Raw genomic sequence first — 56008 nt, 5'->3', positions numbered from 1 at the left:
TTTCCGCTAAGCTTGAGATATCACCCGCAACACCCGACATGACCTTAAATAAATCGGATGCTTCTTGCGCCGTAATTTCTGTCCCCGGTTTGTAGGGGACAGGGCTGGAGCCTGCGTCAAGGTTAATGGTGATCGCCGACAACAAACCCGAAGCACCGATGCGCGCGATGCTGTCGTCAGGGATTTGCCACCCTTCAATAACCTCATAATCGACGCGGAACTTCATCGACCCGTTCACGGGGACGGGCGTGACGCTTTCCACTTGGCCGATGGGATAACCTTCGTACAGCACTTGAGTGCCAAACTTCACCCCGGTGACGTTGGTGTACGTTGACGAGTAGGCGTCGGTCGATCCCGTGCGCCCCGTCAACATAGCCATGGCGATGACAAAACCCACCAAGGCGGCGGTTATGAAAATCCCAACTGCAACATAGTTGATCTTTGCCGTGTTCATCTGGGCATTCCCTCAGCTTCTTCTTTATCGCCGGTCAAGCGGCGCAGGTATTCATCGGCGTCGATCTCGGCTTCTTCCGAGCGGCGATTGAGCAAGTTCTGAATGCGTTCAGACTTGCTTTTTCTCAATTCTTCGACCGTACCAACAAACAAGATGTTGCCTTGATCCAAAACGGTAATCCTGTCCGCAATGGTAAAGGCACTTTCCAATTCATGGGTCACCACACAAATGGTCATGCCCATGGCGTCCCGCAGACGCAAAATCAATTCATCCAGCTGCTTGGACACAACCGGGTCGAGCCCTGCACTGGGCTCATCAAAAAACAAGATCCGTGGGTCCATAACAATGGCCCGGGCCACGGCGGCGCGCTTGATCATGCCGCCCGACAGTTCGGACGGCATCAAATCTTCAAAACCCGACAGCTCGACCACTTCCAGCTTCATGCGCGCCATGATTTCCATGGTCATGCGGTCCAGCTTGGTGTGCTCATAAAGCGGCAGCATGATGTTTTCACCCACCGTCATGGAACTGAACAACGCACCACCTTGAAACGCCACGCCGAGCTTTTTGCGCAGATCGAACAGTTCTTTTTGCGACAAGCTCCAGACGTCGTGGTCCAAGATTTTAATGGTGCCCGATGTAGGCGGCTGCAAAGCCATCAAGTGACGCAGGAACGTCGACTTGCCCGAGCCGGATCCACCCATAATCACCATGATTTCGCCTTCGACGATATCGACGTTCACACCGTGCAAGATTTCACGCGGACCGTAGTGGGTCACCAGATCGCGGACCTCAATAACGGTGGCGGGAGATGTGTTTTCAGCTTCGCTCATAACGCCTCCCTAAAACGTCGCCACAAGGGCGAACAACATATCCGTGACGACAATGGCGGAAATGCACTGCACGACGGAGCGCGTGGTGGCTTTGCCCACACCTTCCGCGCCGCCCTTGACCATAAAGCCGTTGAGCACACCGATGAGCGCAATCAAAATGCCAAAGATTGCGGCCTTGCCAAGCCCATGGAGAAGATCATCCAGCGACAAAACGTCAATGGTCTGGTCGAAAAACGCAGCCAAGGACATACCCAGCGCCGCATTCACATAAAGGGCTGCGGCATAGAGCCCCAACGCCATGGACATGAAGGTGAGGACCGGAACCATCACCAGAGACGAGATCAGCGACGGCACCACCAAAAAGCGGGTCGGGTTGATGCCCATAACTTCCAGGGCGTCGAGCTCTTGGTTGATTTTCATCGTGCCCAAACGCGCCGACAAAGCAGAACCAGAACGGCCCGCAACCAAAATGCCTGTGATCAGCGGGGCAAATTCACGCACCATGGAAAAGGCGACCCCGACCACCACGTGGCCTTCGGCGCCGAAGATCTTCAAAGAATAGATGCCTTGGATAGCAAGCATGGCACCGATGGCAGCAGCCATAATGCCGATGATGCCGATGGCGCGCACGCCGATTTCCATCATTTCGGCGAAGACCGCGCTCATCCGGACGGGCTGGCCCATGCGGGGGCCGACAATCAGCCAATAGATGCCTTCAACCAGCATGAAGCCGTTGCGTCCGACCTCGTCCATGCCGGACACGGTCGCCCGGCCGACACGGTCGAAAAAGCGGCTCATCGCGTTTTGATTTGGCTCGTCAGCCATGGGCTCTCAAGGCTCCCCCAAGTGGTGCACACAATTTCGGCTTAGCTTATAGCTTTTTTTGGTTATGCCAAGCCGCTCAAGGCGTCGTCAATGGTGTCATAAATGACAAACACCTGATCCAAGCGCGCCAGCTTCAACACCCGCATGGGCGTTTCACTGACTTGCGCCAAAGCGAACCCTTGGCCTTTGGACTTGGCGGTTTGAAACGCTTCGACCAGCGAAGCGACGCCGGATGAATCGATATACGCCACGCCGGACAGATCGACGATAACCCCAGAGCCTCCCGCCAATTCCTTCAACAAAGCGTCACGCACCTGCGGAGAAGTGCTCAAATCCACTTCGCCGGTGATCCCGACCACCTTTAGTCCATTGTTTTCAGATACTGAAATATCCATCTTTTATCGTTCCCTGCCCTTACATGGCTTTTTTCAATCTGAGCAGGTTACCCTGCCCATCGGGTGGAGGCATATGTTCCACGTCATCCATCACTTCGCGAATGAAATGCACGCCCAATCCCCCGGGGCGCACGTCGTCGAGATCGCGCGGTTGGATTTTCGAAACATCTACAGCGGGCGCAAAATCGCGGATCAAGACCACGAAGTTTTTGCTTTCACAGCGGATTTCCACATCCATATCGCCGTCTTCGCGCCCGCCGTAGGCATGGCGCACGACATTCTGGCAGGCTTCGTCCACCGCCAGAACCAAATCTTGGCATTCTTCTTTGTTAAAACCGCAGGTATTCGCCGTGTCATTGATGGCTTGACGGATCAGCTTCAGACTGGCGGGCCGGGCGGGCACGCTCAGTGTGCAGAGTTGACCTTCGATGGGACCATCCATACGCGGCAGTTCTCGTTGCGGTTTCGGATCAGGGTCATAGTCTGCCTGTTTTTGACGGTCTTGCAAGGGTTTAGCGTCATCAATGACCAAAACCGTGACATCGTCGCGCAGGGCTTCGCCGGTGGCGCTTAATCGCTCGGCCACGGCGGTGATGCGCGCATGCCCACTTTTGGAGCTTTTCAGTCCCTCTTCAATCATGGCTTCAAAACCGTCCGCGCCCAGTTCTTCACCTGCGGCGACGTAGCCCTCGGTCGCGCCGTCGGTGAATATATAAAGAGAACCGCCGCGCAGGTTAATCACCTCTTCCGCCACCGGACCGCCCCCCGTCAATTCCGGGGGGATGCCCACGGGCGGGGCGCTGGCTTGCAGGGATACGAATTCACCCTCCGGTGTGTGGAACAAAGGCGGCTCGTGGCCTGCATTGGCCAGCACCAAACGCCCGCTGGAGGGATCGTAAATGCCGGCCACCATGGTCACGAACATGCCGCGCAGGGTTGTTTCACAGACTTCTGCATTGATGCGCTGAAGCAGCCGACCCGGGCGCATATCTTCCTTGCCCAAACATCTGAATAAGCTCGCACTTTTCGCCATCAACAGGGCTGCATTCATGCCCTTTCCCGAAACGTCGGCCAAAGTGAACACGATGCGCCCATCATATAAAGTGAAGTAGTCGTAGAAATCCCCCGACACCACGCGGGCCGGATGATTGACCCCGGCGATGATGCTCTCATCGTCTCCCGGCTCGGGCAAGAGGCCACGCTGGATTTCACCCGCGCGCTCCAACTCGCGGCGCATGACTTCTTTATCTGCAACCGCAGCCGCCATGCGCGCATTGGAAATCGCCAAAGCCGCCGAGGATGCCAAGGCTTCCAACACCTGAAGATCTTCGTCATTGAACAGTCCGTCGCCGCTGGACTTGTTGACCACCTCGATGGCGCCTAAGCGTTCATCCTTGACTGACATTGGCGCGCACAGGATCGAACGCGTGGTGAAATTGTGTTCTTTATCGAGATCTTTGTTAAAGCTGGGGTCGTTTTGCACGTCCCACACCACTTCGGAGGTGTTCGAAGCGACCGAACGCCCCACAATGCCTTGCCCGGCGGGAATGCTGAGGCCGCGAATATCGATGGGGCCGTGGCTGGCGTGACAGACCAAGTTTCCGTCATCTTCACCGCCTTCCAACACGAACAGCGCGCCGCCATCGACACCCATCAGCTCTGTGATGCGTTCCAAAGCGCGGCTCATGGTGACTTCGATGTCTTGAGTGTCGGCATAGTGCCGCCCCATCTCAATCAGAAGTTCTAACTGTTCGTTCAAGGCCTTACTCCCCCTAGGACACCTCCTTTATACGGGAGTCGCAGCCATTTGCAGCGTTTTTTTCTCACACCAACCCAGCCGCCCCATACCGCATAAATAAATTTAACTTATAACACTACTTATTTGTTTAATATGACCCTCTAATATAAAAGCAAATACAAGGGCTTTGCGAGCAACTTTAGACTCATAACGTCTCGAACTTAGGATATTTTGTTGTAATGCATCCGTAGTATCAATTGACACCGCCCCCCAGGCATATTACGAAGACTTGTCCAATCTCAGGCTATACACCTGAGAATTATCTACTTTTGACTATTATACACCTGTCCTGTGTATGAATAGCGAGAACACAAAAACGTCCGATTTTGGGGAGGGACCATGACTTCTGAAGCAGATACCGCCCACGTGCATGAACATCACTGGGAATGGAGCTGGGCGCCGCTGTTAGCGGTTGCTGGCACGTTCTTCTTGGTGCCAATCGCTTTTTCCACCTTCTTTGTTTATGAAGATATGATGCTTACGACGGTTTTCGCCGGCGTCGGCACAGTTATGTTACTGGCGGGTGTCGCCATGTGGGTTGACGAAGGTCTGACCCAGACGCCGCTTTTGGCGGGCGTCGCCAATATTGGCCTGCCAATCTTCATCTTGTCTGAGATTTTCATCTTCCTGTCGCTGTTTTCCAGCTACTGGATGATGCGTCTGGGCATCGAAAGCTGGCCGCCGGAAGGCACGCCGCACATCGATAAAGTTCTGCCGGTCATCATGACCTTTATTCTGGTCGGGTCCTCCGTCACCGCACACTTTGCCGAAGAAAAGTTGGAGCACGGCGACCTGTCCGGCTTTAACAAATGGTGGATCATCACCATCGTTCTGGGCTCTGCCTTTTTGGGCTGCACCCTCTACGAATGGGGCCACTTGATCCAAGAAGGCTTTATCCCGTCCACGAACGCTTACTCCACGGCGTTTTACACCATCACAGGCTTCCACGCCTCTCACGTGTTGGTTGGCTTGGGTGCATTCATTGCCGTGTTGATCCCGGCATTGGGTGGTCGTACGAACAAAACGTTTGTCAGCTGTGTGTCGGTTTACTGGCACTTTGTGGACATCGTTTGGTTCTTCGTCGCGTCTCAGATTTACTTCTGGTAAGCCGCGATATACGGACGGAAACGTGTTGATGTCCCGGACCCGCACACTTTTGGCATCTGCCATAACCGCCTGCGCTTTGGCCGCTTTCCCGGCCAAGGCGCAGTACGGCGGTGCCGTGCCGGTTTCGGACATCGATCCGTCTATTTTCCAAATTGATGAAAAAGAATATTTAGGGGCGAAGGTCAGCGGCGATTTCACGCTGATCGACGGGCAGGGCCAAGAGTTTCAATTGGCCGATAAGCTCGGAAAGCCGCTGATATTGGTTTTGTCCTATTACACATGCGATGGCAGTTGTTCCGTCATCAACCAAGACCTCAACGCCCTTTTGGATGAGGTCGAGGGGATCAAACCCGGTCAGGATTTCGACGTTCTGACCATCTCGTTCGACGAACACGACGACCTTAAGTCCATCGGCGCGTTCAAAGAACACTTACAGATGACGGAGAAGATGAACGGCTCTTGGACGTTTGCGACGTTCAAAGACAAAGAGCAGATCAAAAGCTTCGCCGATACCATTGGTTTTAAATATTTCTGGTCGCCCCAGGATCGGACGTTCTTCCATCCGGGCGCCTTCATGTTCCTAACGCCCGAAGGGCGTCTGGCGCGGGTGTTGTATGCACTCAACTCCGAGCCGCAGGATGTCAAACTGGCTGTTTTTGATGCCAAAGCCGGGGAATTCAAGCCCGGTGAGATCATCGATTACGCCATAAGTCTTTGTTACAGTTACAACTATGCTGAGGGGAAATACACGGTCAGCATTCCGTTGTTTGTTGGTGCGGGCGCCTTGTCCTTAGGCGTCTCGTCCTTTGCAGTTTCCGTTCTGTTGTTCCGCAGACGGAGGAGAGGGAGGTTAAGTTAATGATGAAATTTCTGTCAGCAATGACAGGCTTGGTCGGCACAACGTTGGTGTCTAGCCAAGCTTTCGCTAAGGAACTGCCCGTTCCCAACGAGTCGTGGGAACGTCTCTGGGATACGGTGATGTTAGATATCACGGTTATCGGCGTGATCATGGCCATTGCCGCGGTTTGGATGTTGTTCAAATTCCGCGCCACCAGCCCCGATCAAGTGGGAACCGCGAAAAAGCTAACGACCGTCCAGTCGATTGCTTTTGCGCTGATCCCGGCTTCGATCTTTATGGCTGATGACTTCTACTTGGCCGCCAACGGTTGGACCGTTTGGAACGACTACCGTCGTGTTCCGGACAACGCCATGGAAGTCAAAGTCATCGGCTACCAGTGGTACTTCGAATATGAGTATCCGGGTGGTGTCTTGGTCGAAGCCGATATGGAAACGCCTGTCATGATCCCAGTGGGTCAACCGGTGGTATTCCGCATGACGTCCGAAGACGTGATCCACTCGTTCGGTATTCCGAAATATCGCGTCAAAGAAGACATTATGCCGGGCCGCAAAACCTACATTTGGGTCAACCCGGTTGAGGCACAAACTGACGGCGTTGTGCAATGCGCAGAATTCTGCGGCGAAGCACACTCGCAGATGTCCAACCCGATCCACGCGGTTCCGCAAGCGGAATACAACGCCTGGCTCGCCAAAATGGCAGCTGAAGGCTAAGGCCCCTGGCTTATTGATTTTGGTGGCCTGCTAATCCCGGAAATAGCATTTCCGGGGCAGGACACCGGAGGGAGAGAAAACCTATGAGTACTCCGACAACCACAGCTTCTCACTCTGCGGCTCCGGCCTGGAAAGAGTGGCTTTTAACAACTGACCACAAGCGCATTGGCGTTTTGTACCTGGTCGGTTCCATGGCGGCGTTTGGCGTCGCCGGCCTGATGGCTTTGATCATTCGTTTCGAACAGATGGAACTGGGTATGCAGTTCATCAGCAGCGGCACGGAATACAACGGTTATCTGTATTTCCACGGCGCAGCGATGATCTTGGCGTTCCTGATCCCCGGTCTGACCGGCTTTGCGGCAAACTACTTCTTGCCGCTGATGATCGGCGCACGCGATGTGGCGTTTCCGCGCATCAATGCGTTTTCCGTCTGGCTGTTCTACTTCGCCATCGTTTTGGCGCTGTTGAGCTTCATCGTTCCTGATGGTCCTGACATCATGTGGACCGGCTATCCGCCGTACTCCGTAACGTCGGCCTCCAACACGTCCATGTACGTGTTCACCGTTCACCTGTTGGGCTTCTCGTCCATTTTGGGCGCCGTGAACTTCTTGGTCACCGTGATTTACATGCGGGCACCGGGCATGGGCTGGAACCAGCTGAACATCTTCGTGTGGACCACGGTCGCCGCGTTTGTCATTCAGTTGATCTTCATCCCTGTTTTGGCTGCTGCCGTAACCTTGTTGCTGTTCGACAAATATCTGGGCACGCACTTCTACGATCCATCTGCGGGTGGTGACGTGTTGCTGTATCAGAACTTGTTCTGGTTCTATTCGCACCCGGCTGTTTACGTGATCTTCTTGCCTGCCGTCGGCATCTTGTTCGACATCATGGCGACCATGGCGAAGAACCGCGTGTTCAACTACAAAGCCGCCGTCTACGCCGGCATTTGGGGCATCGTTGGTATCGCTGGCATCGTGTGGGTTCACCACCTGTACATCGCTGGCATGCCGGACTGGATCCGTCTGGGCCACATGGTCACGACGCTGCTGATCTCGGTTCCGGTGGGTATCTTGACCCTGTCTTTGTGGGGCACGCTCTATAAAGGTGCGATCACGTATAACACCGCAATGATGTACGCAGCTTCTTGCTTGTATCTCATTTTGTTGGGTGGTTTGACGGGTATTCCGCTGGCTATTCCGTCCATGACGCTGCACCTGTCGGAAACGTCTTATGTGCACGCTCACTTCCACTTCATCATGGCGTTGTTCTCGGCGTTTGCGCTGTTCGCCGGCATTTACTACTGGTTCCCCAAAATGACCGGTCGTTTTGCCGACGGTCCGATGGCAACCATCAGCTTCTGGCTGAACTTCGTCGGTGTGAACGTCACTTTCTGGCCGCTGTTCATCATCGGTAAAGAAGGCATGCCGCGTCGTTACTGGGACTATGAAATGTTCAAGGATGTTGAAGTCCTGGGACGCAGTTTCCAAGAGTTCCATTTCATCGCCACCATCGGTGCAGGCGTGATCGCCATTGGCATGCTGTTGCAATTCATCAACTTCATTGCCTCCGCGTTCAATGGCAAACCGGCGCCGACCAACCCGTGGAATTCCAAGTCTTTGGAATGGACCCACACGGCTTCGCCTCCGGGCCCGGGTAACTTCGGCGACACAGACGTGATTGTCGACGAAAACTGGTCGCCTTACGAGTACACCAAAGGCTAAGTCAGAAACATCTGACCAACACATCAAGCGGGGGCTTTCGGGCCCCCGCTTTTTTGTTGGCAGGATCCGCCCCAAAATCGCAAAAAACCTTGAATTTTAACGGGTTTTTTCGGCTCTTTCCTTGCGATAAGAGCCCTAAAAATGTATATCTGGAACACAGAAAAAAGATGGGGAGTTCACCAATGAACGAAACGGCTCAAAACGAGTCCAAACCAGCCGCACGTCCGGAAATTCCACGTGCGCGTCTTTGGATCATGGGCGCTTTGTTCCTGATCGTCGGTATCGGCATGTACGCAGGCACCATGTACCGTATTCAAAACTACGGCTACGTCGGGGTGGGTGCTGACCAGCCCATCAAAGAAGACACGCAACTGCACAACTGACCCGGACCGCCAGACATGATCGAAGTCACAACCATTCCGCATATCAATGCTGTTTTAAACGCTGTAACCGTGGTGCTGTTGTGGATGGCGCGCAGCTTTGTCAAAGGCGGCAATATCCAAGCCCACAAAAAGACCATGATCGCAGCACTTGTCGTGTCGGCTGTGTTCTTGGCGTTTTATCTCTATTATCACTTCAATTCCGGTCTCGCGAAATTCGGTGGCGAAGGCATTATCCGTCCGATCTATTTCACCATCTTGATCGTGCACGTGGTGGGTGCCGTTGCTGCGACCCCTTTGGTGCCCATGGCGGTGTTTCACGCCATCAAACGCAACTTTGATGCCCACAGAAAAACCGTGAAGTGGGCGTGGCCGATTTGGTTCTTTGTCGCGCTCACGGGCGTGATCGTTTACGTCATGGCGCTGCACATCTGGCCGTGCACGGGCCTGTGCCAAGCCTCTGGCTTGAACCTGCCCGGTCAATAGAGCAACAGGCCATGCACGCACCCGCCCTGCCCCCGCTCATGGACCGCCTGCACACTGTCATGGACGGTCCGGGCGCGCGCCTGTGGCTGACGCGCTGGGTGGTTCTGGGTTTGATCGTTTTGGGCACGGCGGGCCTGTTTGCTTTGCCATTGGCATTTGGACGCGCACCGGGCATCAGCGATTATTTCCCGTGGTTCGTTGCGAACTTTCACCGCTTTTTGGTGGTGCACGTCGACTTTAGCTTCGTCGTGTTTTTCCTGTGTATTTTTGCCGCCGTGGCGCACGTAACCGCGTATCGTTTGTCGAACGGCAGCCCTCGTCTGACTGTTTTGGAATTCGCCGCATTCCGTTTCGCCGTGGTCGCGGTCGCCGGCATGTTTACGCCCGTGCTGCCGCTGTCCGAAGAGGCCCTGTCCCTGTTCCCCATGCTGGTGGGCGAACCGGTGATGAGCAACTACGTGCCCGTCGTCACCAGCCCGATGTTCTATCTGTCTTTGTTGGTTTTGGCCGTCGCCATGGCTTTCATGGCCGCCTTTGCGTTGGTGAACCTTTGGGAGCGCCCCGCAGCTGCAAAAGCAGAGCACGGCCAAGGCATCGATGTGTTGAGCTTGGCGGGCCTTGTCTCTGCCGCCGTCTACCTGTTGGCGTTCGGCTACTTTCTGTTCACCTGGAAGCTGCTCGATGGACAGCCCATTACACATCAATTCAACGAAGAACTGTTCTGGGCCGGCGGCCATGTGCTGCAGTTCATCAATGTGGCCCTTTTGCTCGGCGCTTGGTACGCCATCTCGTCCAGCGTTTTCGGCCCAAGCACGTTCAACCCCATGACCGTTGTGTTGGCTTTAGGGCTGCTGGCTGTGGCTGCGTTCACAACGTCGCTGATTTCCGTTTTCTACGAAATCTTTAGCGCCGACTGGCTGTTGGCGTTCACCAACTGGCAATACGCCTTTGCCCCTGTGACACTGATCGTCGCCTTGCCCTTGGTCAAAAACTTAATGACGGGCACAAACAAGCCCTGGAAAAACCCAGGCTTTGTGGCGTTGGTCTTGAGCCCTTTGGTGTTTGGCATCGGCGGCGTCATGGGATTGTTCGTCGACGGACAAGACACCCGCACGCCTGCGCATTATCACGGCATGATCGCCGGCGTGACCTTGTCGTTCATTGCGCTCTATTACGTGGTTTTCTTGCCCTTGCTGGGCCGCACCATCACGCAGCCCAAGCTGGCACTGGCGTCGGTGTGGCTGTTTGGCGTGTCCCAAGCCTTGGCCAGCAGCGGCCTGTTCATCGCAGGCGGCCATGGGGCGGCGCGCAAAACGGCGGGCGCGGACCAAGGCCTCGACGGCTTTGCTATGAAGCTTGGCATGGGGCTCAACGGCGGAGCCGGCCTTTTGGCGATTATCGGCGGCGCCCTGTTTGTCTGGGTGACAGCCAGCGCGCTACTGGGAGGCCAGAAAAAAACCGAATAACACATAGGAAAGAACTGGGTCAGGGGAGGCCGAGTTCCTACATGGATAAGGAATAATCAAGATGACCGGGAGACATCTGGGGAATGCTGAGGGGATCATGACAGTGGCTGACAACACCGCAGACCACGCGAACCAAGAGCGCGACGACGAAGCGGTTCACGCTGAACACGTCAAAGCAACGGAAGGTTACCGCTTCCGCGTGGCGGACTATGCCAACTTGCTCAAACCGCGGGTGATGTTTTTGGTGGTCTTCACCGCCATCACCGGCATGGTTTTAGCGCCAGGGCACATTGTGTGGTGGCAAGCTTTGCTGTCCATCGCATGCATCGCCATCGGCGCAGGGGCGTCGGGTGCCATCAACATGTGGTACGACCGCGACATCGATCAATTCATGAAGCGCACGCAAAAGCGCCCCATCCCGGCGGGCAAGGTCGAACCGACCCAGGCCCTAGTGTTTGGTGTCGTGCTGGCGGTATTTTCGGTCGTGGTGATGTATTTCGGTGTGAACTCCGAAGCCTCCGGTCTGTTGCTGTTCACAATCTTGTACTACGTGTTCCTGTACACCATGTGGCTGAAGCGCTCGACCCCGCAAAACATCGTCATCGGCGGTGCGTCCGGGGCGTTTCCGCCGATGATCGGCTGGGTGTCCGTCACAGGCGATTTCAGCTTTGCATCCGGCATTTTGTTCTTGATCATCTTTTTATGGACGCCGCCGCACACCTGGGCTTTGGCCCTGTTCCGCCATGGCGACTATGAACGTGTCGGCGTGCCCATGATGCCCGTTGTGGTCGGCAGTCACCGCACCAAAATCCAGATCCTTGTCTACACCGCACTGTTGGTTCCGGTAACATTAATCCCCGGCTTTATTGGCATGTCGGGGTTGCTGTATACCGCAGGTGCGGGGGCCCTCGGTGTGTTGTTCCTGCATCATTGCTGGAAGCTGTTCAAAGACAAAGAAGACAAGCATGCGCGTCCGACGTTCTTATTTTCGATCCTGTATCTGTTCCTGATTTTTGCATTTTTGCTGATCGACAGGATTGCATGGCTACCGATGCCTGTTACCTTCTAGGGTATGAAAAAACCTTATGACGACTTAGAGAACCGCTTTAAGCGCTTGGATGCGCTGGGTGGCTCCATTTCCATGCTGCACTGGGATATGTCGGCGATGATGCCGCCGGGCGGTATCCATAGCCGCACCGAACAGTTGGCGGTGCTCAAAACCCTGCATCACGGCATGCTCACCGACCCCGCCCTGCCAGATCTATTGGACGGGGCCGAAGCCGATCAGCATTTAAGCGATTGGCAGCAGGCCAACGTCAAAGAGATGCGCAAATCTTGGGTGCATGCCAACGCCTTGGATGCGGACTTCGTCGACGCCTTCACCCGGGCCTGCACCAAATGCGAAACCATTTGGCGCCAAGCCCGCCAAGACGCGGATTTCAATGCCGTCCTGCCCGCCCTGGAAGAGGTCTTGAACCTGGTGCGTCAAGAGGCTCAGGCCAAGTCCGAGAAACTGGGCGTCGGCCTGTATGATGCATTGCTCGACAGCTATGAGCCCGACGGACGGACCGAGGATATCGCCGTCGTGTTTGCCGATCTCAAAGACTTCTTGCCGAATTTCTTGGACGACGTGTTGGCCAAACAAACTGCGGGGCCGGATATTCTGCCCTTAGAAGGCCCCTTCCCGCCGGAAAAACAAAAAGCACTGGGCCAAACCTTCATGGCCGCACTGGGCTTTGATTTTGACCACGGCCGTTTGGACGAGAGCCACCATCCTTTTTGCGGCGGCACATATGACGACGTGCGCCTGACCACACGTTATGACGCGGCGGACTTTACCTCGGCGCTCATGGGTGTGCTGCACGAAACCGGGCACGCCATCTACGACCAAGGCCTGCCCAAAGATTGGCGCGGCCAACCGGTGGGGTCTGACCGGGGCATGAGTGTGCACGAAAGCCAATCTTTGCTGATCGAAATGCAAGCGTGCCGCTCACCGGAGTTTTTAGAGTACGCAGCCCCCTTGATGCGCAAAGCCTTTGGCGGCTCAGGCCCCGCTTGGGAAGCCCCGAACCTCACCCGGCTTTACACCAAAGTCGAAAAGGGGGTCATCCGCGTAGACGCCGACGAGGTCACCTACCCCGCTCACGTGATCTTGCGCTTTGAATTGGAACGCGCCGCCATTGCGGGCGATCTTCAGCTGAAGGATTTGCCCGGTGCGTGGAATGAAGGTTTGGAAAAGCTGTTGGGCATCACACCGCCCACAGACCGCGAAGGCTGCCTGCAAGACATTCACTGGTATGACGGAGCGTGGGGGTACTTCCCCACCTATACCCTGGGCGCCATGACGGCGGCACAACTGTTTGCCAAAGCCAAAGCTGACAAACCAGAAATTCTGCCGTCCATCGCTAAGGGGGATTTCTCCCCCTTGATGGGCTGGCTGCGCGCAAATATTCACGCCAAAGGCTGCAGCTTACCCACCCAAGATCTCATCACCCAAGCCACGGGCGAGCCGTTGAACGCCCAATATTTCAAGACGCACTTAAAAGCGCGCTACTTGAACGACTAAGCTTTTGAGAAAAACTTTGTGTTAGATGGCCGCTTGAATAGCGTCGCCAAAGAACAACCAGCCCAACATCACGGCGCCGATGAGGATGAACAGAAGGGGGATGTTGTCGTTGCCGAGGTTACGGATAAAGCCCATTTGAAGTCTCCTAAAGGATGTGCGGCCGCTAGGTGGCCTTTTTATGATTGGTGGGGAGGACGCGCGCGAAATTGTCATATTTTCGAAATATGTCAATTAGAAAATGCTAATCTAATAGTGAGTGTTATTCTGAATTCGCTCACAACCCCCGCCACTATAATGAAAAAATGGCGTAAACTGGGGCTTCCCCCACTTGTTTAGAAAATCAGACCAATCAGTATGGGCAACAACACAGCCGTCGCCAAGCCGTTCAGCCCCATGGCAAGACTGGCAAAAGCACCTGCGATTTCGTTCACCTGAAGGGCGCGGGCCGTGCCGATTCCGTGGCTCGCGGTACCCATGGCGAGACCGCGCGCACGCCAATCTTTAATCCGCAAAGCATTGAGCGTCCAGGTGCCAAGCACAGCGCCCAAGATGCCTGTCAAAATGACCAACACGGCGGTCAGTGACGGCACACCGCCTGTGGCTTCGGCAATGCCCATGGCAATGGGTGCTGTGACGGATTTGGGTGCGAGTGACAACAGCGTTTCTTGGGTCGTGCCCATCAACCACGCCACCCCAATGGCGCTGAGCGCCGCCACGGTGGAGCCCGTGACGATGGAGACCAAAATCAAGACAAAGGACTTTTTGACCTTTTGAAACTGTTGATACAGCGGCACCGCCAACGCCACCGTCGCCGGGCCCAACATGAAGTGCACAAACTGTGCGCCGTCAAAGTACGTGCGGTAGTCCGTGCCCGTCACCATCAACAATCCCACCAGCAACACCACCGCGATCAGCACCGGATTGAGCAACGGGTGAAGGTTGGCGCGGGTGTAAATCCACATGCCCGCTTGATACGCCACCAACGTTACGGTCAGCCCCAATAAGGGTGTGGTGGAGAGGTAGACCCAGATTTGATAAAATTCACCGCTCATATCAGCTCTCCCCCTCATCACTGGTTTTGAACACCCGGCTGAGCCCCACCATCGCCAAAGCCGTCACGGCTATGGTGAGCACGGTGCTGACCAGCAAAGCCGCAGAGATCGCCTGCCATTCATCGCGCAGCAAATGCAGATGCATCATCACGCCTACGCCCGCAGGCACAAACAACAGGGAAAGATGTTTGAGCAATCCCGTTGCCGTGTCTTTCAGGCCGTCGGGCAAGTCCCCCTTCATCACCAAGACGACGAACAAAATCGCCATGCCCACCACAGGACCGGGCAGCGGCAACGCCAATCCCTTGGAAATCACTTCGCCTGCCAACTGGCACACCAACAAAACTGTCACAAAACCAAGGCTCATGGCTTCACATCCAAATCTTCAAAAATACCATCTTCGCATGGACATTTTGGCCTGCGCCCACTAAGAAAGGGAGCACTTTTTTATAACAGTTCAACGGACCGAAGACCGTGAAGTACATCAGCACCCGGGGGGAAGCCCCTAAACTCGCATTCGACGACGTTCTGTTGGCGGGCCTGGCCCGCGACGGGGGCCTGTATATGCCCGAAACCTGGCCGCAGTTCTCAACCGAAGAACTGTCTTATTTCAAAGGCTTGAGCTACACCGAACTGGCCGTCAAAGTGATGACCCCGTTCGTCGAAGACGTCATTGACGCCGCAGATCTCAAAGCCATTGTCGAAGACACCTACGCCGGGTTCGACCACGCTGACGTCGCCCCCTTGGTCGAATTGGGCGAAAACGAGTTTGTGTTAGAGCTGTTCCACGGCCCCACTTTGGCCTTCAAAGATTACGCGCTTCAGTTCCTGGGCCGCATGTTCGACCACGTGCTGACCAAGCGCGGCGCGAAGCTGACCATTGCGGGGGCAACGTCGGGCGACACGGGTTCGGCCGCCATCGAAGCGTGCCGCGATCGCGACAACATTGAAATCTTCATCATGTTCCCCAACGGCAAGGTCTCCGAAGTCCAACGCCGCCAAATGTCGACAGTGCTCTCAGAAAACGTGCACAACATCGCCTTGGACGGGAACTTCGACGATTGCCAAAACACGGTCAAGGCCCTGTTCAACGACGAAGAATTCCGCGATCAGGTGAACCTGTCCGCAGTGAACTCCATCAACTGGGCGCGCATCATGGCGCAGGTGGTGTATTACTTCTGGGCCGGGCTGAAAGCCGGCGCACCGGACACTAAGGTTTCGTTCTCGGTCCCCACAGGCAACTTCGGCAACGTGTTGGCCGGTATTGTGGCGATGAAGATGGGCCTTCCCGTCGATCAATTCATCATTGGGTCTAACGCCAACGACATTTTGATCCGCTTTATTGAACAAGGGGCGATGGAATCCAAAGGCGTGGTGGCCACCACCAGCCCGTCTATGGACATCCAGATCTCGTCCAACTTCGAACGCTTCTTGTTCGAATTGATGGACCGCGACGCCGCCGCCCTGACCGCCGCCATGGACAGCTTTAAAAATACCGGCTCTTACGACGTCACGGACGACGTGATGACGCGTCTAAAGGCCATTATGGACGGTGAACGCTTCGACGATGCCAGCACGGCGAAACTGATCGGCGACATTCACAAGGAAAACGGATACCTGTTGGACACCCACTCGGCCATCGGCATTGGTGCCGCGCGCGCCAAGCGCAAAGACTTGAATATCCCGATGATTTGCTTGGCCACCGCGCACCCGGCAAAGTTCCCGGACGCGGTGAAAGCGGCGTCCGGCGTACATCCTCAGTTGCCTGCGCATCTTTCCGACCTATATGAACGAGAAGAACGTTTGGTTGAACTGCCCGGCAGCTTCGACGCTGTCAAAGGCTACATCGAAACCACATTGAAAGAACGCGGTAAACTTTGAACAATTCCCCTGAGAACACCTCCGTCAAAATCACTCGGCTGGATAACGGCCTGAACATCATCACAGATGAAATGCCCAGCGTGGAAACCGCGTCGGCAGGTGTGTGGATCGAAGCAGGCGCGCGCAACGAAGCGCCCAAAGTCAACGGCGTGTCCCACATGCTGGAACACATGACGTTCAAGGGCACCAAAAAGCGTTCTGCCCAAGCCTTCGCCGAAGAAATCGAAGACGTCGGCGGGCACATCAATGCCTACACATCACGCGAAAGCACGGCTTACTACGCCAAGGTCCTCAAAGAAGACTTAGGTCTCGCCGTCGATATGGTTTCCGACCTGGTCTTGAACGCAACGCTGGACAGTGAAGAGCTGGAACGCGAGCGCGGCGTGATTTTGCAAGAAATCAACCAAGCCCAAGACACCCCCGACGATGTGATCTTCGATCTGTTCCAAGATGCGTGTTTCCCCAACCAACCCTTAGGCCGCCCAGTGCTGGGTACGTTTGACGGTATATCCAACATGCCCCGCGGTGATGTTTTGGATTATATGAAGGGACACTATTGCCCGGACGCTATGGTCATGGCTGCGGCGGGCAACTTCGAACACGACCGTTTGGTCGAAATGGCACAGACCCAATTTGCAGGTGCGACGGTTGCCACGTCCCAACGTGAAAACGAAACGGCCCACTATGTCGGCGGCGACATCCGCGAGCAGCGTGACATCGAACAGGTTCAATTGTTGATGGGCTTCGAAGCTTACAACTACACCGACGACGATTTTTACGCCGCTTCGGTCATGTCCATGTTGTTTGGCGGCGGCATGTCGTCGCGCCTGTTCCAAGAGGTCCGCGAAAAACGTGGTCTGGTGTATTCAGTTTACAGCTTCATCACTGCTTACGCCGACACGGGTGTGTTGGGCATCTATGCCGGCACGGGCGAAAAAGAAGTCGCCGAACTGATCCCCGTGGTGTGTGACGAGATCGGCAAAATGACACAGACCTTGGATGAAAAAGAACTGATCCGCGCCAAAGCCCAGCTGAAATCATCCGTGTTGATGAGCCTGGAAAGCACCTCATCGCGCGCCGAACAATTGGCGCGTCAGATGATGATTTTCGGGCGCGCTATTCCTGTAACGGAAGCCGTTTCCAAGATCGAAGCCGTGGATGCGGCCACCATCAAACGTGTATCGGAAGAAATTTTCTCATCCGCCCCGACGCTGGCCAGCCTTGGCCCCATCGACCAAGTCGAAGACTTCGACACCTTCAAAGCACGTCTGGGTTAAAACCCGCATTTCTCATATAAATCAGAAGCGTAGTCCATGCCGCGCATACACTTTTTGAGCGACACACAATATTATTCCGATTAGACTGGTTAAAAATTATTCTTTGAGGAATGGGATATGCTGAAATTAACGGGCACAGCTGCAGCTCTACTTGTGAGCTTTCTACCGCTTCAAGCAGGGGCTTTTACCGCCATCACCATCTCCACAGGCAGCACGTCCGGGGTCTATTACCCGGCGGGACAAGCCATTTGCGCGGCGGTCAATAAGAATACAAGAAAGCATGGCATTGAGTGTCGGGCGATCCCGTCCAAGGGATCAGCGGAAAATATCCGCCGCATACAAAACGGTGAGGCCGATTTTGGCATCGTGCAATCCGACGCACAGTACTACGCCGTCAAAGGCTTTGGCCCGTATAAGAAATTCGGCCCCGATGATTCCTTGCGCGCAGCTCTCGCGTTGCACAACGAAGCCTTCACCATTGTTGCCCGGAAAGACGCGGGTATTCACCACCTGCGTGATCTCAAAGGCAAACGCGTCGATGTGGGCCATCCAAATTCGGGCCAGTACACCGACATGAAGTTGATGATGGGCATGCGCAAATGGTCGTTTAAAGACTTCGCCAAAGTCACCAAAAGCGATCTGCAAAAACAAAGTGAGTTGCTGTGCAACAATGAAATCGACGCCTTCGTCGTCACCATCGGGCATATGAGCGACCACATCAAAGACACATCAGCCAAATGCGACGTCGAGATTGTGTCCGCCTATGACAAGCTGACCCTGAAGCTGGTGGAAAAGTTCCCCTATTATTCCCGCTTGCGTATTCCCGCGGACTCTTACAACGGCACGCCTGCACCTGTGCCGACGTTTGGCGTGACGGCAACGTTGATGACCTCCATACGCCAGTCTGACCGGGTTGTGAAACGGGTGATCCAATCCGTGTTCGACGACTTCATCGATTTTCGTTTTGCCCACTCAGCGTTCTTCCATTTAAAGCCGGACGATATGGTGAACTATGAACACTCCGCCGAGCTGCACGACGGCGCGCTCAAGCACTTCATGAACATGGGGTTTAATCCGTCCGTGGATAAGGTGCGCGCGCCGCGCTAAACCGCCCACGCTTGGAACAGCAAACCAACCAACGTCGCACCGCCCAGTGAAAAGGCCAAGTAGAGGCCAAACACGGGCAAGCGGGCCAAGGCATACACGGCGATTGCTGCGGGTAAGCTGGTGACCCCACCTGCGATCAAAAACGCCATACCTGCGCCGGGCGCCATGCCGCCCTGGATCAAGCCACTGACCAAAGGCACCGCGGCATAACCGTTCAAATAAGCGGGCACACCGATGAGGCTCGCAACGAAGATGGACAGCAAGCCACCATCACCCGCCACGTCCGCGATCAGACTGGGGGGCACGTACGCTACCATCAAGCTTTCCAGCAAATACGCCAACACCAACCATTTGAGCAAAAACAGCGCGGACTTCAGGCCTTCGGACCAGAATTTTTGACGACGCGCGGGGTCTTGCCAAAACGCCCAGTGCACGGCCTTGGGCGCGCGAACCGTCGATGCCCCACACCCGCCATTGCCGACACCTTCGCGCAGCGGATTGGTCAACAGCGGTGTAGACGACAGGATCAGCGTGCCATACCCCCCCATTAATCCAACACCAAACGCCGCCATGGTTTTGGCGATGGCGAAGTCCATGCCCAGCTCACCGGACGTGACAAAAAACATGGTCGGATCCATCAGCGGCGACGCCAGCCAAAACGCCATCACCGGGGCCAAGGGCACCCCCATGGCCAACAAAGCCGCGATCAGCGGAATCACACCGCACGAACAAAATGGCGAAAGTGCGCCAAACGAAGCCGCCACCAACACCATGACAGCGATGTGGCCGGAAAAGGCCTTGGCGATCAGATTGTCCGCACCGCTGGCCCCGGCATAAGCCGCACTGGCCACAGCCAGAAGTAAAAACGGCAAAATGCCCAAAACCGCATCCCAGACAAACACCGCACTGGGTTGCAGCTGTTCAGGCACGACCACAGCCAGCACCCCCAAAATGACGGCCGAAGCCAACCACGCTTTTTCAATCTTGAACTTCGTGTACCACGGAGCGGATTTGGGATCCGGCGCTGAGGACGTTGAACAACAGGACGTTTTCTGGGCAGCGGCTTCATTTGAGGACATGACAATTTTCCAGTCTGATTTCACTTTCAAACACTATAAAACTAGTTTTCTAGTTATGTCAATATGAACCCGTGTGATAATTCCATGACGGACTTTTATATTATGCATTGCTAATGTATAATCATGGGGCATGCGCCTTTGACTGGTGCGATCAAACGATCGATCGAGCTCTGTTTAGAGCACCCATTTGGGAGGAATAAGACATGAAAAAACTATCCATCATTTTCGCTGGCGTCCTCGTCGCTGCCTTTGCCCTGTTCGCTCAGCCGAACCAAGCCGAAGCTTGGACCTGGCCGTGGAACTGGGGAAACAACAACTGGGGCGGCGGTCCATGGGGTGGCGGCCCGTGGGGTGGCAACAACTGGGGTGGCTATCCCGGTTATGGCTACGGCTATCCGGGATATGGCTACGGCAATCCCGGCTACGGTTATGGCTATCCGGGATATGGCTACGGTTATACGCCGTATGCATACCCCCAAGCTGTTCAGCCGGTACAACCGGTTCAGCCGCAAACCAAAGCCGAATAATCACGGCTTAGCGCAAACAAAAACCCGCTCTTTCGGAGCGGGTTTTTTTTGTGTCTTTCCAAATAGATCAAGCATGCCCGGCATTTTCACTAAGTAAGCTGAGATCGATGCCCAGCTTCGCCATGGCGCTTTGCCATTTTTTGTCCAGCGCCGTGTTGAACAAAATGTCCGTGTCCGCATCCACGGTTAGCCAGCCGTTGGCGAGGATTTCTTCGTCCAACTGTCCCGGTCCCCATCCGGCGTAACCCAATGCCAAAATGTGCTCTTGTGGGCCTGTGCCATCTGCAAGGGCCTTCAAGATGTCAACGGTGCCGGTTAACGATATGTCTTCGTTCACCACCATGGTGCTTTCGTGCACATAGTCCGACCCGTGCAGCACAAATCCCCGGCCTTGCTCCACCGGACCACCGGATTGCACAATGATAGGGTCGGCTTTGTGGCTGGTTTGCTCGAGGTTGAGCTGCTCCATCAAATCTTCGAAGGTAAAGTCTTCCATGGGTTGATTGATAACCAATCCCATGGCGCCGTCACCATTGTGCGCACAGACATAAATGACCGAATGCGTAAAGCGGCTGTCTTCCATTCCCGGCATGGCGAGAAGAAGTTGCCCGGCCAAATACGGGTCTTCGGGGATTTTTGTGTTCATAGTGACACCGTTCTTTTTTTGTCCCAAATCGCGTTGGCTCTTCCAAACATAAATATAAGCATAAACCAGGACCTTTTCCGCTACAAACTTGCGTCAATTTCATGTGACGAATGCGTTTTGCCCCAAATCGGCCATGTTCTGGGCTTAACTTCTGAAAAAATAACGATAAACTCTGAGGCTATGATTCACGTGCACCGCTTTTTCCGCCCCGCTCTCGTGCTTTTGGGAACCCTGCTGATCCTCAGCGGCGAAGCCTTTGCGGCGACCAGCGATTGGATCAAAACCGATCACACCGAACTGCGCATCATTTCCCAAACCGACGGCGCGGGAGAGGCCAAGCGTTTGACCTTCGGCCTGCATTACAAGCTCAAGCCCGATTGGAAGATTTATTGGCGTTCGCCCGGTGACGCCGGATTTCCGCCCTATGTGGAAACGGACGGGTCCTTAAACGTCACAAGCACCGAAATTCTCTGGCCGTTACCCGAACGCTTTTCGGTCTTGGGCTTTGAAACGCTGGGCTACAAAAAAGAAGTCGTGCTGCCGCTGGCGGTCGAGGTCGACCAACCGGGAGAAGGCTTAGCGCTGAACACCCAGATCAGCTACCTGGCCTGCGCCGAAATCTGTATTCCCTATGACGCTGAGATCACCTTTCAACTTCCCGCCGGGCCCGCAACACCGTCCGAAGAAGCCCACCTGATAAACCGTTATCAAAGCACCGTTCCGGGCGTTGGCGCTGGATTGGGGTTGGAGCTCGAAGCCCTTCAGTTCCAAAGGGATCCCCAAAACCCCGAAGACCAAGCGCTGCTCTACGTCCAAGCGTCCTCCGCCCAAGCCTTCACCAATCCCGATGCGTTCATCGAAGGACCGGAAGGCTTGGCTTACGGCGAACCCAGCCTCACCCTCAGCGGCGACGGCAAAACGGCGTTGATGGAAATCGAGGTCAAAGGGCTTAAATACGTCAAAGCTCCGCTGGACCAAGGCGCGTTCACCGTCACCTTGGCCGATGCCCCGCGCGGTGCTGAATTTTCCGCAACGCCCGCGCCTCTAACACAAGAACTCGCTCAACTTCTAAAAGCTCAACCGGAAGCAGCCCCCGCTGCGGGGCCTTCGCTGTTGGTCATGCTGGCCTTGGCCGTGTTGGGCGGTTTGATTTTGAATTTAATGCCGTGCGTGCTGCCTGTGCTATCAATCAAACTGCTGGGCGTGGTCGGGCATGGCGGCAGCGACACCCGCACCGTGCGCATGAGCTTCTTAGCATCAGCTGCCGGCATCATCACCTCGTTCCTGGTTCTGGCCGCCGCCCTCATTGTTTTGAAAACGGCGGGCCTTGCTATTGGTTGGGGGATTCAGTTCCAACACCCGTGGTTCTTGGTCGCCATGGCCTTGGTGGTCACCTTGTTCGCCTGTAACCTCTGGGGCTTTTTTGAAGTGCACCTGCCCGAAGGCGTGTCCGAATTGGGCGCCCCCACCACCCACGTGCATGGCCTGGGCAGCCACTTCATGACGGGTGCGTTGGCGACGTTGTTGGCGACACCGTGCTCGGCACCCTTCCTGGGCACCGCCGTGGGCTTTGCTTTGGCGCGCGGCACGTTTGAGATTTTAGCAATCTTCGCCGCCCTTGGTGTCGGCTTGGCCCTGCCCTACTTGCTGGTAGCGCTGCGCCCGGCCTTTGCCACGAAGATGCCCAAGCCTGGACGCTGGATGGTCATCTTGCGCCGGATCTTAGGCTTTGCCCTCGCGGGCACCGGCGTGTGGTTGGTGAGCATTTTAGCCATCCAGGTGAGCCAACTGGCCGCGGCCTTAATCGGCGCGATTTTGGTCGTGATCGCCGCCATGCTCTTTATCCACAAACGCCTGCATCACCGCTATGGCCGCATGGATTGGGGCGCGGTTGCGATCTTGTCCGTGTTGGCATTTGGCGTGCCGGACACCATCTCCACCTCGTCCGAACCCGCATCCGAACCCAAGCTCGACGCCCTGTGGACGACGTTTGACCAAGCCGCCATCCGCGAACACGTCGTCGCCGGGCGCGTGGTGTTTGTCGATGTCACGGCAGAGTGGTGCATCACCTGCCAAGTGAACAAAGCCGTCGTGATCAGTGACGACATCGTCTATGACCGCCTGACAAGTTCCGGCACCGTCGCCATGCAAGCCGACTGGACCCGTCCCAGCACGGTGATTACAAACTATCTGTCCAGCTTCGGGCGTTACGGCATTCCGTTCAACGCGGTCTACGGCCCCGGAGCGCCGGGCGGGATTGCGCTGCCCGAGCTGTTGAGCACATCGGAAGTCATCTCGGCACTGGACAAAGCGGGCAGTGGCGCCATGGCGGTCGGCGCAAAACGCTAAGCTGCCTCTTGCACAATTGAAAACGCGTCCCACTTATTAGGGACGCGTTTATGATTTGATAAGGACCGCACCGATGAGCATCCAACCCGGCGACAAAATCCCCACAGCCACCGTTTTCGAAATGGGCCCCGACGGCCCCGAACCGGTTTCTACCGATGATTTGTTTGGCGGGAAAACCGTTGTGATGTTCGCTTTGCCGGGCGCGTATACACCGACGTGCTCTGCCCAACACCTGCCGGGCTATATTCAGCTGTCCGAGCAACTCAAAGCCAAAGGCGTGGACGACATCGTCTGCTTGTCCGTCAACGATGCCTTCGTCATGGCCGCCTGGGGCCAACACCAAAATGTCGATGGCAAAGTGCGCATGATTGCAGACGGCTCTGCAGAACTGACGAAAAAGCTAGGCCTGGAACTGGATTTGACCGGCGGCGGCATGGGCGTGCGCTCGGACCGCTACGCCATGATCGTCAAAGACGGCGTGGTGCAAAGCCTAGACCGCGAAGAGCCGAAACAGTTCGAAATCTCCAGCGCAGCGGTTCAGTTGTCTAGACTGAATAGTGATTAGGTTGACGCCTTTGACCGCCTTTCTTTGTCTTGTGGCGAGGCGAGACACGCAGGCTGATGTGGTTCATCATCCAAGTGTATCAACGAAGCCACGGGGCAAAGAAAGGCGGCCTTCGGTGGGGCGCTCTTTCGTTTTGGCTATGTCTCATCCCTTGCCCGATGAACCACATCGCGCGGCGGAATGCACCGTGCCAAAACGAAAGAGCGCCTCCATCAAAGGCATCAACCTAATCACTATTCAGTCTTGGCTATAAGCATCCCTGTACTGCTTAATCGCAAGCCGCGCCAGTTCGTCGCAGCGTTCGTTTTCCGGATGTCCGGCGTGGCCTTTGACCCAGTCCCACTCGACGTCTTTGCCCTTCAGGGCTTCGTCTAGCCGCATCCACAGGTCTTTGTTTTTGACGGGCTTCTTCGCTGCCGTCTTCCAGCCGTTTTTCTTCCAGCCGAAGATCCATTTGGTGATGCCGTCTTTCACGTAGGTGCTGTCGGTGGTGAGACGCACTTTGCCGACGTCGCGTTTGAGCTGTTCGAGCCCGCGAATGGCGGCCATCAGTTCCATGCGGTTGTTGGTGGTCTCAGCTTCGAAATCGGACAGTTCTTTTTCGTGATCGTTCCAACGCATGACCACGCCCCAGCCCCCGGGGCCGGGGTTGCCGGAGCACGCTCCGTCCGTAAAAATTTCAACGATGTCTTTAGCCATTAATCCAATCCATATGCGCCGGGGCCCGAGACCCTTTGATGAAAGCGCAGCTTGTTTAAATATTCCAACGGGTCCTTGCGCGTGACAAAAGCCGTGTCCGGTGTATTCAACCAATCATAAAGACGCGTTAACAAAAAGCGCATGGCGGCACCACGGGCCAAAATCGGCAGTGCGTTCATTTCAGACCCGCTCAAGGGCCGCACCTTGCTATAAGCCGCCAACATTTTGCGCGCTTTGGTAACGTTAAAATCGCCGTCCCGCTCAAAGCACCACGCGTTCAAACAGATCGCCACGTCATACATGAAAGTATCTGTGCAGGCGAAATAAAAATCGATCAGTCCGCTGAGCGTTTCTCCCCGAAAGAACACATTGTCGGGAAAGAGATCCGCGTGAATGATGCCTTGGGGCAAGTCTTTGGGCCAGCTGGCCTCCAGCGCGTCCAACTCCGCCAACAAGATAGCGTTTAAGCCCGGCTGAACTTCATCACCGCGCCCGTCGCAAGACACAAACAAAGGCCGCCAGTTGTCGACACTGAGCGTATTGGGGCGGCCCTTCTCAAAGCGAGAGGCTGCCACATGCATCTCGGCCATGGCACGGCCCAGCTCAGCGCAGTGATGGTTTTGCACCCGCTTGGGCCACATACCGTTTAAGAACGTGACGATGGCGGCCGGGCGTTCGCTAAGTGCTCTCAACGCTTCGCCGTCACGCGCCCGCACAGGCGTTGGACACGGCACACCGGCGCGGGATAAATGTTCGGTGAGCTCCAAAAAGAACGGCAGGTCGTCCGGATCCACGCGCTTTTCGTACAACGTCAAAATGAACGGGGCTTGGCTCGTCACCAATAGATAGTTTGAGTTTTCCACCCCTTCGGCAATGCCCTTGCACGACAACACTTCGCCAATGTCGTACTGGGCGACAAAAGCGTTGAGATCATCGTCGGAGATTTCCGTATAAACAGCCATTAAAGTGCTCTTGCTTCACTAATTTTTTACATCAAAACACAATGATGACTTTATGGACAGCCCCCCTGCGTGCGATACTCATGAGGGCGTCAAAAATAATTTAAGGAACGAAAATGCGCCCACAAGGGCCCGTCGCCATTTTCATCATGACCGGGATACTGTGCACTGCCACTCATTTGTGGGCGGCGAACGCGCCTGTGTCGACCTTCTCGCCGACCTTCTCACCGGCCATCTCGCCGACCTCTGGGGGGCTGGCTGGTTTCGAAACCGCTGCGGGTGGCGACATTCGGCGTGCAGAGCCTCAAGCACCCTCCGGCCCGGCAAAGAACCATATCTTTACCATCCAAGAAGAACTCGCCAACCAAGGCTTTTACCTTGGCCCCATCGATGGACGTATGGGCCTGCAAACCGAAGCCGCCATCCGCGCTTATCAAGCCAGCGCCGACCTGAAGGTGGACGGCAAAGCCACTGAAAATCTGGCCCGGGATTTGGTCACAGGCGGACAGGTCAACAAGCTTCTCAAACGCCTGGAAGATTCCCGCGCGCGCACCATTGAACGCGCCCGCGATGCCTTGTTGGCCAACCCCAAAACGCGAAACCTGCTCGAAGAACAAGACCAACTGGGCAGCAGCACTGGCGAACCCAATACGAAAGCCTGCATGGCGAACCCCAAGCCACGGTGTTTGCTGATCGAAGCGGCGTCGAGTGCCCGCGATATCGATAAGCCGGAAATGCGCGATTGGGCCTTGGGTGAAATTCTCGCGGCCCAGGCGCGCTCCGGTTTTGCGCAAGACGCCACGGCGACAACACGGCGCATCCACGACCCCCGATTGATTATGGTCGCCCTGCGCGACATCGCCAAAGCGCGCGCCGAATCTGGTGAGCTTGAAGATGCGCTGGCCGCCGTCGACATCATCCCGGACGCCTACAAACAAGCCGAAGCCTACATTCACATCACGGAAATCCAAGCCCAGGAAAACCCGCAGTTCGATCCGGCCCAGACCGAAGACCAATTGGGCAGGTATTTGGACAACGTCCCGTCTGCGCTGTCGCAAATATCGCTCTACACCCGCATCGCAGGCGTACTGGCCAAAGCCGGATTTGAACCCCAAGCCATCCGTCATATCGAAGCCGCCGAACGCTTGCTTGCAGACCTAAAGACGACGGAAGAGACCGACAAGGCGCTACGCTACATTGCGGCCAGCTACGCCGAAAGCGGCATGGCCAAAAAAGCTTTGGAGGTCTTGGGCCGCGTTGAAAACGGGTCCGCCGACACCCCTGTTTTGGTCGCCGCAGCAACGGGGCTTGCCCAATCGGGCGAAGCCAGTGCGGCGTTGATTACGGCCGACAGCATTGAAACCGTGCGCTACCGCGCTTTGGTCTTGGCGCGCATCGCCGCGTTTCAAGGCGGTGCAGGTTTGATCGACGAAGCCCGTGAGACCTTGGTCAAAGCCAAAAAAGACGCGGCTAAAATTAAATTCCCATTTGCCAAGGCCTACGCCTTTTCGCGCATTTCTTTGGCGTACAACGACGTCTCCATCAGCGCGGCTAAGGCCCCCGATTTGTTCGAGCAATCCGTCGAAGCGGCCCATCTGATCACGGATGAACGCCTCAAAGCGCATATCTTTTGGACCATTGCCGATGAACGCCGGCGCGCCGCAGACTTAACCGGCGCAACCCGCGCTCAAGACGCCGCCGATACCGCCACTGATGATATTTTAAGCCCTTTTTCCCGGGTGTGGATGCTCTGCGATATCGCCATTGAACGAACCAAGCGCTTGGAAAACGATGGTGCATGGTCGGTGTTCAATCTTGCCTTGGACGAAGCCAAAACCATTCGAAACCCCTGGGGGCGCGCCCGGGCCCTGAGCAAGGTGGCGGCGACCATGACGACCCTGATGGATCAAACCGCACAAACGGCTCAAACATCTGTTCCCAAATGACCCTAAATTCTCACGGGTTGTATCCCCGGTCCGAGTTGTCTAAATTCCCGGCCAATCAATCATAAAACTGACCCAAAAAGAAACTAGGAACAGCAAAATGGACGCACCCGTCTGCAGCAAAAAAGCCCCCTATGTCGTCGAAGCCGAGGAAGGCAAGACCTATTACTATTGCACCTGTGGGCTCACAGAAAACCAGCCGTTTTGCGATGGCAAGCACAAGGGCACAGACTTCAAACCCGAACCCTACACCGCTGAAAAATCCGGCAATGTGTATTTCTGCGGTTGCCGCGCTTCGAAAAAGGGGGCAGTCTGCGACGGAGAACACAAAAACCTCTAAACAGAGGGGTTACGCACACGTATAGGGGTCATTGGGGACATGGCGAAACGCACCTTCACACGCGCCTTCACACGCACCATAGAAGCTGGCTTACTGGGGCTGATGGCTCTCGGCTTGGCTGCGTGCGCTACCGATGAAGGCCCGCCGCCGCCGTGTCCGGAAATCCGCATCTTGGGTGGTGCGGAAAAACTCACGCGCTTTCGTCCCGGCAATGGCCGCGACATCATCGATGTCGTGCATGAAGAGCAAATGACCGGTTTCGGTGGCGCCTGCCAGTATGAATACGAAGACGACGGCAGTGCTGAACTCACAGTTTTGATTGCCCCCCAAATCCTGTCTGAACGTGGCCCGGCCAACGCCAAGGGCAAATCCAGCTTTGAATACTTCATTGCATTGACCGATTCGTCCAAAAACATCATCAAACGCGATACCTTCAGCGTTGATTTGACCTATACCGCATCTGTTCCGCGTTTGGCTTGGCAACGGACCGAACCCTACGAAGTTACGTTGGCGCTGAAACCCGGAGAAACGGGACAAACGTACCGATTCTACCTAGGTCTCAAGCTCACCCGCGACGAGCTTCAATACCAGCTCAAAAACCGTTGATTTCCCTTGAATTGAGGGCTGAACCACCCACCTGTGGATAGCCCCCATTGACGTTGAGGGTATGATCAATACAATGAAGCCAGCCTGGTCGAACTGGGCTATGCGATAAAATCGAATACTGGTTACCTCGATTTATGCCGCCACGGGAGAGACTGCCGCGTTTAATTGGCAGCGCCGAAGGAGCAACCGCCCCGGAATCTCTCAGGCAAACGGACCGTGATGGCGACGAGGCTCTGGAAAGCAGAAGTCGGAGAACCGATTTCTCACCGAAGATGTAACCCGAGCTTTTCGGGGAATCTTTCAGGTTCCAAGACAGAGTGGGGCAGCACTTTTACCCATGTGGGTTTGGTGACTGCCAGCTACTGTAAAAGGGACCTGAGTATGTCAGATCTACACAAAACACCGTTGGATGCCTTGCATCGCGAACTGGGCGCCAAGATGGTCCCGTTTGCGGGCTATGACATGCCTGTGCAATATCCAGCCGGAATTCTCAAAGAACATCTGCACACCCGCGAAGGCGCTGCCCTGTTCGACGTGTCACATATGGGCCAAGCGTTCTTGAAAGGTGAGAACGCCATCGAAGCGTTCGAAACCCTGGTGCCCGGCGACTATCAAGTCATGGCCGAGGGCAAAACCCGCTACACCGTGTTGCTCAACGACCAAGGCGGCATCCTGGACGACTTGATGGCCACGCGCATCGAAGGCGGTCTGTATCTGGTCGTCAACGCAGCCTGTAAAGACCAAGACTTCGCCCACATCGAAGCGGGCACGGCCGGCAAAGCCGATCTGCAAATCCTCACCGACCGCGCGCTGTTGGCGCTTCAAGGCCCCAAAGCGGGCGACGTTTTGGCACGCTTGGCGCCCGATACCGAAGACATGAAGTTCATGAACTTCCGGGTCGTATCCATCCAAGGGATTGAGTGCTTCGTCACCCGGTCGGGCTACACCGGCGAGGACGGTTTTGAAATCTCAGTGCCGTCCGACCAGGCCGAAGATTTCGCGAAGCTCTTACTGGGTCAGCCCGAAGTCGAAGCCGCTGGACTGGGATCGCGCGACAGCCTGCGTTTGGAAGCAGGCCTATGCCTCTACGGTCACGACATCACCACCGAAACCACGCCGATTGAGGCCGATCTCAAATGGGTGGTGAACAAGCGCCGCCGCGAACAAGGCGGCTTTCCGGGCTATGACATCCTCATGAGCCAGTTGAACGACGGCACCGAACGTTTGCGCGTCGGCATCCTGCCCGAAGGCCGTGCCCCGGCCCGCGAAGGCACAGAGGTCCAAGACACCGACGGCAACACCATTGGCACCATCACCAGCGGCGGCTTCGGCCCGTCGGTGGGCGGCCCGGTCGCCATGGGCTATGTGCAAACCGCATTTGCCGAGCCCGGCACGCCTGTGAACTTGATTGTGCGCGGCAAAGCGTTGGCGGCCAAAGTCGTCAAAATGCCGTTCACCGACAAAAGCTATAAAACCTAATTTTCTTTGAGACTAAGGGACCAAAACAATGAGTGTACTTTTTACGGACGATCATGAATGGATCAGCGTTGACGGTGACGTCGCCACCGTGGGCATCACGGATTATGCGCTACAGCAACTGGGCGATCTCGTCTTCATCGAAGTTCCCGAAGCCGGCCGCACCGTCATGCAAGGTGAAGAAGCGGCTGTTGTGGAATCCGTCAAAGCCGCGTCCGAAGTCTACGCCCCCGTGGCGGGGGATGTGGTCGACGGCAACGGGGCCATCGCTGACGACCCGGCAGCCGTGTCCGGCGACACGGGAGGTGACGGCTGGTTTTTCAAAATCAAAATGTCCGAGCCCTCTCAACTGGACGGTTTGAAAAATGAAGCCGAATACAAAGCCTACGTGGACGGGCTCGACTAAGCTCTCCCATACTTAAACAAGGAATTCGTGATGCGTTATTTGCCGCACACTGACGAAGACCGCCAAGCCATGCTCAAAAGCATCGGCGCGGATACGGTCGAAGATCTCTACTGCGATGTACCTGCCAAGGCCTTGCTGGCCGAGCCCGTGGACCTGCCGTCCTATGCGGGTGAGATGGACGTTGAAAAGACGTTCTCCAACTTCGCCACCAAGAACCTTTCCCCCGGATGCGCCCCGACGTTTTTGGGTGCAGGGGCTTATCGCCACCATGTGCCGTCCAGTGTGGACTACATGATCCAGCGCGGTGAGTTCTTGACAGCGTATACCCCCTACCAGCCAGAGGTCTCTCAAGGCACGCTGCAATATCTGTACGAATTCCAAACCCAGGTCGCCATGCTGACGGGCATGGAAGTGTCCAACGCGTCCATGTACGACGGGGCAACGGCCACGGCCGAAGCCGTGTTGATGGCGGGTCGCGCCACGCGGCGCAATCGCGCAGTGTTGGCAGGCGGTCTGCATCCGCATTATTTCGACGTGACCAAGACCAGCGCAAAGTTCTTAGACATCGAATTGGTCCACCCGGATTCAGACCCGACCCATCCGGCCCTACCTGAAAGCGTCATTGATCTGATTGATGACAAGACTTCGTGCGTTGTGGTGCAAACCCCGGACGTGTTCGGGCGCGTCATTGATCTACGCCCCATCGCCGAAGCGGCCCATAAAAAAGGCGCGCTGTTGGTGGCGGTGACGACGGAGGTTGTTTCACTGGGTCTGTTGGAAGCCCCAGGCAACCAAGGTGCGGACATCGTCGCTGCGGAAGGCCAATCCATCGGCAATGCGCTGAGCTACGGCGGGCCTTATGTCGGCTTGTTCGCCACGCGCTCAAAACTCGTGCGGCAAATGCCGGGGCGTGTGGCGGGTGAAACTTTGGACGTCGAAGGCCAGCGCGGCTGGGTCTTGACCCTATCGACCCGCGAACAACACATTCGCCGGGAAAAGGCCACGTCGAACATTTGCACCAACTCAGGTCTGTGCGCGTTGGCCTTTACCATCCACGCATCGCTATTGGGGGAAGGCGGCCTCAATCGTCTGGCCCGGGTCAATCATGCCAACGCCTGTAAGTTAGCCGACCAGTTAGCGGCCATCGACGGTGTCGAGGTGATGAACGAAACGTTCTTCAACGAATTCACGGTGAAGCTGTCCAAAGACGCCTCTGACGTCGTCGAAGCTTTGGCGCAAAAGGGCATCTTGGGTGGCATACCGCTGCAACGCCTGTTCCCTGACCGTGACGACTTCGCCAACATGATGATCGTCGCTTGCACCGAAACCAACTCGGACGCGGATATGGACACGCTTGTTTCCGCATTGAAGGAGGTTCTCTAATGGCTGATCAATCGCAAGGTCGCTCGAACGTCCCCCAAGGCGGTAGCCAAGCGCCCGCAACCCAAACCATTTCCGGCTCCAAGGGTTTGGAGTTCGCCGAACCGCTCATTTTCGAAATGGGCGAAGATGGCCGCACGGGCGTGGACTTCGAAGACGTGCACGTCAGCGATGACCGCTTAGGCGGTTTGCGCCGCAAAGACACCGTCGGCTGGCCCGGTTTGTCCGAACCGCAAGTGGTGCGCCACTACACCCGTTTGAGCCAAAAAAACTACGGCATTGATTCCGGTTTTTATCCGCTGGGCTCGTGCACCATGAAGCACAATCCGCGCGTCAATGAAAAGGTCGCGCGCATGGCGGGGCTGGGCGATCTTCACCCGCTGCAACCCATCAGCACCGTGCAAGGTGCGTTGGAACTCATCGACACCTTGGCGCACTGGATCAAAGTCATGTGCGGCATGCCCGCCGTGGCCATGAGCCCGGCTGCGGGTGCGCATGGTGAGCTGTGCGGTATGATGGCCATCAAAGCCGCCATCCAAGACCGCGGCGAAGCCGACACCCGCAAACGTGTCTTGGTTCCCGAAAGTGCCCACGGCACCAACCCCGCCACCGCAGCTGCGTGTGGGTTTAGCGTCGATTCCATCCCCGCCACCGAACAAGGCCGCGTGGACATCGAAGCGTTCAAAGCCAAGCTGGGCGACGACGTGGCGGGTATCATGCTCACCAACCCCAACACCTGTGGTTTGTTTGAAAATGACGTGATCGAAATCGCCGAAGCCATTCACGATGCAGGCGGTTATTTCTATTGCGACGGCGCAAACTTCAACGCCATCGTCGGGCGCGTGCGACCGGGGGATTTGGGCATCGACTGCATGCACTTGAACCTGCACAAGACCTTCTCCACCCCCCACGGCGGCGGTGGTCCGGGTGCCGGTCCGGTGGTGCTGTCCGAAGCCTTGGCCCCCTTTGCCCCCGTGCCGTACGTCATCCACGACGAAGACGGCTACAATATGGTTGAGCACGAGGCGGACTCGGACGCCAAACCATTTGGGCGGCTCAAGGGCAACCACGGCCAAATGGGTGTGTTCATTCGCGCGCTGGCCTTTATGTTGAGCCACGGTGCGGACGGATTGCGTCAGGCCTCGACCGATGCCGTGTTGAACGCCAACTACCTGCGCGCAGAACTGCAAGACATCATGAGCGTGTCGTTCGACGGCATGTGCATGCACGAAGTTCTGTTCGACGATGCGTTCTTGAAAGACACAGGCGTCACCACTTTGGACTTTGCCAAGGCCATGATCGACGAGGGTTTCCACCCCATGACCATGTACTTCCCGCTGGTGGTGCACGGCGCGTTGCTGATGGAACCCACCGAAAGCGAGTCCAAAGAAACACTAGACCTCTACATCCACACCTTGCGCGAACTGACGGCTAAGGCCAAAGCGGGTGAAGCGGACATGTTTAAAAACGCCCCTGTGCTCACCCCGCGCCGGCGTTTGGACGAAACGGCGGCAGCGCGCAAACCCGTCTTGCGTTGGAGCCCGCTGGAACCCCAGGCCAAAGCGGCTGAATAAAATACTGACGTTGTGGCCTCGGCCAATTTTAAAGTGCGGCCAGCTGTCGAGTTGGCCGCACTTTTGTTTTGGCGCCAACCCAACATCTGTGTGCGCACATATTACTACCTTCGTTATGGATATGTCATATAAACTCATTCGAATTTATGAGTGGAAGAAGAAGAGGGACATACCCCTCCCAAAATTGATAGACCCGCTCACCTCTGATGGTGGGTGGGAACGATTGATATATAAATGCCACAACCATTCGAGATCGTCACCGAGGGCTTTCAGCACCGTGTACGATCTATCCTCTAGCTGGGATAATTATGAACGCTTTTCAAAAGGTTCGCAGCGTAGCAGCTCGTAACGCGGGGAAACTGGTCCTAAGCTCAATTTTGGGCATGGTGTTCGTCGCCGGTGTTGCGACACTCCAACACAGTGGAGAATTACCGCTTCGAGAATACGACATTCCGGGCGCGCTCGGCCTTTTGTTGGGGTTCGTATTCGGACTTGTGATCCTTTTTGTCTTTGAAACACAACGCCAAATCATCAAACGCGCCAAGGAAAAGGATCGACTTCTTGAAGAGTTATCAAGAAGTGAAGAGCGATTTTCTTTGGCCATGCAGGGGGCCAATGATGGTTTGTGGGACTGGAACCTCACAAACAATCACGTCTATTACTCTCCACGTTGGGCTGGCATGTTGGGGTATAGCTCTGATGAACTGCGCCCATCCTTAGACACCTGGGAACAACTGGTAAATCCCGATGATAAAGATCGTGTCATGCAAGAGGTGCGCAATTATCTGAATGCGGTTTCCGATACTTTTGATACCGAATTCCAGATGCGCCATAAGAACGGCTCGTGCGTGACGGTTCTCGCCCGGGGCTTTGCCGTTAACGAAGATGACACGCCGGTTCGGCTCGTGGGGACACTCGTTGACATCAGCAATCGTAAAAAATTGCTAAGAGAAAAAGAAGACGCCGAGTTGCACAGCCGGGCAAAGTCGGTGTTTTTGGCGAACATGAGCCATGAACTCAGGACCCCGTTAAACGCCATTATCGGATTCTCGGACATGATGAGAAATGAAGTTCTGGGTCCGATACAACCGGCCAATTATTCCGAATATTCAGCAGACATCAACGAAAGCGGCAAGCATCTTTTGAGCTTGATCAATCAAGTTCTGGATTTGTCGAAGATAGAAGCTGGTGAATTCAAGCCGAACCTCAATTTGGCATCCCTCATCGACTTAGTTGAGGCGGCGATGACATTGGTCAAGGGCCGGGCCAATCAGCAAAACGTAACCGTTACATCAGAGGTATCAGCCGAACTTCCCATGATTCTCGCCGATGAGATGATCACCAAACAAATCCTCATAAACCTGCTGACCAATTCAATTAAATTTACACCCGAAGGCGGCACCGTGAAGGTGTCCGCAGACATTGCGGATGGCATGCTCTGCGTACAAGTGACCGACACTGGCATTGGCATGAATGCACAGGAATTAGAACGTGCACTGGAACCTTTCAGACAAGTCGAAAGAGCAAAAGGACGATCCCATGAAGGCACAGGGCTTGGGCTTCCCCTGAGCAAGGGCTTTGCTGAAATTCAGGGGGGTAGCTTTTTCGTGGAAAGTGAAGTGGGCCATGGAACGAAAGTGACGTTCACCTTGCCCACAAGCAATGACGAGGAACTACTGACACGTGAAAGCCATACCCGTGAAGTCACGAAAACAGTTTCATGGCTGCCATCTATGACCGTGGGGGTCGAGGTCTGGGATGAAGACCATCGCGTGCTTCTCTCTACAATTTCGAAACTTCATGAGGCTATCTTCCAACGCAATTCCCACGAAACAATAACCAACATCTTCGACGATCTAAGACACTATATAAACGTCCATTTTAATTCCGAAGAAGCCACCATGTTATCGATGGATTATCCAGCGTTTAAAGACCATAAGTCGAAACACGATGAATTTAGACGTTGGGTTGCGCAGCAAAAAGACATGCAAGATAGCGCCCCTTCCAAGTGGGATGGCGCAGAGGCTTACGCGTATCTGATCGACTGGTGGTATAACCACATCCTCAAAGTCGATATGGCTTATAAGAATTTTTTTGAAAGCCGAAATGCAGAGGCTATGCAGAGCTTGTCGAAATACAAAGGCATCGCTGAATAGATCAACGCCCGCCCACCTATGGGATAAAAAGAATCCGTTGACTGGTTTAATATTGAACTATATATTTAGTTTAATGCTAAACCTTATTCATCGACAGGAGTGGGCCATCATGAACAGACGAAAATTTTTGAAAATCGCAGGATCTGCCAGTGTCATCGTTGCTGCCGGCGGCCTCGGCTTTGCCGCGACCCGCGCCCCATCTGATGTTCTTCAAGCTTGGGAAGACGCCGGAAAGCTCTACCCCGATCCCATGCGCCGCTCGCTGTCCTATGCGATTTTGGCCCCCAATCCTCACAACCGCCAGCCGTGGCTGGTTGATCTAAAAAGTGAGACAGAGGCCGTATTGAGCTGCGATCTCGACCGGCTTCTTCCCGCAACGGACCCCTTTAGCCGCCAAATCGTGATCGGCTTGGGCTGCTTTTTGGAAGGTTTTGTTTTGGCTGCGCGGGAACAAGGCTACACGGCGGACATCTCACTGTTTCCCGAAGGCGAAAACAGTGAGGTTCTCGACCAGCGGCCAATCGCACGCTTGTCCTTGCATAAAACACCCGCGCTATCCCCGGACCCGTTGTTTGGTGCCATTTTGAAGCGCCACACCAATCGCAATGTATACGATACGCACAAAGCCATCTCCACAGAGGCACTTAAGGCGTTGCGCAGATCTGCCTCGACGGGTGTGCTGATTGCAGCAATTCAGGATGAGCCACTTTTACAAAGCCTCAGAACCCTGACCCGCGATGCCATGTTTGCCGAAATGAAAACCCCTGCGGCTCACATGGAAAGCGTCAAACTCATGAGAATCGGACGCGCTGAAATCGAAGCCAACCCTGACGGCATCAGCTTAGGCGGCCCCTTGCTCGACACACTTGGTGTGTTTGGGGTTCTTTCGCGCGAAAGTCTTACCGATCCAAATTCCAGCGCGTTTCAATCTGCCCTCGACATAACGGCAGAAGCCGCAATGTCGTCGATGGGATTTGCCTGGATCAACACCGCCGACAATACCCGCACAGACCAAATCCTGGCCGGTCGCGCATACATGCGTTTGGCCCTGGCGGCAACGAATGCTAATCTAGCCATGCAGCCCATGAGCCAAGCGTTACAGGAATACCCCGAAATGAAAGTCCATTATGCCAAGGCCCATGCGCTTCTCACCGAAAAGCCAGGACAAACCGTTCAAATGCTTGCACGGCTTGGCTACGCAAAGCCCGTTGGTCCGGCACCACGCTGGTCCCTTACCGAACGACTAAGGTAATTTTCTTTGACGAAGACACCCCAAGACCCGGACATATTCCGCCTGCTCACCGAAGTGGGAATCATCGAACAGCTGGCGCGAAACCAGTTGGAACGCAACCTTCCCGACGACCTTCGCATGTCGCAGTTCGCAGTCCTGAACCATTTGGTGCGTCTTGGGGGGGAATGGAGCCCCCTGCGCCTCGCCACCGCCTTCCAACTCACCAAAGGCGCTATGACGAATACCGTTCAGAAATTGGAGGCACGTGGTTTTGTAAAGGTCGGCCAAGACCCGAACGACGGTCGCGGGAAGCTGGTTAGCATCACCGAAGAAGGCCACGCCATGCGCAGCCTCTGTGTGCAACGCCTAGCACCGTTGATCGCCGAGCTGTCATCGGTCGTGCCGCAATCAGAGCTCAAAAGCACTTTGCCCACTTTGGAAAAAATACGAAAGCACCTCGACACGAACCGCTAAACGTGATCCGGCGACTTAGCGTCCCGACGGCGGCAGCACGACGTTTTCATCTGCGATGATCTCATCGCCCGGCATCAAGGCACGGGCACGGCCGGTTTTCTTGGCTTCATACATGCGTTTGTCCGACAGCTCCACCAATTCGGGCCAATCTTCCAGGCCGTCGGCGGTGCGCTCGGCCACACCAATGCTGGCGGTGAGCTTGTGATCGTCGGGGCGTTCGCCCAACCAATTGTCGACAATGCGTTGCACCACCAGGCGGGTGCCCTCCATATCGGTGTTGGGCAGAACAGCCAAAAATTCTTCGCCGCCCCAGCGCACGATGACGTCCGAACCACGCAATAAACTCTGCAAGTTCGACGCAAACATCACCAAAGTCTTGTCGCCTTCGTCGTGGCCGTAGGTGTCGTTGATGGATTTAAAGTGATCCAGATCGAAGAAAATGATGGTGAACGAAGCATGTTGGCGGATCGACACGCGGAACTGCATATCGATGATTTCCGAACCGCTTCGCCGCGTAAAGCACCCCGTCAGCGGATCGAGGCTCGATTGCGCCACCAGTGTGATCATGTAGCGCAGCTGAGAAATGCCGGCAAACAGAGACACCGCCAAAATCAGCATCGCCAGCCAAAGCGTGCCGATGTAAGTGTCCCACGAAAATGTCTCACTCAGGGACGCGCCATAGGCCGTCAGCAGTAAAAACGGAATGCCGAACAGCAGCGTTTCAACCACGGTGAGCGGAAAGACGCTCAAACCCGCCAACACGATGAACGGCAGCAAAGCATAAAGCTGATAGACGATTTGCCCCATCATGGACAGCTCGACGGTGTTGAACATGGGCAGCGTCGCCAGATAAAACACCGGCGGGCCCAACAACATGACCACCATCATACCAAAGGCATTGCGCGCCGAAGGCTCGATCTTCCATGGCCAAGCCAGCAACAAAAACACGCCGCCCGAAACAAGCCGCATGCCCGTCAACATCACCCATTGGGGATAGGGGAAGACGAAGAAGTCAATGATTGACCAGAGCGGAATAAAAATCGCAAACAAGAAAGACACCAACTGAACACGCCCAATGATGTAACTGACGCGGTGACGACGCAGATACGGCGAATGGGGCGTGGCGATCAACAAGTGATAGGCTTGGTCCCAAGAAACGTTGAGTTCTTTAAGGAAGCGGTGAATTTGCATTGTGGTTTCGATCAGAGCTTAAGGTTGCAACAGGCGCCAAAGGGGATAATGCCAAATGCCACGAGCCCGGGTCAACCTACCCAGCCATCACAATTTTTGGAAATAACGTATTGAAGATGTGCGCGTTTTCTAAGATTTAGTAAGGCGTAGTTTTGAATGAGCGTAACGAACCTGACAAGAAGCTGACACTTAACTGAAATAAATCCTATAAGAACCCGTCGCCCTCATCATCCGGGGGCGGCAAAAATTCTTCTTCTTCGGGATTGAATAATTCATCCACATAAGAAAATTCTTTGCGCAAGCCACTGCGTGCCAACAATTTGTTCTGCGCGGCTTCGGGGAAATCGTTGAACATGATGACACCGCGCTCAATGAGGACGTTCACCAAATCCTCGAACACACGAATCAGACCCATGTCCGATTCCATCAATTCGCGTTGTGCGCGTTTCTCCGGGCTCTCTTGGGACAAAAAAGACCCAAGCTGACGGTCATTGGCACTGATAAATTCAGAGCCTTCGGCTTCTTCACTCAGAACGGCGATGATGCGGCCTTCTGCATTTTTCATCACGTAGGGCATTGAGGTTCACCTAATTTCTGGTTGAACGGTTGACGTTGTTTTGAGTGTAACGGCTTTGACCGCCGACAGCCAAGTCCTATTGGAACAGGTCCGACAGCTTCACTAAGCCACGCTTTCCCACTTTGGTGTGAAATTCGATGTCAGAAGCTTCATTGACACCTGTGCCGAGATCACGGCGCAAATCGGTTTTGCGGGGGGGATTCACAGGGATTTGTGAGAGGTCAACGTCAAATAAGACATCATCGAAGCGAAGCGCATCCCACTGGGCTGAGGGCCACGTCACGCCGGTGAAGCGATACTGCCCCCCATGACACGCCGCGATGGTCCAAAAGAACCCCTTCGACGACAGCTCCAAACCGTCCGCAGGTGGTCCGAAAACGCCGTCTTGGTCCAACGCGTCCACAATGGCCGTGACCTCATCCGCGTCCAGTTGGAAGTTCACCGTTTTCCCGCGCCAAGGGTTCAAGAGGTCGGAAGGAGACGAGAGCTCCAGCTCTCGCAAATTTTCGCCGCCAATGACTTGAATACGCATCGCGCCTTCACCATCCAAATCATAGGTGCGTATTTGTTCCGTGTAGACCCCGTTGTAGACCATGCGATATCGGCTAGACGGGAGGGCGGCACAGGTATTTTGAAAGTCTTCACCCTCTAGATAAGAGAACCACTGGAACTTGCGCTCAAACGGATTTTCTGTGGGGCCCATGGCCTCACAGCCCACCAGCCCCACCACCAGTGCGAGCGCACCCAGAACCTTAGTCGGCTTCGATAATTTCGAAGTCATGGGTAATCTCCGCAGTTTTGCTCAACATGATCGAGGCCGAGCAGTATTTTTCCGCCGACAACGCAATGGCGCGCTCAACACGCTTGGGGTCAATTCCCCGGCCCGTGACTTTAAAATGCACATGCATTTTGACAAAGACTTTGGGTTCGGTGTCGGCCCGTTCCGCCGTGATTTCAGCGACGCAGTCGGTCACGTCTTGGCGGGATTTTTCCAAGATGTTCATCACATCGATGGACGTGCATCCGCCCATGCCCATCATCATCAATTCCATCGGGCGCACACCGCGATCTTCCCCACCGAAGTCCGGCGAGCTGTCCATAATCACACTGTGGCCGCTGTCGGGTGTTCCTTCAAAGGCACGTTTTCCCAGCCACTTCACTTCAGCTTTCATTTGGGCTTGATCCTTCGTTTCATCAAAACAAATCCGGGTTGGCGAGAGCATACCACCAACCCGGACCGAAAGCAGGCAAATCTGACGCTTTATTGTGACGGCAAATCGAACAAAACCACTTCGACCTCACCCTTGGCTTTGATGTGCAGAAGCGTCTCGGCACTGATCGCGGCCGAGCCCCGCTCGGGCACCTTCACGCCGTTGATTTCAATGCTGCCCCGCGCCGGAACCACATAGGCTAAGCGACCGTCTTCCAGGGAGACCTCGGTTTCTTCACCGTCTTCTAAAATAGCAGCCTTGAACGCAGCGTCGGCATGAATGAACAGTGCCCCGTCCAGTTCTTGCCCACCGCGCCCGGACACCAGCGTCACAAATCCGTGAGAGGCGTGATGACGGTCGAAGTCCCGCTGGTCCCAACGCGGCGCGTGGCCTTGTTTGTTGGGGTGCACCCAGATTTGAAACAGATCCAAATCTTCGTCTTCCATATTGTATTCCGAGTGGCGAATGCCGGTGCCCGCGCTCATGACCTGGACTTGGCCCGCCGCCGTTCGGCCTTGGTTGCCCAAGTTGTCTTCATGACTAACCGCGCCTTTGCGGATGTAGGTGACGATTTCCATGTCCCGGTGAGGATGAAGGGGAAAGCCCGTGCCACCCTTGATTTGATCATCGTTCCACACGCGCAAGGGACCAAAGCCCATGCGATCGGGGTCGAAGTAATCGGCAAAGCTGAAATGGTGCACGGCTTTGAGCCAGCCGTGGTCTTGGTGTCCAAAATCGTTCAAGGTCGATACGGTGATCATAGCGCTCTCCTTTCAGGCGTTGTCTTAACCTACAAGATAAGCGGTCACCTAGATATGGACAATCCACACAAAAGGCACAATACTGTTTCAAAATAGGAAACAGATACCATGGATACATTCTCCGCCATGCGGGCCTTTATCACCACCGTGGATAAAGGCAGCTTTTCCGGGGCCGCGCGCGCATTGGGGACATCCAAGGCGACCTTGTCGAAACAAGTCGCAGCCTTGGAAGACCATTTGAACGTGCGTCTATTGCACCGGACCACGCGCAAGCTCAACTTGACGGATGAGGGGCGCATCTATGTCGATCGTGCGCGACAAATCCTGGAGGATTTGGAAGACGCCGAAGACGCCGTTTCGCCGTCCACGGCTGAGCCCCGTGGCAAGCTGCGCATCAGCGCGCCGCATACCTTTGGCGCCATGCACCTGTCAAATGCCCTGGCGTGTTTTGTCGAACGCTATCCTCTGGTCGAATTGGACATCGAATTTTCCGACCGTTTGGTGAATTTGGTGGACGAAGGCTTTGATCTGGCGATTCGCATTTCGAAACTTAAAGATTCCAGCCTGATCGCGCGCCGTTTGGCCCCGGTCAACATCACCCTGTGCGCCGCCCCCAGTTATTGGGAAAGACGCGGCAAGCCCAACCATCCGTCCGAGCTGTCTGAACACACGGGCATCATCTATTCGTTTCTCTCCACACCGGGTGAATGGCACTTCCAAGACAAGGGGAAACCGCTCAGTGTGAAGATGCACGGCAACCTCACCACCAACAACGACGTGGTGATCCGCGCCGCCGCCCAACAAGGCATCGGCATTTTTTACGGTCCCGCCTTCATCGTCAGCAATGCCCTGCGTAAGGGAGAATTGGAAACCGCGCTGGAAGACTATTCGACCGATCCCTTGGGGATTTACGCAGTCTATCCGTCCAGCCGCAACTTATCGCCCAAAGTGCGCGCCTTTGTCGATTATCTGGTGGAGTGGATGCGCCACACCCCCGATTGGGAAGATGTCAGCGAAGCTCCGTGACAAAAAAAATATCGATTTTTTGACTTTTTTCTTTTGTATTCGCCTAAGAGGCGTACCTATATCTTCACTGATGATGGGGATATTCAGGGGACCCACGAATAACAGGGGCGACGAAAGCTTATGGGTAGAAGCGCACTCAACACAGGTGAATTTCCGACAACCGCACAAATCAGCGAACCGCCACTGGACCTTCCGGTTCCTTTGGAAGGACGCAACTACTGTGGCGAATTGGACATCCACATCGACCGGTCCGGGGCTTGGTTTTACAACGGTACCGCAATCAACCGCAAAGAAATGGTGTGCCTGTTCGCATCCACACTTTTGCGCGCCGACGACGGGTCATACTGGCTGGTGACGCCCACCGAAATGGGCTGCATTGAAGTCGAAGACAGCCCGTTCGTCATCACCGAGATGTTCACCAGCGGCGCAGGCGAAGAAACAACCATCAGCTTTTGCACCAACGTGGACAAAATGGTCACAGTGTCCGAAAATAGTCCGATCTTAATGAAGCCGTCGCCGCTCACGGGGGAAATGACCCCATACGTGGTTTTGCCCGGCAACATTGAGGCCCGCCTTGAACGGTCCGTTTATTACGAACTGGTCGAACACGGCGTGGAAATGGATTTAGATGACGAACTGATTTTCGGCGTGTGGAGTTCCGGCTCTTTTTTTCCACTGGGGTCCATGCGCGAAACTGACGCGTAACATATATGGAGCCCTGCCCTTGGCGATAAATATCGATCGCAACTGGATCGTTGAACGGTTATCCACGTCCGAACGTTCACCTGAACGCGGCGATCACGATCTCAACCCCGACTACCGTCCCGACAAGCCCTTAAAACCGGCCGCCGTCTTGGTCGGTCTGGTTGAACGCGACGAAGGCGTGACGTTGCTATTGACCCGGCGCACGGACCATCTGGAGCATCACCCCGGTCAAGTGAGTTTCCCCGGCGGTCATGTCGACCCCGGCGACGTTGACGCCATCGCCACCGCTTTGCGCGAAACCGAAGAAGAAGTCGGCATCACTGCCGAGCACATCGACATCGTCGGACGCCTGGACACCTACGTCACACGCACGGGCTTCGAAGTCGTGCCCGTGGTTGCCATGATCCGCCCGACGTTTGACCTGACCCCGGACCCCCACGAAGTGGCCGAAGTCTTCGAAGTGCCGTTGACCTTTTTATTGGACCCCGCCAACCACCACCGCCATGAACGTGAGTTTGAAGGCGGGAAACGCTATTTTTACGCCATGCCCTATCGCGACTATTTTATCTGGGGCGCCACGGCAGGGATGATTATGGACCTCTACCAAACCTTGGTGCACACTCAACCCAGTGAGGCCCCGGCATAAACGGGGCCCGAAGGAAAAAAGATGTTACGCATCGTTTTGACATATGTATTGCCGCTGGCCCTGCCGACGATCATGTATTTGATCTGGACCGCCTGGGTCACGAAAAAAGTCCGCGACAACCGCGCCAAGGCCAAAGCCGAAGGCACTGAGGGCGACCACACCGAGCCCGAAGACTACGACATCAAAACACCTTGGTTCCGCCTGATCTTGGCAGGGGTGGGACTTTTGGTCGTGAGCTTGCTGATCTCGGTCTTTTTCAGTCCGAAGAACCCCGAAGACAGCGTGTATCAGCCTCCACACATGGAAGGCGACACCATTGTCCCCGGACAGTTTGTCCCCGCCGACAAAGCCAAACCCCAAAACTAGATCAGGACCGGCCCCTTGGAACCCACAGGACTGATCGCTCCCCAGCCATGGATGCGCTGGCCCGAAACACAGGCCGTCATGAACGCGTTTCACAAAGCGGGCGCTGAGGCGCGCTTCATTGGCGGGTGCGTGCGTGACGCCGTGTTGAGGCGCGCCGCAAAAGACATCGACATCGCCACCCCTTTGGAGCCCGAAAACGTTCAAGCCTTATTGGAAGCAGATGGCATTCACGTTATCCCCACGGGCATCCAGCACGGTACCGTGACCGCCGTCATCGGCAATCATCATTTCGAAATTACGACCTTGCGTGTTGATGTCGAAAACTTCGGGCGCAAAGCGCGGGTCGCGTTTACCGACGATTGGACCCAAGACGCCGCGCGCCGCGACTTCACCATCAATGCCATGTCGTGTGATGAAGACGGCAACGTCTACGACCCCTACGACGGTTTGGACGATTTAGGCAAAGGTCAGGTGCAATTTGTGGGCGAGCCTGAGCAGCGCATCGAAGAAGACGTTTTGCGCCTGCTCAGGTTTTTTCGCTTCAACGCCGAATACGGCAAGCCGCCCATCAACGGCAAGGCGCTCCGCGCGTGCCGCAAGTTGGCCCACCGCCTGCCTGAACTGTCCGGCGAACGGGTGCGGGGCGAACTGTTTCGCATCCTCACCGCGCCCCACCCGGCGGACACCATCACGTTGATGCGCGGTGAAAAAGTGATTGAGCACATTCTCCCCGAAGCCGGTGACGTCGGGCGGCTGCGCATGCTGCAATGGCTGTTGGAGCGCGCCGTGCGTTTCGACGGCGTCGAAATCGATCCCGTGCGCCGCTTGGCCGCCCTGCTGGACCCAGGCTTAAGCCCCGCCGAGGTCGAAGCCGTCGCGGTGCGACTAAAGTTCTCCAACCGCGAAAAGAAACACCTTTTGGCCATGACCGCGCCGGGCCCCACAATCTTTGAAACCATGAGCGAGTCCCAATTGCGCCAAGCGCACATGGATGTGGGCAGCGACAGTGTTGTGGACCGGGGGCTTTTGGCTTGGGCGGCAGAATTGGCTCTGGTCTCTCACCTACCCCGGGACCGCACAGAGCGCTGGCGCTCGCTGATTGAAACGGCCATCACCACCCAAATCCCGCCCTTCCCGCTGCGCGGCCAAGACGTCATTGACTTAGGGGGGCTGCACGGCCCTGAAATCGGCCAGGCACTGAACACCGTGAAAGACTGGTGGCGTTCACAGGACTTCCGTCCGAACCGGGAAGATTGCTTGGACCGGCTCAATCACGTTCTGAGAACCTAAAGTTCCCGGGTTTGGCGCAAAGCTTCCCCCACCACCATCGCCGCCGCGACCGCAATGTTGAGCGAGCGGGTGTTGTCGGCCATGGCAATGGTGATGCGCGCATCCACAACGTCGTGGACATAAGCCGGCGCGCCGGTGCTTTCGGAGCCCAAAAGCAACACATCGTCCGGCTGGAATCGGAAACCTGTGTATAACTCATCCGCCTTGGTCGTCAAAAGCACCACTCGGCGCCCCTCATCTAATTGTCTTTGTTGACGAAATTCGGTCCAAGACGTGTGCCGGGTGACCTCAGCTAAGTCTAAATAGTCCATCCCCGAACGTCTTAAGTGCTTACTTGAGAAGACAAACCCGCAGGGCTCGATGATATCAGCGTGAATATCGAGGCATGCACACATGCGTAAAAGTGTTCCGGTGTTTTGGGGGATATCGGGCTGAAATTGGGCTAAGTTCATGATTTTAGGTACTTTTCCAGGTTTCACTTCGCAACCGCAAACTTATTATATTAGAGTCAGTTAAAATTTTCCCTTTTTTCTAGTGTGGATTTCCATTATACGTGTGCCGAATGCGAGCAGGTCTATTCTTTGACAGGCTCGTTTGAACGTTTGGCAGGGTGGCTAAACGGGCAGCGCAAATGCGGTCCAAGGGGTGGATCTCAACGTCTACCCCTATAAAAAAAGCTTCCCGCCGTGAGCTTGTGAAAAGCCTGTGACCAAGGTCAGGAAAGGCGTCATCATGACGGATAATCCCACGAACACTCCAGAGGTAGACGGCCCTCGCCGTGACTTCCTTTTGCTATCCACTACCGCGCTCGGCGCGGCGGGCGTAGCCACAGCGGCTTGGCCCTTTATTCACTCCATTAACCCCGCCAAAGACACGTTGGCTCTGGCTTCGACCGAGGTGGACTTGTCCTCCATCGAAGTTGGTCAGTCCATCACCGTGATGTGGCGTGGTAAGCCGGTCTTCGTTCGCCACCGCACCGCAGCCGAAATCGAAGCTGCAAGCGCCGTGGCTGTGGACGACCTGCGCGACCCGCAAACGGACGCCGATCGTGTGCAAAAGCCTGAATGGCTGATCACCGTTGGTGTTTGCACCCACTTGGGCTGCATCCCGTCCGGTCAAAAAACCGGTGACGACCGCGGTGAATTCGGCGGTTGGTACTGCCCGTGCCACGGTTCGCACTACGATACATCCGGCCGCATCCGCAAGGGTCCGGCTCCGCTCAACCTCCCGGTTCCTCAGTATGTCTTTACTGATGAATTGATGATTAAGATTGGATAAGCGGTCATGAGTAGCAGTCAATATTCGAACCGCTTGGTTCAATGGATCGATGATCGGTTACCGATTTTTTCCTACGCCGATCACAACGTAATTTCGTACCCCACGCCGAAAAACCTGAACTACTGGTGGAACTTCGGTTCTCTCGCCGGCATCGTTTTGGTGATCATGTTGGCCACGGGTATTTTCTTGGCCATGCATTACCAGCCGCACGTTGATGTGGCTTTTGCATCGGTTGAACGCATCGTGCGCGATGTCAACTACGGTTGGCTCTTGCGCTATCTGCACATGAACGGCGCGTCGATGTTCTTCATCGTCGTCTACATCCACATGTTCCGCGGCATGTACTACGGTTCCTACAAGGCGCCCCGCGAAATCTTGTGGATGGTTGGTGTTGTCATCTATCTGTTGATGATGGCCACCGCGTTTATGGGTTACGTTCTGCCTTGGGGCCAAATGAGCTTCTGGGGTGCAACGGTTATCACCAACCTGTTCTCTGCATTCCCGGTTGTCGGTGACTACATCGTGACATGGATCTGGGGTGGTTTCTCGGTCGATCTTCCGACCATCAACCGCTTCTTCGTGTTCCACTACCTGTTGCCGATGGTCTTGGTCATGGTTGTTGTGGTTCACCTGTGGGCGCTGCACGTTCACAAGTCCAACAACCCGCTGGGTATCGACATCAAAACCCCGCAGGACATGATGCCGTTCCACCCGTACTACACCATCAAAGACTTGTTCGGTCTGGGCATCTTCCTGATCTTCTACATGTTCTTTGTTTTCTACGCGCCGAACTTCTTCGGTGAGCCGGACAACTACATCCCGGCCAACCCGATGGTGACGCCGCCGCACATCGTCCCGGAATGGTACTTCTTGCCGTTCTACGCGATCTTGCGTGCTGTCGAAAGCAAGCTGGGTGGTGTGTTGTTGATGTTCGCAGGTGTGTTGATCCTGTTCGTGCTGCCTTGGTTGGATACGTCCAAAGTCCGTTCCGGTAAGTTCCGTCCGGTCTTCAAGCAGCTGTACTGGATCTTCTTCCTGGACTGCATCTTCTTGGGCTACATCGGCTTCCATTCGCCGACGGATCTGCTCTTGGGCATGGAAATGCTCATCTGGGGTCAGATCGCAACCGCTTACTACTTTGCTCACTTCCTGATCATCTTGCCGTTGCTTGGTAAACTCGAAAAAACCAAGCCTCTGCCGAGCTCGATCTACGAAGAAGTGGCGAAGAACTGCCGCGCGAAGGAGGACTAAGCCATGCGTAAACTGTTTATTGCAGCAACCGTGGGCTTAGCCCTTGGACTGAGCGCCACTTCGGCAACCGCCGCTGGTGGAGCCGTGAAACCCGTCGACATCGACTGGTCCTGGGAAGGCATGTTCGGTACGTTCGACCGTGAGGATGTGAAAAAAGGCGGACAGATCTTCTTCGAAGTCTGTAACGGCTGTCACTCCATGGACATGGTTGCCTACCGCAACTTGGTCGACATCGGCTGGACCGAAGACGAAGCCAAAGAATTGGCTGCCGAGTACGAAGTCACCGACGGCCCCGATGACGAAGGCGAGATGTTCGAACGTCCCGCGCGTCTGTCGGACCGCATCGTTGCTCCGTATCCGAACGACAAGGCAGCCGCTGCTGCCAACGGCGCAGTTCCGCCGGATCTGTCGGTCATGACCAAAGCCCGCAAGGGTGGTCCGGACTACTTGTACTCCCTGTTGGTGGGTTACAAAGACGAAGCTCCGGAAGGTGTCTCGATCCCCGAAGGCTTGAACTACAACGAATACTTCCCCGGTCACGCCATTGCTATGGCGCAACCGCTTTACGGCGAAAGCGTAGAGTTCCCGGATGGCACAGAAGTCAGCCTGGAAGAAGAAGCAAAGTTGATCACCACGTTCTTGGCTTGGGCTGCAGAACCGGAATTGGAAGAGCGCAAAGCGCTTGGCCTGAAAGTTCTGTTGTACCTCATCATCCTGACCGCCATGTTGTATGCGCTCAAGCATCGCATCTGGAGCCGCGTGTGCTTGGACGAGTACACCCACGGTCCGTATGAATCACAATACCAAGCTGACCTGGACAAACAAAAGAAGCTTTAATCGGCTGACTTGAGTTTGGTTAAACACAAAGCCCCCGTCTCGCAAGAGACGGGGGCTTTTGTTTTGACAAACCCAGCGCGCGCAGCACTGATTAGCGTGGACCAGAACGTTACGTGTCTACAGCCCGTCTTTCTCATCCGGGCGCCGATAAAACGTTGAGCGCTTCGGGTAGCTGATGTTGGCCGACCATTTTTTGCGCGGCTTGCGGCGCTTTTCATTTTCGATCTTTTGGGCGTTGTCGCCGTAGGTCCAAAACTGGTGCATGACCCGTTCCATGTCGTCGTCGGACAACAGCTCCGGCTCACCCATGGACAGGACCAATTGATATTGCTGGGCCAGGACTTCGACTTCGACCGCCAAGCTCAAAGCCTTTTCCAGGTTGTCGCCGTAAGCGATCATGCCGTGGTGGCTCATCAAGCACGCCCGGCGCCCGTCTAGGGCCTCTAAGACCGCCTCGGACAGTTCCGGCGTTCCAAACGGCTCATAACGGCAGCACCGGATGCTTTTGCCGCCCGCCACCGCGACCATATAGTGGAACGACGGGATTTCTTTGTTGAGACACGCCAGCGCGGTGCAGTAGGGCGGGTGGGCATGCACGATGGCTTTGGCGTAGTTGCGGCCGTTGTAGATATCCATGTGAAAGCGCCATTCGGAAGACGGCACATAGTCGCCTTCGACCACGTTGCCTTCGAAGTCCATGTAGACAATATCTTCGGGGCGCAGCTTGTGATACTTCACCCCCGACGGCGTCACCAAAAAGCCACCGCCGTCTTTGTCGGGCACGCGCACCGACACATTGCCCGACGCGCCCGCGCTCAACCCTGTCGAATTTAGAGCAAGTGCGGTTTTGATGACTTTTTGACGCAGATCCACAAACTGCATGGACTAGACCCCAAGCGCGTTCGGATAAAGATTGCGCAAACCGTCTTCGGACGCGTCGCACACGCCTTGTTCGGTGATCAGCTTGGTCACCAAGCGGCGCGGTGTGACGTCGAACGCCGGGTTGCCACCTTTGGAGCCTTCGGACACGATGCGCACGTTGACCACGTTGCCGTTCATGTCCTTGCCGTTCATCTGTGTGACTTCGGCATCATCGCGTTCTTCGATGGGAATGTCGAAACCGTTTTGAATGGTCCAGTCGATGGTCGGCCCCGGCAATGCGACATAAAACGGCACGCCGTTGTCATACGCGGCCAAGGCTTTCAGGTATGTGCCGATCTTGTTGCAGACATCCCCTGTGAACGTGGTGCGGTCGGTGCCGACGATGCACAGATCGACTTTGCCGTGCTGCATCAAGTGACCGCCTGCGTTGTCCACAATCACCGTGTGCGGAATGCCGTGCTGGTTGAGCTCCCACGCGGTGAGGCTGGCACCTTGGTTGCGCGGACGGGTTTCATCGACCCAGACGTGAACCGGAATGCCGGCTTCGTGCGCTTTGTAGATGGGGGCGATGGCCGTGCCCCAATCCACGGTGGCGAGCCAACCCGCGTTGCAGTGGGTCAAGATATTCACCGGACGGGATTTGTCGGCTTTGATCCAGGCTTCTTCGATCAAGGTCTTACCGTTTTCACCGATGGCGGCGCAAATCTCGACATCTTCGTCGGAGATTTCATGGGCCCGCTGCCAGGCTGCGGCAAAGCGCTCTTCCGGTGCCAAGCCCGCTACAACGGACTTTTGCTCATCGATGGCCCAGCGCAGGTTCACTGCGGTCGGGCGGGCTTCATAAAGGGTTTTATAGACCTTATCCATGTTGGCGTCGGACGGATCGGCTTTCAGGCCCAAGGCATACCCATACGCTGCCGTGGCGCCGATCAAAGGCGCACCGCGCACCAGCATGTCGAAAATTGCATGCGCGGCTTCTTGAACCGTTTCCAGACGCACCGTTTCAAATTCGAACGGAAGTTTGGTCTGATCGATGATATCCACCGCTTGGCCATCGCTAGACACCCAGATGGTGCGCATGGGCTTGCCGTTGACTTTCATATTCTAAAGCTCCCCTTAACCCTTCAATACGCGTCCGGCGACGGCGTCTAGTTTTTGCATCATGTCCTGATCGCGTGCGTCCGGTGCGGTGATGATGGCGGTGTCCAGTGCGGTTTGGCAGCCCTCGGAACAGGTGTCCGTGCGGCCCGACAATTTCGGCGCGACAGTTTTAACCAAGTTGCGGCCTTTGTCGGCGTTGCCCATCAACGTTTTAATAATGCTGTCGACGGTGACGTGGTCGTGGTCGGGATGCCAGCAATCGAAGTCCGTGACCATGGCAACGGTGGCGTAGCACATCTCGGCTTCGCGGGCCAATTTGGCTTCGGGCATGTTGGTCATGCCGATGACGTCACAGCCCCAGCTACGGTACAAGTTCGATTCAGCCTTGGTGGAGAACTGCGGACCTTCCATGGCGAGGTACGTGCCACCGCGCTGAAAGTCCAAACCGATCTCATTGCCGGCTTCCTCCAAGGCATCGCCCAGACGGGAGCAAACGGGATCACCCAGCGCCACGTGTGCCACAAGACCGGGGCCGAAGAAGCTTTTGGTGCGCGCAAAGGTGCGGTCGATGAATTGATCGCAGATCACAAATTTGCCAGGCGGCAGGTCTTCTTTAAGCGAACCGCACGCGGACACGGACAAAATCTCCGTCACGCCCGCGCGCTTCATGGCGTCAATGTTGGCGCAGAAGTTCAAGTCCGATGGGGGAATGCGGTGGCCACGTCCGTGACGCGGTAAAAACACCATCTTTTGGCCGTCCAACTCGCCAAACAGCAACTCATCGGAAGGCTCCCCAAAAGAGCTTTCGACCTTGCGCCATTCGGTGTTGGCCAGACCATCGATTTCGTAAATACCACTGCCGCCGATCACGCCGATGACGGGTGCAGAACTGGGTGTCGACATGGAGACACTCCCCCTAAACAAGTTCAAAACAGGTGCAAAAAAGTGCTCCGATCTTTTAGCACGCACATGGACCGGAGAACAGCCCTTGATATGCCTTGAACAGCGTCTTGGGATCGTACAAAAAGAGAACTTATTATCGACAGAACAACCAACGCGTATATATACTCATGATTGCCAACAAGACCCGTTCCACCTATGAAGAGATTCCCGGCATGCGCCTCCTCCTCGCTTTTACACTGATGGCCCTGTTTGTCGCAGCGCAGGTCCCTGCCAACGCCCGGGCAGGCGACGCTTCACTGCTGGACCGGGTCTATGGGCAGCCCCACGACAGCAAGGTGTGGATGAGCGAGATCACGTCTCAAACTTTACTGCGCATGGGGCACGTCGACTTTCCGCTGTCGGTGGATTTGGATCTGGCCGTGGAAGCTGAGCGTGCCGAGCTGGGCCAAATTCTAGACTTCGACGCCCCGGGCCCCCGCTTCGCTTTTATCTTCGACGTTCAGCAAGCCAAAGCCCGCCGCCGCGTGGTGAATTTGAAGGGCGTTCCGTCCACTGTATTTCTCGGCTATGGCGGAAAAGCATTGAGCGTCGCGCCCGACGATCCCATTTCCTCCCTGTCGGAAGTCCAACGTCTGTCCTCCAATCGCAACTTGGCGCAGTCATACCTCAACCAATCGGGGCTCAATAAATCGGGCGGATTGGGTGAGCCCATTCTTCTGAGCTACGAATACGACAAGGCTCAAATTCATGCCACCCGCGCCATGAGTGTTACCACCTACGTCATCGACCGGCACAAACGCACGTATGTGAAATCGAATTTCGACATCACCGACGATCGGCGTTTTGAAGTCGCCTACCGGGTGTCCAGTTATGACCCCCGGCGCGAGACCATCCGCAACACCAACGACAGCGAAGAAGATGTGGATGATTTCGAAAAGGACAGCCTCGACGTGAAGCTTTCGTCCCTGTTTAAGGACTACCTCACCAAGCGCTCCCAGGCCGTCGCCATCAATAATCCGGTCGCGCTCCGCAAAGCTTGGATGAAGGATCGCAACATCAATTTGGCCAACGTCAATGCCAACACCTTCGACGACCGGCCACTCAATGACCCACGGTTCGACAGCGTCGTCGCCATCTACACCGGCGCAGGGTCATTGGGCACGGGCTTTTACGTCACGCCGACGGTGGTCATGACCAACTGGCATGTGGTCGAAGATCACCCCTTTGTGGAAATGAAGACCTATGACGGTCGTGAGACCTTTGGCACCGTTTTGGGTAAGGACGCTTTGTTGGATGTCGCCTTGGTCAAGGTGGAGCTGCGCGGGCGCCCCGTCGCCTTTTATACCGGAAAGTCTGTGGATGTCGGACACAGCGTAGAAGCCATCGGCCATCCCAGAAGGATGGAGTTTTCCATCACACGCGGTGTCGTTAGCGCCATCCGCCGTCACTATTCCATCAATTTGCCGTATGGTGCGGGGGACAAAGTCCTCTACATCCAGACCGATGCGCCGATCAATCCCGGCAATTCCGGTGGGCCGTTGTTTTTGGGCAACCGTGTCGTCGGCATGAACACGTGGGGACGAAATGATGGCGAAGGCCTGAATTTCTCGGTCCATTATTCCCAACTGATGAACTTTATGAACGACCACTTGGCGGGCTACTCCGTCTCGCCCGCAGGCCCGAAGAAGGAAGTCAAACGATGAAGCTAAAAGCCCTTGGAGCCGTGATCGTTACGGCATTGTTATTGTCCGGCTGCTTAGGCCCGAACAAACCGCGCATGGGCATGGTGGTGGATGAGGACACCGGCATCATGTACGGCTCGGCGATTGAGCGGAACTTCGTCACGGATGCCTCATTTTATCACAACAGCAAAATGAAAGTCCGCACGCGCAACACGTCCGGCGACGAAGCGTTTGACTTGTCCCAATTCACCGGCGATTTGAAATCAGCTTACGAAACCAACGGCTACACGCCGACAACGGCCGATGACTTTGGCCTGCTGGTTGACGTCAACGTCATGTACAGCGGCCAAGTTCAATCCTCCCAAGCCGCCGCGTATTCTTGGTTGGGCGGCGTGCTGGGCTCGACATATGGCGGAGACACCCGGCGCGGCATCATCACCGCCACCGCAACCGGTGCGGCCCTGGGCCACATCATCGGCAGCTTTGATCGCGACAATACGTATATGGTGGTGGCACGGGTCACGTTCGGCATCGTCAAACCCTTCAAGGAAAGCCGCAAGCGCGTTACCTTTAGCCGCAGTGAAAAGCTTAAAAACATCGATGACCCCAACGAAGACGAAAAGGTCATTCGCGGCGGGTTTCGCAAAACCTATACGACCGAGCTTGCCATTTATGCCGGTGGCAAAAATGTCGCCCAATCTGAAATCACCGAAGAAGTTCGACGCCGCGCCGTGCGCATCTTGGCGGATCTCATCTAAGCGAAGGGCTTACTGGATCAAAGCGTCCAGCTGATCCATTTCCAAGCTGCTGCGCACCACGGCATTGGATGTGTTGAAGTTCAACTTGATAATGGAGCCGTTCGACGAAATCCCCTGTCCATGGCCGCCGCTTTCTGTGGTTTGAATGAAATCGACTTTAAACGAGGAACCGTCCGTACATTCCGCCGTTGCCATGCCTTGCGCACCGACCACCGTCATCAGCGACGCCCGACTGGTCACCCGGCTGGTGCCGTCGCAGGCCACACTGCCGTCCAAGGTTTCAATTTTGATGGTCCCGATATCACCGGGCATCACCGTCACTTCACCGAAAAACTGCTGGCCGGTGCCTTCAAACGTTCCGCCGACAGAGTATTGAGCACACGCCGACAGGACCGCAGAGGTCAACACCAGGCCGAAAATATTTACAAATTTGGTGCGCATTTTTGCCCCCTTGAAACACATACAAACTAGACGCGTAACAAGATATATATATTATTATGGTTGTCCATACTGGTGATTGATTTATTCTGTCCTTCCGTTACTTAAAGATGATGTGTGTTGAGGGTTTGAGAGCCAATGTTTCAGCAAGTCGGTATTCTTCGTATTTTGGTGGTGCTATCAGCGGGCGTGGGGTTAAGCGGCTGTTTAGCTGCACATTCCGCCTTTTCGAAAGTCAGCCAACAAAAGGGGAACGCGCACTGCGCGGACCTGTTCAATGCCCCGGAATTCGCAGTTCTCAAGGGCAAAATGCCCATTCTCCCGGGGGAACTGCCCACCCGCGAAATGATCTTGAGCAACGCGCCCATCAGCGAAGAAGAAGGCCACGCGGTCAAGGCCTTGGAAGGCGCAATTCGCGCGTGCCACGCCCTGCGCAACACCGCCGACATGCCGACATCGGCCACCGAAGAAATTGTCGAACAGCGCCTCAGCAATTTGCGCTACGGCTTGTTCAAGGGCGAAATCCCCTTCGCCGTTTACAATTACGGTTTGGCCAAAGCCCTGCGCGAACAAGCCAAGTTTCGCAACAGTGGCGTCGTAGCCGCCGAACAGGGCCGCAAAATCGGGGAGCAAAAAACCGCGCAGATGGTTCAACAAGTCCAGCAACAGATGCGCATGAACCAACTGCAAAACCAGCTGAACGCCTATAACCAAAATCTCTACACCTACAACCAAAATATCAGCACATACAACGCCAACGTCAACACGCTCTACAACAAAACATGGACCTGTTCCAGCAGCGGGTCGTATTCATACTCGTGTTATTGATTAGATGTTGAAGTGGGGAAGATGGGGTCTAAATCAATTTACTCTGACCCTATTGGATACAGAAAACTCTCTAAAAGGGTTTGATAAAACACTTACACCTCTTATGATTGTTACGGCTGTGTGTGATCGAGCTAATTAGTGACATAATCGCTGGGAGGAAGAAAAGTGCGTTCCAAGCTAGTCGAAATGAAAATACGAAACCTGGGTTGTATTGGTTCAGATGGACTTTCAATCCCTCTAAACGATATTGCCTGCTTAGTTGGAAAAAATAATTCAGGGAAGTCCACAGTTCTTGATGCCTATGAGCTTGCTCAAGGAGGCAAACAGCTTCCTCGCGGGGCACGATGTAAGCTAGCTGGGGATAGGGAACCAACTGAAATCATATTGGACATTCATATTCCGGAGGGGATTGGGAATGTGGCGGAAGAATGGAAGTTTGTTCCTCCTGAAAACCCTGAAAATCTGCGAATAGTTAGAAGTCGATGGCAGTGGTTTAGAGAGGGCGATAAGCCAGAGAGAACAACTTGGAAACCAAATGAAAATGCTCAGACCATTGAGGAGGGTGATTGGGCTAGCGAAGGAAATGCTGCTGGGTTGGACAATGTTTTTAAAAGTCGATTACCAGCCCCTATAAGAGTTGGGTCATTGGAAGAGCCTGACGTGTATCACAAAAAACTTTTGAAGTTGATTTTGAGCCCAATTTCAAAAGTCATAAAGACCAAGTTATCTGACAAGGCATCAGATATTGGAAGTGCGTTATCTGCATTGATTGAAACTGTAAAGGGTACAACTGATCAGCACCAAGATAAGGCAAATGAGGCGGCAACTCATATTGATAATCGGTTTTCAGAAGTGTTCCCTGGGATGGGACTCCAGATAAATCTAAATATGTCAGAGCCTGAGATTGACCCTCTTAAATTACTCGCGGAAGGTTCTGGCATTGTGTTCGG

Annotated in this window: 58 protein-coding genes and 1 riboswitch (1 of these 59 cut by a window edge); of the genes, 37 read left to right on the top strand and 21 right to left on the bottom strand. The window is 55.3% G+C overall.

The window, feature by feature from the left end:
* From V5T82_RS13440 to V5T82_RS13420, 5 genes are all read right to left on the bottom strand, one after another.
* A protein-coding gene (locus V5T82_RS13440) for an MlaD family protein (RefSeq protein WP_332896169.1) crosses the window boundary here: on the bottom strand, positions 1–454 show its beginning. It extends 482 nt beyond the left edge of the window; 454 of the gene's 936 nt are visible here — the first part of the coding sequence; its start codon is at positions 452–454; the stop codon falls past the left edge of the window.
* The gene (locus V5T82_RS13435; RefSeq protein WP_332896168.1) at positions 451–1287 is read right to left on the bottom strand and encodes an ABC transporter ATP-binding protein; all 837 of its coding nucleotides are present in this window, start codon (positions 1285–1287) and stop codon (positions 451–453) included. The genes V5T82_RS13440 and V5T82_RS13435 overlap by 4 nt, the downstream gene beginning before the upstream one ends.
* A gap of 9 nt (positions 1288–1296) precedes the next feature.
* The gene (locus V5T82_RS13430; RefSeq protein ID WP_332896167.1) at positions 1297–2112 is read right to left on the bottom strand and encodes an MlaE family ABC transporter permease; all 816 of its coding nucleotides are present in this window, start codon (positions 2110–2112) and stop codon (positions 1297–1299) included.
* 62 nt (positions 2113–2174) lie between these two features.
* Positions 2175–2507, bottom strand: coding sequence for an STAS domain-containing protein (locus tag V5T82_RS13425; protein ID WP_332896166.1), 333 nt, complete (start codon positions 2505–2507; stop codon positions 2175–2177).
* Positions 2508–2526: 19 nt separating this feature from the next.
* Positions 2527–4266 carry a SpoIIE family protein phosphatase gene (locus V5T82_RS13420; RefSeq protein WP_332896165.1) on the bottom strand — a complete coding sequence of 580 codons (1740 nt, stop codon included), beginning with the start codon at positions 4264–4266 and terminating at the stop codon, positions 2527–2529.
* Positions 4267–4644: 378 nt separating this feature from the next.
* Between V5T82_RS13420 and V5T82_RS13415 the strand changes: the two genes are divergently transcribed.
* From V5T82_RS13415 to V5T82_RS13375, 9 genes are all read left to right on the top strand, one after another.
* On the top strand, positions 4645–5412 hold the full coding sequence (locus V5T82_RS13415; protein WP_332896164.1) for a cytochrome c oxidase subunit 3: 768 nt from the start codon (positions 4645–4647) through the stop codon (positions 5410–5412).
* A gap of 28 nt (positions 5413–5440) precedes the next feature.
* Positions 5441–6271 carry an SCO family protein gene (locus V5T82_RS13410; protein ID WP_332896163.1) on the top strand — a complete coding sequence of 277 codons (831 nt, stop codon included), beginning with the start codon at positions 5441–5443 and terminating at the stop codon, positions 6269–6271.
* A complete protein-coding gene (locus V5T82_RS13405; RefSeq protein WP_332896162.1) occupies positions 6271–6981 on the top strand; it encodes a cytochrome c oxidase subunit II in 711 nt (236 codons plus the stop codon). The genes V5T82_RS13410 and V5T82_RS13405 overlap by 1 nt, the downstream gene beginning before the upstream one ends.
* A gap of 83 nt (positions 6982–7064) precedes the next feature.
* Positions 7065–8702, top strand: coding sequence for a cytochrome c oxidase subunit I (locus V5T82_RS13400; RefSeq protein ID WP_332896161.1), 1638 nt, complete (start codon positions 7065–7067; stop codon positions 8700–8702).
* 182 nt (positions 8703–8884) lie between these two features.
* Positions 8885–9085 carry a hypothetical protein gene (locus tag V5T82_RS13395; RefSeq protein ID WP_332896160.1) on the top strand — a complete coding sequence of 67 codons (201 nt, stop codon included), beginning with the start codon at positions 8885–8887 and terminating at the stop codon, positions 9083–9085.
* Between the two features lie 15 nt (positions 9086–9100).
* Positions 9101–9568: a DUF420 domain-containing protein gene (locus V5T82_RS13390; RefSeq protein WP_332896159.1), complete on the top strand. Its 468-nt coding sequence runs from the start codon at positions 9101–9103 to the stop codon at positions 9566–9568.
* An 11-nt stretch (positions 9569–9579) separates the two neighbouring features.
* Positions 9580–11034 carry a cbb3-type cytochrome c oxidase subunit I gene (locus V5T82_RS13385; protein ID WP_332896158.1) on the top strand — a complete coding sequence of 485 codons (1455 nt, stop codon included), beginning with the start codon at positions 9580–9582 and terminating at the stop codon, positions 11032–11034.
* Positions 11035–11131: 97 nt separating this feature from the next.
* Positions 11132–12103, top strand: a complete 972-nt coding sequence (gene cyoE / locus V5T82_RS13380; protein ID WP_332896157.1) for a heme o synthase — start codon at positions 11132–11134, stop codon at positions 12101–12103.
* 3 nt (positions 12104–12106) lie between these two features.
* Positions 12107–13600, top strand: coding sequence for a carboxypeptidase M32 (locus V5T82_RS13375; protein ID WP_332896156.1), 1494 nt, complete (start codon positions 12107–12109; stop codon positions 13598–13600).
* Positions 13601–13932: 332 nt separating this feature from the next.
* Here the strand turns inward: V5T82_RS13375 and V5T82_RS13370 are convergent, their stop codons facing one another.
* Together V5T82_RS13370 and V5T82_RS13365 are read right to left on the bottom strand one after the other, a co-directional pair.
* Positions 13933–14652, bottom strand: coding sequence for an LrgB family protein (locus tag V5T82_RS13370; protein WP_332896155.1), 720 nt, complete (start codon positions 14650–14652; stop codon positions 13933–13935).
* A 1-nt stretch (position 14653) separates the two neighbouring features.
* Entirely contained in the window at positions 14654–15019 is a 366-nt protein-coding gene (locus V5T82_RS13365) for a CidA/LrgA family protein (protein ID WP_332896154.1), read from the bottom strand.
* A gap of 107 nt (positions 15020–15126) precedes the next feature.
* On the opposite strand from V5T82_RS13365, the gene thrC reads away from it, so the two are divergent.
* The 3 genes from thrC (at position 15127) to V5T82_RS13350 (ending at position 18917) form a co-directional block, all read left to right on the top strand.
* A complete protein-coding gene (gene thrC, locus V5T82_RS13360) occupies positions 15127–16533 on the top strand; it encodes a threonine synthase (RefSeq protein ID WP_332896153.1) in 1407 nt (468 codons plus the stop codon).
* Positions 16530–17810 (top strand): M16 family metallopeptidase, encoded by a 1281-nt coding sequence (locus V5T82_RS13355; protein ID WP_442917708.1) that lies wholly within the window; start codon positions 16530–16532, stop codon positions 17808–17810. Before thrC ends, V5T82_RS13355 begins: the two co-directional genes overlap by 4 nt.
* Before the next feature lie 117 nt (positions 17811–17927).
* Entirely contained in the window at positions 17928–18917 is a 990-nt protein-coding gene (locus V5T82_RS13350; protein ID WP_332896152.1) for a TAXI family TRAP transporter solute-binding subunit, read from the top strand.
* On the opposite strand, the gene V5T82_RS13345 is transcribed toward V5T82_RS13350, so the two are convergent.
* Positions 18914–19996, bottom strand: coding sequence for a permease (locus tag V5T82_RS13345; protein WP_332896151.1), 1083 nt, complete (start codon positions 19994–19996; stop codon positions 18914–18916). The genes V5T82_RS13350 and V5T82_RS13345 overlap by 4 nt on opposite strands.
* A 203-nt stretch (positions 19997–20199) precedes the next feature.
* Between V5T82_RS13345 and V5T82_RS13340 the strand changes: the two genes are divergently transcribed.
* Positions 20200–20523, top strand: coding sequence for a hypothetical protein (locus V5T82_RS13340; RefSeq protein WP_332896150.1), 324 nt, complete (start codon positions 20200–20202; stop codon positions 20521–20523).
* Positions 20524–20590: 67 nt separating this feature from the next.
* Here the strand turns inward: V5T82_RS13340 and V5T82_RS13335 are convergent, their stop codons facing one another.
* Complete coding sequence (locus tag V5T82_RS13335; RefSeq protein WP_332896149.1) at positions 20591–21169, bottom strand: YqgE/AlgH family protein; 579 nt, start codon at positions 21167–21169, stop codon at positions 20591–20593.
* Positions 21170–21349: 180 nt separating this feature from the next.
* Between V5T82_RS13335 and V5T82_RS13330 the strand changes: the two genes are divergently transcribed.
* A complete protein-coding gene (locus V5T82_RS13330) occupies positions 21350–23518 on the top strand; it encodes a protein-disulfide reductase DsbD family protein (RefSeq protein ID WP_332896148.1) in 2169 nt (722 codons plus the stop codon).
* 73 nt (positions 23519–23591) lie between these two features.
* Positions 23592–24083, top strand: a complete 492-nt coding sequence (locus V5T82_RS13325) for a peroxiredoxin (protein ID WP_332896147.1) — start codon at positions 23592–23594, stop codon at positions 24081–24083.
* Positions 24084–24320: 237 nt separating this feature from the next.
* On the opposite strand, the gene rnhA is transcribed toward V5T82_RS13325, so the two are convergent.
* Both rnhA and V5T82_RS13315 read right to left on the bottom strand, forming a co-directional pair.
* On the bottom strand, positions 24321–24782 hold the full coding sequence (gene rnhA / locus V5T82_RS13320; RefSeq protein ID WP_332896146.1) for a ribonuclease HI: 462 nt from the start codon (positions 24780–24782) through the stop codon (positions 24321–24323).
* The gene (locus V5T82_RS13315) at positions 24782–25744 is read right to left on the bottom strand and encodes a homoserine kinase (protein ID WP_332896145.1); all 963 of its coding nucleotides are present in this window, start codon (positions 25742–25744) and stop codon (positions 24782–24784) included. The genes rnhA and V5T82_RS13315 overlap by 1 nt, the downstream gene beginning before the upstream one ends.
* A gap of 113 nt (positions 25745–25857) precedes the next feature.
* On the opposite strand from V5T82_RS13315, the gene V5T82_RS13310 reads away from it, so the two are divergent.
* From V5T82_RS13310 to V5T82_RS13265, 10 genes are all read left to right on the top strand, one after another.
* A complete protein-coding gene (locus V5T82_RS13310) occupies positions 25858–27687 on the top strand; it encodes a peptidoglycan-binding domain-containing protein (RefSeq protein ID WP_332896144.1) in 1830 nt (609 codons plus the stop codon).
* 97 nt (positions 27688–27784) lie between these two features.
* Positions 27785–28024 carry a CDGSH iron-sulfur domain-containing protein gene (locus V5T82_RS13305; RefSeq protein ID WP_332896143.1) on the top strand — a complete coding sequence of 80 codons (240 nt, stop codon included), beginning with the start codon at positions 27785–27787 and terminating at the stop codon, positions 28022–28024.
* A gap of 39 nt (positions 28025–28063) precedes the next feature.
* Positions 28064–28630 carry a hypothetical protein gene (locus tag V5T82_RS13300; RefSeq protein WP_332896142.1) on the top strand — a complete coding sequence of 189 codons (567 nt, stop codon included), beginning with the start codon at positions 28064–28066 and terminating at the stop codon, positions 28628–28630.
* A 133-nt stretch (positions 28631–28763) separates the two neighbouring features.
* Positions 28764–28857: riboswitch (glycine riboswitch) on the top strand.
* 154 nt (positions 28858–29011) lie between these two features.
* Complete coding sequence (gene gcvT, locus V5T82_RS13295) at positions 29012–30109, top strand: glycine cleavage system aminomethyltransferase GcvT (protein ID WP_332896141.1); 1098 nt, start codon at positions 29012–29014, stop codon at positions 30107–30109.
* A gap of 28 nt (positions 30110–30137) precedes the next feature.
* Complete coding sequence (gene gcvH / locus V5T82_RS13290; RefSeq protein WP_332896140.1) at positions 30138–30512, top strand: glycine cleavage system protein GcvH; 375 nt, start codon at positions 30138–30140, stop codon at positions 30510–30512.
* Between the two features lie 30 nt (positions 30513–30542).
* Complete coding sequence (gcvPA, locus tag V5T82_RS13285; RefSeq protein ID WP_332896139.1) at positions 30543–31895, top strand: aminomethyl-transferring glycine dehydrogenase subunit GcvPA; 1353 nt, start codon at positions 30543–30545, stop codon at positions 31893–31895.
* Positions 31895–33466 (top strand): aminomethyl-transferring glycine dehydrogenase subunit GcvPB, encoded by a 1572-nt coding sequence (gene gcvPB, locus V5T82_RS13280; RefSeq protein ID WP_332896138.1) that lies wholly within the window; start codon positions 31895–31897, stop codon positions 33464–33466. The genes gcvPA and gcvPB overlap by 1 nt, the downstream gene beginning before the upstream one ends.
* A 308-nt stretch (positions 33467–33774) precedes the next feature.
* On the top strand, positions 33775–35622 hold the full coding sequence (locus tag V5T82_RS13275) for a bacteriohemerythrin (protein ID WP_332896137.1): 1848 nt from the start codon (positions 33775–33777) through the stop codon (positions 35620–35622).
* A gap of 109 nt (positions 35623–35731) precedes the next feature.
* Positions 35732–36874: an Acg family FMN-binding oxidoreductase gene (locus tag V5T82_RS13270; protein ID WP_332896136.1), complete on the top strand. Its 1143-nt coding sequence runs from the start codon at positions 35732–35734 to the stop codon at positions 36872–36874.
* 6 nt (positions 36875–36880) lie between these two features.
* On the top strand, positions 36881–37327 hold the full coding sequence (locus V5T82_RS13265; RefSeq protein ID WP_332896135.1) for a MarR family winged helix-turn-helix transcriptional regulator: 447 nt from the start codon (positions 36881–36883) through the stop codon (positions 37325–37327).
* A gap of 15 nt (positions 37328–37342) precedes the next feature.
* On the opposite strand, the gene V5T82_RS13260 is transcribed toward V5T82_RS13265, so the two are convergent.
* From V5T82_RS13260 to V5T82_RS13240, 5 genes are all read right to left on the bottom strand, one after another.
* Positions 37343–38518 carry a GGDEF domain-containing protein gene (locus V5T82_RS13260; protein WP_332896134.1) on the bottom strand — a complete coding sequence of 392 codons (1176 nt, stop codon included), beginning with the start codon at positions 38516–38518 and terminating at the stop codon, positions 37343–37345.
* 205 nt (positions 38519–38723) lie between these two features.
* Complete coding sequence (locus tag V5T82_RS13255; protein WP_332896133.1) at positions 38724–39095, bottom strand: hypothetical protein; 372 nt, start codon at positions 39093–39095, stop codon at positions 38724–38726.
* A gap of 76 nt (positions 39096–39171) precedes the next feature.
* On the bottom strand, positions 39172–39876 hold the full coding sequence (locus V5T82_RS13250) for a hypothetical protein (RefSeq protein ID WP_332896132.1): 705 nt from the start codon (positions 39874–39876) through the stop codon (positions 39172–39174).
* Positions 39848–40267 carry an OsmC family protein gene (locus V5T82_RS13245; RefSeq protein WP_332896131.1) on the bottom strand — a complete coding sequence of 140 codons (420 nt, stop codon included), beginning with the start codon at positions 40265–40267 and terminating at the stop codon, positions 39848–39850. Before V5T82_RS13245 ends, V5T82_RS13250 begins: the two co-directional genes overlap by 29 nt.
* A gap of 89 nt (positions 40268–40356) precedes the next feature.
* Positions 40357–41067: a pirin family protein gene (locus V5T82_RS13240; protein ID WP_332896130.1), complete on the bottom strand. Its 711-nt coding sequence runs from the start codon at positions 41065–41067 to the stop codon at positions 40357–40359.
* A gap of 108 nt (positions 41068–41175) precedes the next feature.
* On the opposite strand from V5T82_RS13240, the gene V5T82_RS13235 reads away from it, so the two are divergent.
* The 5 genes from V5T82_RS13235 (at position 41176) to V5T82_RS13215 (ending at position 45100) form a co-directional block, all read left to right on the top strand.
* Positions 41176–42093 carry a LysR family transcriptional regulator gene (locus V5T82_RS13235; RefSeq protein WP_332896129.1) on the top strand — a complete coding sequence of 306 codons (918 nt, stop codon included), beginning with the start codon at positions 41176–41178 and terminating at the stop codon, positions 42091–42093.
* 120 nt (positions 42094–42213) lie between these two features.
* Complete coding sequence (locus tag V5T82_RS13230; protein ID WP_332896128.1) at positions 42214–42798, top strand: DUF1285 domain-containing protein; 585 nt, start codon at positions 42214–42216, stop codon at positions 42796–42798.
* Positions 42799–42817: 19 nt separating this feature from the next.
* Complete coding sequence (locus V5T82_RS13225; protein WP_332896127.1) at positions 42818–43444, top strand: CoA pyrophosphatase; 627 nt, start codon at positions 42818–42820, stop codon at positions 43442–43444.
* Positions 43445–43465: 21 nt separating this feature from the next.
* Entirely contained in the window at positions 43466–43810 is a 345-nt protein-coding gene (locus tag V5T82_RS13220) for a hypothetical protein (RefSeq protein ID WP_332896126.1), read from the top strand.
* 15 nt (positions 43811–43825) lie between these two features.
* Complete coding sequence (locus V5T82_RS13215; RefSeq protein WP_332896125.1) at positions 43826–45100, top strand: CCA tRNA nucleotidyltransferase; 1275 nt, start codon at positions 43826–43828, stop codon at positions 45098–45100.
* On the opposite strand, the gene V5T82_RS13210 is transcribed toward V5T82_RS13215, so the two are convergent.
* Entirely contained in the window at positions 45097–45552 is a 456-nt protein-coding gene (locus V5T82_RS13210; RefSeq protein ID WP_332896124.1) for a tRNA (cytidine(34)-2'-O)-methyltransferase, read from the bottom strand. The genes V5T82_RS13215 and V5T82_RS13210 overlap by 4 nt on opposite strands.
* Positions 45553–45832: 280 nt before the next feature.
* On the opposite strand from V5T82_RS13210, the gene petA reads away from it, so the two are divergent.
* The 3 genes from petA to V5T82_RS13195 are packed head-to-tail and all read left to right on the top strand — an operon-like array spanning position 45833 to position 48466.
* Complete coding sequence (gene petA / locus V5T82_RS13205; protein ID WP_332896123.1) at positions 45833–46378, top strand: ubiquinol-cytochrome c reductase iron-sulfur subunit; 546 nt, start codon at positions 45833–45835, stop codon at positions 46376–46378.
* A gap of 6 nt (positions 46379–46384) precedes the next feature.
* Positions 46385–47629 carry a cytochrome b gene (locus V5T82_RS13200; RefSeq protein ID WP_332896122.1) on the top strand — a complete coding sequence of 415 codons (1245 nt, stop codon included), beginning with the start codon at positions 46385–46387 and terminating at the stop codon, positions 47627–47629.
* Between the two features lie 3 nt (positions 47630–47632).
* Positions 47633–48466, top strand: a complete 834-nt coding sequence (locus V5T82_RS13195; RefSeq protein WP_332896121.1) for a cytochrome c1 — start codon at positions 47633–47635, stop codon at positions 48464–48466.
* Positions 48467–48583: 117 nt separating this feature from the next.
* Here V5T82_RS13195 and V5T82_RS13190 read toward each other — a convergent pair whose 3' ends face one another.
* From V5T82_RS13190 to V5T82_RS13180, 3 genes are read right to left on the bottom strand one after another with little or no spacing between them, the layout of a single operon-like run.
* Positions 48584–49348, bottom strand: a complete 765-nt coding sequence (locus V5T82_RS13190) for a class II aldolase/adducin family protein (protein ID WP_332896120.1) — start codon at positions 49346–49348, stop codon at positions 48584–48586.
* 3 nt (positions 49349–49351) lie between these two features.
* The gene (mtnA, locus tag V5T82_RS13185; protein WP_332896119.1) at positions 49352–50449 is read right to left on the bottom strand and encodes an S-methyl-5-thioribose-1-phosphate isomerase; all 1098 of its coding nucleotides are present in this window, start codon (positions 50447–50449) and stop codon (positions 49352–49354) included.
* Between the two features lie 15 nt (positions 50450–50464).
* Positions 50465–51352 (bottom strand): S-methyl-5'-thioadenosine phosphorylase, encoded by an 888-nt coding sequence (locus V5T82_RS13180; RefSeq protein WP_332896118.1) that lies wholly within the window; start codon positions 51350–51352, stop codon positions 50465–50467.
* 167 nt (positions 51353–51519) lie between these two features.
* On the opposite strand from V5T82_RS13180, the gene V5T82_RS13175 reads away from it, so the two are divergent.
* Both V5T82_RS13175 and traT read left to right on the top strand, forming a co-directional pair.
* Positions 51520–53055: a S1C family serine protease gene (locus tag V5T82_RS13175; protein WP_332896117.1), complete on the top strand. Its 1536-nt coding sequence runs from the start codon at positions 51520–51522 to the stop codon at positions 53053–53055.
* Positions 53052–53792 (top strand): complement resistance protein TraT, encoded by a 741-nt coding sequence (gene traT / locus V5T82_RS13170; RefSeq protein ID WP_332896116.1) that lies wholly within the window; start codon positions 53052–53054, stop codon positions 53790–53792. Before V5T82_RS13175 ends, traT begins: the two co-directional genes overlap by 4 nt.
* A gap of 9 nt (positions 53793–53801) precedes the next feature.
* Here the strand turns inward: traT and V5T82_RS13165 are convergent, their stop codons facing one another.
* A complete protein-coding gene (locus tag V5T82_RS13165) occupies positions 53802–54233 on the bottom strand; it encodes a hypothetical protein (protein WP_332896115.1) in 432 nt (143 codons plus the stop codon).
* Between the two features lie 135 nt (positions 54234–54368).
* Here V5T82_RS13165 and V5T82_RS13160 point away from each other — a divergent pair, with 135 nt between their 5' ends.
* Both V5T82_RS13160 and V5T82_RS13155 read left to right on the top strand, forming a co-directional pair.
* Entirely contained in the window at positions 54369–55058 is a 690-nt protein-coding gene (locus V5T82_RS13160; RefSeq protein ID WP_332896114.1) for a hypothetical protein, read from the top strand.
* 165 nt (positions 55059–55223) lie between these two features.
* Positions 55224–56008 (top strand): AAA family ATPase (locus tag V5T82_RS13155; RefSeq protein ID WP_332896113.1); only part of this gene is annotated, 785 nt, incomplete at its 3' end.

The organism is Magnetovibrio sp. PR-2 (genome assembly GCF_036689815.1).
Classification (GTDB): domain Bacteria; phylum Pseudomonadota; class Alphaproteobacteria; order Rhodospirillales; family Magnetovibrionaceae; genus Magnetovibrio.
Note: the sequence above shows the minus strand (reverse complement) of the source record. Positions and strands in the feature narration are given on the sequence as shown.

What these genes read in the sequence shown, in the direction of transcription:
- V5T82_RS13435 (WP_332896168.1), bottom strand. Translation starts at nt 1,287, where the DNA reads ATGAGCGAAGCTGAAAACACATCTCCCGCCACCGTTATTGAGGTCCGC.
- V5T82_RS13430 (WP_332896167.1), bottom strand. Translation starts at nt 2,112, where the DNA reads ATGGCTGACGAGCCAAATCAAAACGCGATGAGCCGCTTTTTCGACCGT.
- V5T82_RS13425 (WP_332896166.1), bottom strand. Translation starts at nt 2,507, where the DNA reads ATGGATATTTCAGTATCTGAAAACAATGGACTAAAGGTGGTCGGGATC.
- V5T82_RS13415 (WP_332896164.1), top strand. Translation starts at nt 4,645, where the DNA reads ATGACTTCTGAAGCAGATACCGCCCACGTGCATGAACATCACTGGGAA.
- V5T82_RS13410 (WP_332896163.1), top strand. Translation starts at nt 5,441, where the DNA reads ATGTCCCGGACCCGCACACTTTTGGCATCTGCCATAACCGCCTGCGCT.
- V5T82_RS13405 (WP_332896162.1), top strand. Translation starts at nt 6,271, where the DNA reads ATGATGAAATTTCTGTCAGCAATGACAGGCTTGGTCGGCACAACGTTG.
- V5T82_RS13400 (WP_332896161.1), top strand. Translation starts at nt 7,065, where the DNA reads ATGAGTACTCCGACAACCACAGCTTCTCACTCTGCGGCTCCGGCCTGG.
- V5T82_RS13395 (WP_332896160.1), top strand. Translation starts at nt 8,885, where the DNA reads ATGAACGAAACGGCTCAAAACGAGTCCAAACCAGCCGCACGTCCGGAA.
- V5T82_RS13390 (WP_332896159.1), top strand. Translation starts at nt 9,101, where the DNA reads ATGATCGAAGTCACAACCATTCCGCATATCAATGCTGTTTTAAACGCT.
- V5T82_RS13385 (WP_332896158.1), top strand. Translation starts at nt 9,580, where the DNA reads ATGCACGCACCCGCCCTGCCCCCGCTCATGGACCGCCTGCACACTGTC.
- cyoE (WP_332896157.1), top strand. Translation starts at nt 11,132, where the DNA reads ATGACAGTGGCTGACAACACCGCAGACCACGCGAACCAAGAGCGCGAC.
- V5T82_RS13375 (WP_332896156.1), top strand. Translation starts at nt 12,107, where the DNA reads ATGAAAAAACCTTATGACGACTTAGAGAACCGCTTTAAGCGCTTGGAT.
- V5T82_RS13370 (WP_332896155.1), bottom strand. Translation starts at nt 14,652, where the DNA reads ATGAGCGGTGAATTTTATCAAATCTGGGTCTACCTCTCCACCACACCC.
- V5T82_RS13365 (WP_332896154.1), bottom strand. Translation starts at nt 15,019, where the DNA reads ATGAGCCTTGGTTTTGTGACAGTTTTGTTGGTGTGCCAGTTGGCAGGC.
- V5T82_RS13350 (WP_332896152.1), top strand. Translation starts at nt 17,928, where the DNA reads ATGCTGAAATTAACGGGCACAGCTGCAGCTCTACTTGTGAGCTTTCTA.
- V5T82_RS13345 (WP_332896151.1), bottom strand. Translation starts at nt 19,996, where the DNA reads ATGTCCTCAAATGAAGCCGCTGCCCAGAAAACGTCCTGTTGTTCAACG.
- V5T82_RS13340 (WP_332896150.1), top strand. Translation starts at nt 20,200, where the DNA reads ATGAAAAAACTATCCATCATTTTCGCTGGCGTCCTCGTCGCTGCCTTT.
- V5T82_RS13335 (WP_332896149.1), bottom strand. Translation starts at nt 21,169, where the DNA reads ATGAACACAAAAATCCCCGAAGACCCGTATTTGGCCGGGCAACTTCTT.
- V5T82_RS13330 (WP_332896148.1), top strand. Translation starts at nt 21,350, where the DNA reads ATGATTCACGTGCACCGCTTTTTCCGCCCCGCTCTCGTGCTTTTGGGA.
- V5T82_RS13325 (WP_332896147.1), top strand. Translation starts at nt 23,592, where the DNA reads ATGAGCATCCAACCCGGCGACAAAATCCCCACAGCCACCGTTTTCGAA.
- rnhA (WP_332896146.1), bottom strand. Translation starts at nt 24,782, where the DNA reads ATGGCTAAAGACATCGTTGAAATTTTTACGGACGGAGCGTGCTCCGGC.
- V5T82_RS13315 (WP_332896145.1), bottom strand. Translation starts at nt 25,744, where the DNA reads ATGGCTGTTTATACGGAAATCTCCGACGATGATCTCAACGCTTTTGTC.
- V5T82_RS13310 (WP_332896144.1), top strand. Translation starts at nt 25,858, where the DNA reads ATGCGCCCACAAGGGCCCGTCGCCATTTTCATCATGACCGGGATACTG.
- V5T82_RS13305 (WP_332896143.1), top strand. Translation starts at nt 27,785, where the DNA reads ATGGACGCACCCGTCTGCAGCAAAAAAGCCCCCTATGTCGTCGAAGCC.
- V5T82_RS13300 (WP_332896142.1), top strand. Translation starts at nt 28,064, where the DNA reads ATGGCGAAACGCACCTTCACACGCGCCTTCACACGCACCATAGAAGCT.
- gcvT (WP_332896141.1), top strand. Translation starts at nt 29,012, where the DNA reads ATGTCAGATCTACACAAAACACCGTTGGATGCCTTGCATCGCGAACTG.
- gcvH (WP_332896140.1), top strand. Translation starts at nt 30,138, where the DNA reads ATGAGTGTACTTTTTACGGACGATCATGAATGGATCAGCGTTGACGGT.
- gcvPA (WP_332896139.1), top strand. Translation starts at nt 30,543, where the DNA reads ATGCGTTATTTGCCGCACACTGACGAAGACCGCCAAGCCATGCTCAAA.
- gcvPB (WP_332896138.1), top strand. Translation starts at nt 31,895, where the DNA reads ATGGCTGATCAATCGCAAGGTCGCTCGAACGTCCCCCAAGGCGGTAGC.
- V5T82_RS13275 (WP_332896137.1), top strand. Translation starts at nt 33,775, where the DNA reads ATGAACGCTTTTCAAAAGGTTCGCAGCGTAGCAGCTCGTAACGCGGGG.
- V5T82_RS13270 (WP_332896136.1), top strand. Translation starts at nt 35,732, where the DNA reads ATGAACAGACGAAAATTTTTGAAAATCGCAGGATCTGCCAGTGTCATC.
- V5T82_RS13260 (WP_332896134.1), bottom strand. Translation starts at nt 38,518, where the DNA reads ATGCAAATTCACCGCTTCCTTAAAGAACTCAACGTTTCTTGGGACCAA.
- V5T82_RS13255 (WP_332896133.1), bottom strand. Translation starts at nt 39,095, where the DNA reads ATGCCCTACGTGATGAAAAATGCAGAAGGCCGCATCATCGCCGTTCTG.
- V5T82_RS13250 (WP_332896132.1), bottom strand. Translation starts at nt 39,876, where the DNA reads ATGACTTCGAAATTATCGAAGCCGACTAAGGTTCTGGGTGCGCTCGCA.
- V5T82_RS13245 (WP_332896131.1), bottom strand. Translation starts at nt 40,267, where the DNA reads ATGAAAGCTGAAGTGAAGTGGCTGGGAAAACGTGCCTTTGAAGGAACA.
- V5T82_RS13240 (WP_332896130.1), bottom strand. Translation starts at nt 41,067, where the DNA reads ATGATCACCGTATCGACCTTGAACGATTTTGGACACCAAGACCACGGC.
- V5T82_RS13235 (WP_332896129.1), top strand. Translation starts at nt 41,176, where the DNA reads ATGGATACATTCTCCGCCATGCGGGCCTTTATCACCACCGTGGATAAA.
- V5T82_RS13230 (WP_332896128.1), top strand. Translation starts at nt 42,214, where the DNA reads ATGGGTAGAAGCGCACTCAACACAGGTGAATTTCCGACAACCGCACAA.
- V5T82_RS13220 (WP_332896126.1), top strand. Translation starts at nt 43,466, where the DNA reads ATGTTACGCATCGTTTTGACATATGTATTGCCGCTGGCCCTGCCGACG.
- V5T82_RS13210 (WP_332896124.1), bottom strand. Translation starts at nt 45,552, where the DNA reads ATGAACTTAGCCCAATTTCAGCCCGATATCCCCCAAAACACCGGAACA.
- petA (WP_332896123.1), top strand. Translation starts at nt 45,833, where the DNA reads ATGACGGATAATCCCACGAACACTCCAGAGGTAGACGGCCCTCGCCGT.
- V5T82_RS13200 (WP_332896122.1), top strand. Translation starts at nt 46,385, where the DNA reads ATGAGTAGCAGTCAATATTCGAACCGCTTGGTTCAATGGATCGATGAT.
- V5T82_RS13195 (WP_332896121.1), top strand. Translation starts at nt 47,633, where the DNA reads ATGCGTAAACTGTTTATTGCAGCAACCGTGGGCTTAGCCCTTGGACTG.
- V5T82_RS13190 (WP_332896120.1), bottom strand. Translation starts at nt 49,348, where the DNA reads ATGCAGTTTGTGGATCTGCGTCAAAAAGTCATCAAAACCGCACTTGCT.
- mtnA (WP_332896119.1), bottom strand. Translation starts at nt 50,449, where the DNA reads ATGAAAGTCAACGGCAAGCCCATGCGCACCATCTGGGTGTCTAGCGAT.
- V5T82_RS13180 (WP_332896118.1), bottom strand. Translation starts at nt 51,352, where the DNA reads ATGTCGACACCCAGTTCTGCACCCGTCATCGGCGTGATCGGCGGCAGT.
- V5T82_RS13175 (WP_332896117.1), top strand. Translation starts at nt 51,520, where the DNA reads ATGATTGCCAACAAGACCCGTTCCACCTATGAAGAGATTCCCGGCATG.
- traT (WP_332896116.1), top strand. Translation starts at nt 53,052, where the DNA reads ATGAAGCTAAAAGCCCTTGGAGCCGTGATCGTTACGGCATTGTTATTG.
- V5T82_RS13165 (WP_332896115.1), bottom strand. Translation starts at nt 54,233, where the DNA reads ATGCGCACCAAATTTGTAAATATTTTCGGCCTGGTGTTGACCTCTGCG.
- V5T82_RS13160 (WP_332896114.1), top strand. Translation starts at nt 54,369, where the DNA reads ATGTTTCAGCAAGTCGGTATTCTTCGTATTTTGGTGGTGCTATCAGCG.